General features: G+C 54.1%; 37 protein-coding genes. 25 read left to right on the forward strand and 12 right to left on the reverse strand.

Annotated features, from left to right (window positions below):
• Position 1 precedes the first annotated feature (1 nt).
• The 9 genes from rsfS (at position 2) to lipB (ending at position 8,545) form a co-directional block, all read left to right on the forward strand.
• Positions 2-388, forward strand: a complete 387-nt coding sequence (rsfS, locus tag K7H09_RS15410) for a ribosome silencing factor (protein WP_022523156.1) — start codon at positions 2-4, stop codon at positions 386-388.
• A complete protein-coding gene (rlmH, locus tag K7H09_RS15415; protein WP_009286999.1) occupies positions 385-852 on the forward strand; it encodes a 23S rRNA (pseudouridine(1915)-N(3))-methyltransferase RlmH in 468 nt (155 codons plus the stop codon). Before rsfS ends, rlmH begins: the two co-directional genes overlap by 4 nt.
• An 88-nt stretch (positions 853-940) precedes the next feature.
• Positions 941-2,848 carry a penicillin-binding protein 2 gene (gene mrdA, locus K7H09_RS15420; RefSeq protein ID WP_022523157.1) on the forward strand — a complete coding sequence of 636 codons (1,908 nt, stop codon included), beginning with the start codon at positions 941-943 and terminating at the stop codon, positions 2,846-2,848.
• A 3-nt stretch (positions 2,849-2,851) separates the two neighbouring features.
• Entirely contained in the window at positions 2,852-4,012 is a 1,161-nt protein-coding gene (gene rodA, locus K7H09_RS15425) for a rod shape-determining protein RodA (RefSeq protein WP_041158541.1), read from the forward strand.
• A gap of 78 nt (positions 4,013-4,090) precedes the next feature.
• Positions 4,091-5,152, forward strand: coding sequence for a lytic murein transglycosylase B (mltB, locus tag K7H09_RS15430; RefSeq protein ID WP_230805111.1), 1,062 nt, complete (start codon positions 4,091-4,093; stop codon positions 5,150-5,152).
• Positions 5,149-6,165, forward strand: a complete 1,017-nt coding sequence (locus K7H09_RS15435; RefSeq protein ID WP_230805112.1) for a septal ring lytic transglycosylase RlpA family protein — start codon at positions 5,149-5,151, stop codon at positions 6,163-6,165. The genes mltB and K7H09_RS15435 overlap by 4 nt, the downstream gene beginning before the upstream one ends.
• Before the next feature lie 96 nt (positions 6,166-6,261).
• On the forward strand, positions 6,262-7,476 hold the full coding sequence (locus K7H09_RS15440) for a D-alanyl-D-alanine carboxypeptidase family protein (RefSeq protein ID WP_027957539.1): 1,215 nt from the start codon (positions 6,262-6,264) through the stop codon (positions 7,474-7,476).
• Positions 7,477-7,571: 95 nt separating this feature from the next.
• Positions 7,572-7,880, forward strand: coding sequence for an HP0495 family protein (locus K7H09_RS15445; protein WP_022523161.1), 309 nt, complete (start codon positions 7,572-7,574; stop codon positions 7,878-7,880).
• 2 nt (positions 7,881-7,882) lie between these two features.
• Positions 7,883-8,545, forward strand: a complete 663-nt coding sequence (lipB, locus tag K7H09_RS15450) for a lipoyl(octanoyl) transferase LipB (protein ID WP_009286994.1) — start codon at positions 7,883-7,885, stop codon at positions 8,543-8,545.
• Between the two features lie 111 nt (positions 8,546-8,656).
• Here lipB and lipA read toward each other — a convergent pair whose 3' ends face one another.
• Both lipA and K7H09_RS15460 read right to left on the reverse strand, forming a co-directional pair.
• On the reverse strand, positions 8,657-9,721 hold the full coding sequence (lipA, locus tag K7H09_RS15455; protein WP_022523163.1) for a lipoyl synthase: 1,065 nt from the start codon (positions 9,719-9,721) through the stop codon (positions 8,657-8,659).
• Positions 9,722-9,899: 178 nt separating this feature from the next.
• Positions 9,900-10,886 carry a LysR family transcriptional regulator gene (locus tag K7H09_RS15460; protein ID WP_027957536.1) on the reverse strand — a complete coding sequence of 329 codons (987 nt, stop codon included), beginning with the start codon at positions 10,884-10,886 and terminating at the stop codon, positions 9,900-9,902.
• A 235-nt stretch (positions 10,887-11,121) separates the two neighbouring features.
• On the opposite strand from K7H09_RS15460, the gene K7H09_RS15465 reads away from it, so the two are divergent.
• From K7H09_RS15465 to K7H09_RS15490, 6 genes are all read left to right on the forward strand, one after another.
• Complete coding sequence (locus K7H09_RS15465; protein WP_230805113.1) at positions 11,122-13,665, forward strand: DUF3141 domain-containing protein; 2,544 nt, start codon at positions 11,122-11,124, stop codon at positions 13,663-13,665.
• 314 nt (positions 13,666-13,979) lie between these two features.
• The gene (gene topA, locus K7H09_RS15470) at positions 13,980-16,607 is read left to right on the forward strand and encodes a type I DNA topoisomerase (RefSeq protein ID WP_009286991.1); all 2,628 of its coding nucleotides are present in this window, start codon (positions 13,980-13,982) and stop codon (positions 16,605-16,607) included.
• Complete coding sequence (locus K7H09_RS15475; protein WP_230805114.1) at positions 16,604-17,065, forward strand: DUF6586 family protein; 462 nt, start codon at positions 16,604-16,606, stop codon at positions 17,063-17,065. The genes topA and K7H09_RS15475 overlap by 4 nt, the downstream gene beginning before the upstream one ends.
• A gap of 46 nt (positions 17,066-17,111) precedes the next feature.
• Positions 17,112-17,576: a 2-hydroxyacyl-CoA dehydratase gene (locus K7H09_RS15480; protein ID WP_230805115.1), complete on the forward strand. Its 465-nt coding sequence runs from the start codon at positions 17,112-17,114 to the stop codon at positions 17,574-17,576.
• Positions 17,577-17,730: 154 nt separating this feature from the next.
• Positions 17,731-18,360 (forward strand): L,D-transpeptidase family protein, encoded by a 630-nt coding sequence (locus K7H09_RS15485; RefSeq protein ID WP_027957534.1) that lies wholly within the window; start codon positions 17,731-17,733, stop codon positions 18,358-18,360.
• A gap of 230 nt (positions 18,361-18,590) precedes the next feature.
• A complete protein-coding gene (locus K7H09_RS15490; protein ID WP_022523170.1) occupies positions 18,591-18,854 on the forward strand; it encodes an Lpp/OprI family alanine-zipper lipoprotein in 264 nt (87 codons plus the stop codon).
• A gap of 177 nt (positions 18,855-19,031) precedes the next feature.
• Here K7H09_RS15490 and K7H09_RS15495 read toward each other — a convergent pair whose 3' ends face one another.
• Positions 19,032-20,201 (reverse strand): L,D-transpeptidase family protein, encoded by a 1,170-nt coding sequence (locus tag K7H09_RS15495; protein ID WP_230805117.1) that lies wholly within the window; start codon positions 20,199-20,201, stop codon positions 19,032-19,034.
• Positions 20,202-20,312: 111 nt separating this feature from the next.
• The gene (gene mfd, locus K7H09_RS15500) at positions 20,313-23,762 is read right to left on the reverse strand and encodes a transcription-repair coupling factor (protein WP_022523172.1); all 3,450 of its coding nucleotides are present in this window, start codon (positions 23,760-23,762) and stop codon (positions 20,313-20,315) included.
• Positions 23,763-23,993: 231 nt separating this feature from the next.
• Between mfd and K7H09_RS15505 the strand changes: the two genes are divergently transcribed.
• From K7H09_RS15505 to sthA, 9 genes are all read left to right on the forward strand, one after another.
• Positions 23,994-25,448, forward strand: coding sequence for a glyceraldehyde-3-phosphate dehydrogenase (locus K7H09_RS15505; RefSeq protein WP_190373118.1), 1,455 nt, complete (start codon positions 23,994-23,996; stop codon positions 25,446-25,448).
• Between the two features lie 306 nt (positions 25,449-25,754).
• Positions 25,755-27,104 (forward strand): Na(+)-translocating NADH-quinone reductase subunit A, encoded by a 1,350-nt coding sequence (locus K7H09_RS15510; protein WP_027957530.1) that lies wholly within the window; start codon positions 25,755-25,757, stop codon positions 27,102-27,104.
• A gap of 2 nt (positions 27,105-27,106) precedes the next feature.
• Complete coding sequence (locus K7H09_RS15515; RefSeq protein WP_022523175.1) at positions 27,107-28,330, forward strand: NADH:ubiquinone reductase (Na(+)-transporting) subunit B; 1,224 nt, start codon at positions 27,107-27,109, stop codon at positions 28,328-28,330.
• Positions 28,330-29,151: a Na(+)-translocating NADH-quinone reductase subunit C gene (locus K7H09_RS15520; RefSeq protein WP_009286986.1), complete on the forward strand. Its 822-nt coding sequence runs from the start codon at positions 28,330-28,332 to the stop codon at positions 29,149-29,151. The genes K7H09_RS15515 and K7H09_RS15520 overlap by 1 nt, the downstream gene beginning before the upstream one ends.
• Positions 29,152-29,153: 2 nt before the next feature.
• Positions 29,154-29,822, forward strand: a complete 669-nt coding sequence (locus tag K7H09_RS15525) for an NADH:ubiquinone reductase (Na(+)-transporting) subunit D (RefSeq protein ID WP_009286985.1) — start codon at positions 29,154-29,156, stop codon at positions 29,820-29,822.
• Between the two features lies 1 nt (position 29,823).
• Positions 29,824-30,441: an NADH:ubiquinone reductase (Na(+)-transporting) subunit E gene (gene nqrE / locus K7H09_RS15530; protein ID WP_009286984.1), complete on the forward strand. Its 618-nt coding sequence runs from the start codon at positions 29,824-29,826 to the stop codon at positions 30,439-30,441.
• 72 nt (positions 30,442-30,513) lie between these two features.
• Positions 30,514-31,746, forward strand: a complete 1,233-nt coding sequence (nqrF, locus tag K7H09_RS15535) for an NADH:ubiquinone reductase (Na(+)-transporting) subunit F (RefSeq protein ID WP_009286983.1) — start codon at positions 30,514-30,516, stop codon at positions 31,744-31,746.
• Between the two features lie 232 nt (positions 31,747-31,978).
• Positions 31,979-32,233, forward strand: a complete 255-nt coding sequence (gene nqrM, locus K7H09_RS15540; protein WP_022523176.1) for a (Na+)-NQR maturation NqrM — start codon at positions 31,979-31,981, stop codon at positions 32,231-32,233.
• A 60-nt stretch (positions 32,234-32,293) separates the two neighbouring features.
• On the forward strand, positions 32,294-33,685 hold the full coding sequence (sthA, locus tag K7H09_RS15545) for a Si-specific NAD(P)(+) transhydrogenase (protein ID WP_009286982.1): 1,392 nt from the start codon (positions 32,294-32,296) through the stop codon (positions 33,683-33,685).
• A 63-nt stretch (positions 33,686-33,748) separates the two neighbouring features.
• Here the strand turns inward: sthA and K7H09_RS15550 are convergent, their stop codons facing one another.
• The 6 genes from K7H09_RS15550 to leuS form a co-directional block, all read right to left on the reverse strand.
• The gene (locus tag K7H09_RS15550; RefSeq protein WP_230805119.1) at positions 33,749-34,987 is read right to left on the reverse strand and encodes a GGDEF domain-containing protein; all 1,239 of its coding nucleotides are present in this window, start codon (positions 34,985-34,987) and stop codon (positions 33,749-33,751) included.
• 255 nt (positions 34,988-35,242) lie between these two features.
• A complete protein-coding gene (locus tag K7H09_RS15555) occupies positions 35,243-36,181 on the reverse strand; it encodes a PA2778 family cysteine peptidase (RefSeq protein WP_141440977.1) in 939 nt (312 codons plus the stop codon).
• A gap of 13 nt (positions 36,182-36,194) precedes the next feature.
• The gene (locus K7H09_RS15560) at positions 36,195-36,593 is read right to left on the reverse strand and encodes a PA2779 family protein (RefSeq protein ID WP_009286979.1); all 399 of its coding nucleotides are present in this window, start codon (positions 36,591-36,593) and stop codon (positions 36,195-36,197) included.
• A gap of 86 nt (positions 36,594-36,679) precedes the next feature.
• Positions 36,680-37,747 (reverse strand): DNA polymerase III subunit delta, encoded by a 1,068-nt coding sequence (gene holA / locus K7H09_RS15565; RefSeq protein ID WP_009286978.1) that lies wholly within the window; start codon positions 37,745-37,747, stop codon positions 36,680-36,682.
• Positions 37,744-38,238, reverse strand: a complete 495-nt coding sequence (locus K7H09_RS15570) for an LPS-assembly lipoprotein LptE (protein WP_190373119.1) — start codon at positions 38,236-38,238, stop codon at positions 37,744-37,746. Before K7H09_RS15570 ends, holA begins: the two co-directional genes overlap by 4 nt.
• Positions 38,235-40,820, reverse strand: a complete 2,586-nt coding sequence (gene leuS / locus K7H09_RS15575) for a leucine--tRNA ligase (RefSeq protein ID WP_230805121.1) — start codon at positions 40,818-40,820, stop codon at positions 38,235-38,237. Before leuS ends, K7H09_RS15570 begins: the two co-directional genes overlap by 4 nt.
• A gap of 161 nt (positions 40,821-40,981) precedes the next feature.
• Here leuS and K7H09_RS15580 point away from each other — a divergent pair, with 161 nt between their 5' ends.
• Complete coding sequence (locus K7H09_RS15580) at positions 40,982-41,503, forward strand: zinc ribbon-containing protein (protein ID WP_226251462.1); 522 nt, start codon at positions 40,982-40,984, stop codon at positions 41,501-41,503.
• 4 nt (positions 41,504-41,507) lie between these two features.
• Here the strand turns inward: K7H09_RS15580 and K7H09_RS15585 are convergent, their stop codons facing one another.
• A complete protein-coding gene (locus tag K7H09_RS15585; RefSeq protein ID WP_230805123.1) occupies positions 41,508-42,821 on the reverse strand; it encodes a hypothetical protein in 1,314 nt (437 codons plus the stop codon).
• A gap of 380 nt (positions 42,822-43,201) precedes the next feature.
• The gene (locus K7H09_RS15590) at positions 43,202-44,065 is read right to left on the reverse strand and encodes an integron integrase (protein WP_330165620.1); all 864 of its coding nucleotides are present in this window, start codon (positions 44,063-44,065) and stop codon (positions 43,202-43,204) included.
• Between the last annotated feature and the right edge of the window lie 336 nt (positions 44,066-44,401).

Consider the following 44,401-nt stretch of genomic DNA (forward strand, 5'->3'; position numbering starts at 1 on the left):
CATGCACATCGATACATTGAAAAATCTAGCGGTTGACGCGCTAGAAGAACTGAAAGCACGTGACATTACGCAGTTGGATGTTGCCAAATTAACCGAGGTCACCGACCTCATGCTGATTGCCAGTGGTACTTCGACCCGCCATGTGGCTGCCCTGGCGCAAAACGTCGTGGAAAAAGCCAAGGCTGCAGGGCTTGGCCCGCTGGGCGTTGAAGGTGGCGATAACGCCGATTGGGTACTGGTCGACCTGGGGGATGTCGTTGTCCACGTGATGATGCCCGAAGCACGCACCCTGTATGACTTAGAGCGGCTGTGGGCCGATCTACCCAGCGACTCGGGTGCCATTGGCGACTCTCTTGAGCGCTTCCAAGAGCGAGCCGGCATGTCATGAAGATCCGGCTGTTAGCGGTAGGAAGCAAAATGCCTGGCTGGGTAGAAGAGGGCGTCAATACTTACCGCAAGCGGCTGCCGAGAGATTTTAATCTCGAGATAGAAGAAATTGCCCTCGGTCAGCGTGGCAAAAATGCAGATATCGCGAAGGCGCGTGCCCAAGAGGCGCAGCGAATTCGCGACAAGTTGCGTGGCGACGAGTATCTAGTCGCGCTGGAAGTCAAAGGTAAGCCTTGGACCACCGAACAGTTAGCGCAAGAAGCCGATGCCTGGCGCATGGCCGGGCGAGATATTGTCCTGCTTGTGGGGGGGCCAGACGGTCTCGAGCCCTCACTCTCTGCGACGGCTGACAAAACCTGGTCGATCTCCCCGCTGACGCTGCCTCACCCGCTGGTGCGGATTATGCTGGCCGAGCAGCTCTACCGTGCCTGGACACTACTGGTAGGTCACCCTTATCACCGCTGACGGCTAACTGAGATGGTGAGCGATCACTGTTATGGCCTGCTGCGCCTTTTGTTTGATTTGATTGTTTGATTTGAGAGTCATCGTTACCATGCTCAAGCGCCCCAACACGCTAAAAAACTCCGAGCAAGAACTGCGTATTTTTCGTGTTAGAGCGCTACTCGCGGTGTTAGTAGTTTTTACGCTTGCAGGCTTGCTAACGAGTCGCTTGGTTTATTTGCAGATCGTCCAGCATGATATGTACAGCACGCGCTCCGAAAACAACCGGGTTCGCGTCGAGCCGCTGCCGCCGAACCGCGGTTTGATCTATGACCGTAACGGGGTGCTGCTGGCTGAAAACCGTCCCACCTACAACCTCACGCTGGTTCGCGAGCGTGTCGATAACCTAGATGAAACCCTAGCACTATTGGTCGACCTGCTTGAACTGCCTGAAGAGGAGATCGAGGCGTTCAATGTGCGTTCACGCCAACGCCAGCGTCCTTTCCAGCCAGCCCTCCTTACCAGTGACTTAAGCGAAGCACAAATTGCCCGTTTGGCGGTTAATCGTCATCGTCTGCCTGGAGTCGAAATAGAGGCTCAGCCGCTGCGCTACTATCCCGATGCCGAAATCATGGCACACACACTGGGCTACGTTGGGCGGATTAACGCCGAAGAGATGGAAACCCTGGACGCGGGTCGCTACGCAGGGACTCATTTTATCGGTAAGACGGGGGTTGAGCGTTTTTACGAAGAGGAGCTGCACGGTCAGGCAGGCTTGCGCAAAGTTGAGACAAACGCTCGCGGGCGAGTCTTGCGGGAGCTTGGGCGAACCGATCCGGTGCCTGGTAAGAACCTAACCCTAACCCTGGATAAGTCGCTGCAAACACTGGCTTACGAATTGCTGGATGGTCGTCGTGGCTCCATTGTGGCTATCGTGCCGGGCACTGGTGAGATCCTCGCCATGGTATCGACACCGGGTTTTGACAGTAACCAGTTTGTCACCGGTATTGATGTTGCGTCTTATCGCGCTTTGCAGCAAGACCTTGATCTCCCTCTGTTTAACCGCGCGACTCGCGGTCACTATCCTCCCGGCTCTACGATTAAGCCCTTTCTAGCGCTCGCGGGTTTGGTGGAAGGGGTAATCACTCCAGACAGCACCATAAACGACCCTGGTTACTACCAATTGCCTAATGATTCCCGACGCTATCGCAACTGGCTGCGTTGGGGGCACGGGCGGGTCGATTTAGAACGAGCTTTAGCGGTATCTAATAACACCTATTTTTATACCCTTGCGCACGATTTAGGCATTGATGACTTACATGATCAAATGAGTAATTTTGGCTTTGGCCGGCGTGTAGCCCATGACGTTCAGGGAGAGAGTGGTGCTTTGATGCCTTCGCGAGATTGGAAGCGTGGCCGCTTTAACCAGCCCTGGTATCCCGGGGAAACCCTCTCGGTGGGGATTGGACAAGGCTATTGGCAGGTAACACCTCTCCAGCTAGCCAGTGCTACGGCAACGCTGGCCAATCGGGGCCATTGGGTGAAACCAAGGCTGGCCCGACAGATTGGTGATACCCCTGTGCCGCGTGATCTGCCGGATACGTTAGATGATATTGTGCTCGCCAATGATAGCTGGTGGGATCGTGTATTCAGCGGCATGGAAAAGGTGGTTAGTGGCACGGAAGGCACTGCCCGGCGAACCGGTGTGGGCCTTGAGTACCGCATGGGCGGCAAATCAGGCACCGCACAAGTATTTTCGCTGGGGCAGGATCAGCGCTACAACGCCGATGAGCTGGCCGAACGACTGCGCGACCACGCTCTGTTTGTGGCCTTTGCGCCGTTGGATGACCCCCAGATTGCCGTCTCGGTTATTGTTGAGAATGCCGGTGGTGGCAGTACCCACGCAGCGCATCTGGCCCGTGCAATGACCGATGCCTGGTTACTTGAGGATGAGGCCCCCGACGTAGAGGAAGTGCGTGAAGTGTTGGAAGAAGATGATGCCAATGTGGAGGGAAACTAAGCCATGCCTTGGCATTATATAGCCCGTTCGATGCGTGGCCATCCTGTTCGCCCGCCTGAGAGTGGTATCGCCCGGCGGAAAAGTATCTGGGAGCGAATCCATCTCGACCCTTGGCTGCTAGGTTTGCTATTGCTGCTGATGGGGAGCGGTTTAATCGTTCTTTACAGCGCTTCCGGACAATCTATTGATGCAGTGATTGGCCAAGGCGTGCGTTTTCTTATCGCGCTGGTAGGCATGGTAATTATTGCCCAGTTCTCGCCCTCAACCTTTTTGCGCTTTGCTCCATTGGCCTATTGTGTTGGCGTAGCCATGCTGATTGCCGTTGATGTAGTGGGTGATGTGGGCATGGGGGCGAAGCGCTGGCTAGTGATTCCTGGTGTGATACGTTTTCAGCCATCGGAAATGATGAAGTTAGCTGCCCCGTTAATGGTTGCTGCCTATCTAAATCGCTGCGAACTACCGCCCCGCCTGCGCGATATTGTCGTGTGTGGGGTCATTATTGGCGTGCCTGTGGTACTAACCGCGATCCAACCCGATTTGGGTACTTCGCTGCTGGTATCTAGCGCGGCCCTGATTGTCGTGCTACTGGCGGGCTTGTCGTGGCGTTTGATTGGATTTATTACCGCGCTGGGGGCTGCCGCAGTGCCGCTGCTCTGGATGAATATGCATAACTACCAGCGTCAGCGGGTATTGACGTTTCTCAACCCTGAAAGCGATCCGTTGGGGGCAGGCTGGAATATTATTCAGTCGACCACGGCCATAGGTAGTGGCGGGCTATGGGGCAAGGGGTGGCTGCAGGGTACCCAGTCCCAACTAGAGTTTTTACCTGAGCGACACACCGATTTCATCATTGCCGTCCTGGGCGAGGAGTTTGGTTTGGTGGGTATGCTTGTGCTGCTGTTCCTATATCTATTGATTGTCAGCCGAGGTTTGTGGATGGCTAGCTCCGCGCAGGATACCTTTGGGCGTTTGGTGGCAGGCAGTATCATTTTAACTTTTTTTATCTACGTGTTCGTCAATATGGGCATGGTGAGTGGCATTTTGCCCGTGGTGGGGGTGCCGCTGCCATTGGTTAGTTATGGCGGCACCTCTAGCGTGACCTTGTTAGCGGGTTTCGGTATTCTCATGTCGATACATGCGCATCGTCGGTTACTGTCGCGCTAGCGACGCTGTCTGCTTTAGACGCTAATGTTGCTCGGTAATGGATAATTCAGGATTGAATAGCTCAGGAGTGGAGAGCCAATGAACAAGGTTCAAGGGAAGACGAGCAGCTATGTGTTGGCCGCGCTGATGTGCTGGGTGACCCCCATGGCGTTTGCTGATCAGCCTTCACCGCAGGCTCAGTTTGAGACTCCTCACCACTTTGCTCCCCAGCAAAATGCTGACAGCCAAGCGCTGGTGGAAGAGCTGGTCGAGCAAGGGTTGCCGCAAGACTGGTTGGCAGAAGCACTGGGTCAGGCGAGCTATACCCAAAGCGTATTAGATGCCATGGAAGGAGCTGCTGAGCGGCGTCTGAAGTGGTACGAATATCGTGCTATTTTTCTGACCCAGCAGCGCATTGAAGAGGGCGTGGAGTTCATCGATGCTCATGCCGACGCCTTGGCGCGCGCGGAAAGCACCTATGGTGTGCCCGCTGAAATCATTACCGCTATTGTTGGCGTTGAAACTTACTATGGTCGCCATAAAGGCCAGCATCGCGTGCTGGATTCGCTAGCCACACTGGCGTTTCATCATCCGGCAAGGGGGGCTTTTTTTCGCGGTGAGCTAGCGGCCTTTTTACGTATTGCCTACGAACAGCAGGTCGACCCTACCGAGTTGCGCGGTTCCTATGCCGGTGCGATGGGTTACCCGCAGTTTATTCCCACCAGTTATCAAGCCTATGCCGTGGATTTTGATGGCGATGGACGACGTGATCTTTGGGAGAACCCGGTTGATGCGATTGGCAGCGTCGCGAATTACTTTGCCGAGCATAACTGGAAGCCGGGAGCTGATATCTACCACCAGGCCACTGGGCCAGACGTAATGCCCGTAGAGTTACTCCAGGAACTCTCATTTAACCAAACCTCACCTCCTGCGGTGAGCATTGCTCAGTTGGCCACTCATGGGATTGAGCCCAGCGAGCCACTTGATGATAATTTGCCAGTGGTGCCGTTGGCGCTTGAGTTCGCCAATGGAGAGACCCGTTACCGGTTTGGCGAGTATAATTTTTACGTGATTACCCGCTACAACCATAGTCACCTCTATGCCATGGCCGTAGCCGAGTTGGCAGAAGCGATTGCTGAGCTGCACGAGGATGAGGGATGAAGAGCAAATTGAGGATTAGCCAGCGGGCGGTTGGCGCGATTGCCTTACTGGCGCTGGTCAGCGGCTGTGCCAGCAATGACACTCAGCGGGTAGATGCCTCCGGTTCCGCGAATCAAGCGGCGGCTCCGGCTTCAACGGCGGCCAACACTAGTGGTGGCCGCTATGCCATGAGTGGTGATGCCTATCCGCTCGAGCCGCCGGATGTTACCAAGGTGCCTGATGCAGAGCCCCGCATCGAGCAGCCTTCCAGAGCGGGCAACCGCTCTAGCTATGAAGTGTGGGGGAAAACCTATCAAGTGCTGCCTGATGCAACGGGTTATGAGAAACGTGGTACGGCCTCCTGGTATGGCGAAAAATTCCATGGCTACGCGACCTCAAACGGTGAAATCTACGACATGTATAAGATGTCGGCGGCACACCGTTCGCTGCCTCTACCCACCTTTGCGCGAGTCACAAACCTGGATAATGGGCGATCGGTCATTGTCCGAGTGAACGACCGTGGCCCCTTCCACAGTGACCGTGAGATCGATCTCTCCTACGCGGCAGCCGCCCGGCTAGGCTTCCTCGACAATGGTACCGGTTCCGTGAAAGTGGAAGCGATCAACCCTGAGCAGTGGCTAGCCGAGCACGGCAAGGGCGGTGGCGGCGCTTCCCCCCAGCCTCGCGTAGCCGAGGCACAGCGGGTTGCTGCAAATGCTTCTTCTATGCCCGTTCCGCCGGCGGCGTCTGCTGCATCTGCGGCTGATCCTTCACCACAGACACAAACAGCGCAGCCGCCAAACGAAGGGGAAGCTGGCGACGCAGTGTATCTGCAGATCGCGGCACTGGGTAATCCGGAAGGCGCTCAGCAGTTGCAGCAGCGTTTACAAGGTGAGCAGCCCCATGCGGTGCGTATTATGAACGACGCTGACGTTTATCGTGTTCAAGTGGGGCCCATCGCTCCGAGCCAAGAACCTCAAGCGCGAGAAACACTGCGCCAAGCAGGGTTCCCCCAGGTCTTTGTTGTGCGATAATTCACCCCCTGTTTATTTCCGGTGGCGCGCCTTACGCGCCGCCGTTTTTTAAAATAAGCTTTTCAAGTAAGCTTTCAAGTAAGTGAGACTGACGTTATGAACGTGTTTACATCCATTGGTCGCTCTGCACGCCTGTGCCTCTTCGCTGCCATGGCGACGGTTGCTGTGCCTGCCAGTGCCCAGCCAACGCCTCAGCCGGTAATTCCGCAGCCGCAAACCATTATCCCTTCAGCCCCTCAGTTAGCGGCAAGTTCGTGGATTCTGATGGATGCTAACAGTGGCCGTATCTTGGCCGAGCATAACTCCGATGAGCGTCTGCCACCGGCAAGTTTAACCAAGCTGATGACCGCCTATTTGGTAGAGCGTGAGCTCAATCGTGGCACCATTAAGCTCACTGATATGGTTAATATTAGCGAGAATGCCTGGCGCACCGGCGGCTCGAAAATGTTTATTGAGGTGGGTGATCAGGTTTCGGTGGATGATTTACTCCACGGTATCATCATTGTGTCGGGCAACGATGCCAGTGTCGCCATGGCAGAGCATTTGGCGGGTGGTGAGGTGCCCTTTGCCGATCTGATGAATCAGCATGCCACGCGGTTGGGCATGAATAACACCAACTTCCAGAACGCCACTGGCTTGCCCGCCGACAATCACTACTCAACGGCCCATGACTTGGCGCGTTTATCCCGGCACATTATTAATGATTACCCTGATCACTACGAAATCTACTCCCATCGTACGTTCTCCTATGGCGGTATTGATCAGCCCAACCGCAACCGTTTGCTGTGGCGTGACCCTTCGGTGGATGGCCTGAAAACCGGCTGGACAACGGAGGCGGGGTTCTGTCTGGTGTCTTCAGCTAAGCGTGACGATATGCGCTTGATTTCCGTAGTGATGGGCACCAACTCTGATGAAGCGCGCGCTCAAGAAACCCAAAAGCTACTCAGCTACGGTTTCCGCTTTTTCGAAACCATGAAGCTCTATGAGCGCGGTGCCGTATTGGCAACGCCGCGGGTTTGGGGCGGCGATATCAATGAGCTGCGTGTTGGCGTCGATGAAGAAGTCTTTATGACCCTGCCACGCAACCGCAACGAAGAGCTGCGTGCGCGCCTAAACCTCAATCCAGACCTACAGGCACCGATTGCCATTGGCGACGAGGTTGGTACGCTGGAAGTGCATTTAGGTGATGAAGTGGTCGGTGAGCGCCGCTTAGTGGCGCTGGAAAACATCGAAGAGGGTGGTCTCTTTAAGCGCTTGTTCGATCAGGTGCAGCGCTTCTTTAGTAATCTGATTAGTAATTTTACGGATTGATTATAGACTTACAGCCTGTAGGTTGATGGGTTCTAGCGTATATCTGTGATGAACCCAGTCTTTGTGAAAATCAGTCTTTACGAAATAGGTTTGTTATGAAAAAAGGTGCTCCGGGACTTCGTGATTTGCGCCAACCGGCGGCTCAGGAGCCGCCTAAAATCACTTTCCCATGTGATTACTCGTTAAAAGTCGTCGGCGATGCGGCCGAAGATTTTCCTGCCTGTGTGTGCCAAGTGATTGTGCGCCATGACCCCGACTTCGATGCAACGGCAATGCAGGTGGTCGATAGCCGCAATGGCCGTTTTCAATCGGTACGTGTGGTGATTAGAGCGACCGGAGAGCAGCATATTAAAGAGTTGTTCGACGACCTCAAGGCTACTGGCCGTGTGCATATGGTGGTGTAACCGTGGAAAACGCCGTGCCGATTGAGTTGCACGATTTGGGTCACCAGGCCTACCTGCCAGTGTGGGAAGCTATGCGCACGCTAACCGATACACGGGATGCGCAAACCCCTGATCAGTTCTGGTTGGTCGAGCATGACCCGGTGTTTACCCAAGGACAGGCTGGCAAGCCCGAACACCTGCTGCTGCCCGGCGATATTCCGGTGGTGCACGTTGATCGGGGGGGGCAAGTCACTTATCACGGGCCAGGGCAGGTGGTGCTGTACCCGCTGCTGGATGTACGGCGGGGAAAAATTGGCGTGCGCGATTTAGTCACTGCATTGGAGAATGCCGTAATTGACGTCTTGAGCCACTATGGCGTGAGCGCCCGAGCTCGGCCCGATGCTCCAGGGGTTTATGTGATGACAGAAGCGGGTGAGGCGAAGATTGCCTCACTTGGCCTGCGTATTCGTCGGGGGGCGAGCTTTCACGGCGTGGCGTTGAATGTAGACGGTGACCTGACGCCTTTTTTGCGCATTAACCCCTGCGGCTATGCAGGTATGCCCATGGCGAAGTTGGCTGACCTCGTCTCGTTATCAGGTGATCATCGGGTGGGTGAGCAGCTGGCCGAGGCGCTGGCTAAACGGCTAAACCGCGAATTGGTCAGTGTCGAGAACACGCCACTGTAAAAATTGGGTCACCGTTATTAAAAAAACGGTTCAAAAAACGAGGCTTATAAAGCGGGTCTTAAAACCCGCTCCATACATAGTAGCAAGCCCCGTAGAACGCTTAATTTAAGCCTATCCTACGTTGAGCGCTGGAATAATATTGGGGTTTGCTTCTTGCTCCTGACCGGGAATCGCGGCAGGTGAGGCGAGCCCCAGGTTGTTTTTCTCAAACACGCGATCAGCGCGGTAGCTTGAACGTACCAGCGGGCCAGAGGGCACTTCCATAAAGCCTTTTTCCAGGCCAATCACGCGGTAGCGATCAAACTCTTCAGGCGTTACCCAGCGCTCCACCGACAGGTGATTTTTGGTCGGGCGAAGGTACTGGCCAAGCGTGACAATATCGACGCCGATCTCACGTAAATCATCAAACGTTTGCAAAATCTCTTCGTCGGTTTCACCCAAGCCCAGCATCAGGCTGGTTTTGGTGATGATATCTGGGCGGTAGCGCTTGGCATGAGCAAGGACATCGAGGGTTTTGCGGTAACCTGCCCGCCGGTCACGCACTCGGCCTGTCAGGCGTTCCACGGTCTCCACATTTTGGGCAAATACCTGTAGGCCTGAATCGACGACGCGTTCGATAGCGGCAAGGTCACCATCAAAGTCGGGCGTCAAGGCTTCGACTACCACCTCGGGTGTGCGCGCTTTGATCGCGCGAATGCAGTTGGCGTAGTGGGTTGCGCCGCCATCGTCGAGGTCGTCACGGTCCACTGAAGTCAGTACGATATAACGCAGCCCCATGAGCTCTACAGATTTAGCCGTATTTTCAGGCTCTTCGTGGTCAAGCCAGCCCTGGGGGTTGCCGGTGTCTACTGCGCAGAACCGACAGGCGCGGGTACATACCGAGCCCATCAGCATGATAGTGGCCGTGCCGTTGCTCCAGCACTCGCCCATATTGGGGCAGTGGGATTCAGCGCAAACAGTGCTTAATCGGTGGGTCGCGACGTTTTTCTTGACCGCTTCAAAACGCTCGCCACCTGGAATCTGTGCTCGCAGCCACTTGGGTTTGCGCTCAAGCTCAACAGAAGGGGCCTCTGGCTGCGCTTTACGCTGCTTCATGCCATCCTTGATCACCGACATGCCATGTTCATTACGGTATTTTTCACCGCTGGACACGCGCTGCGAGGGGTTATTGCTCATAGTGACAGAGCCTCTCTTCTGTGCGGTAGGCCGAAGGCGTAAAAAAGGTTTAACCCTGTTCCAAGCCTGCCTATTGATACCTGGTTAATACGAAGTTTGCTCAATATTTTATCGCGCTAATGATGGCTAATGTAACATATCTCGCTGCCAACAAGACACCGTAAGCCATCACTCGCCTTCAGGAGGGAAGTATCGGCAAACAGGCTACCCCATGGCTGGGTAAGGGGCTGGCGGGCGCCTGAAAGTGACGGCGATAGTCGGGTAAGTGTTCACGGATGAAACTCAAAAATAGCTCGGCGACCGGAGTGGGTAAGCGCTCCCGCGTATAGACCGTGCACCAAGAGCGGTGGATGGGAAAGTCGGGCAACCCCAGCTCAAACAGTAACCCCTGCTCAAGCTCCAGCTGCACCGCCAAACGCGGCAGCACGGCAACACCTAAGTGAGCCATGACGCCCCCTTTAATCGCTTCATTGGTACCTAACTCAATACAGTGGGGAAGCGCGACCTGCTGACTGGCCGCCATCTGCTCAAAAGCGTTGCGTACGCCGGAACCGGGTTCGCGCATTAGCACGTAATGGCGCGCAAAGTCTGCTAAGGAGGGTTGCGGCATCGAAAGTAGCGGATGCTCGGGCCAGACGACGGCGATCAGTTCGTTATCAATAATCGGCATCACTACCAAGCGATCGTCTTCAGGCACCATGGCCATGATAACCAAGTCGTCCTGCTGCTCAGCCAATCGATCGAGTGCCTGGCAGCGATTGCATACCTTTAAGCGGACATGTACTTCGGGATAGTGAGCACGGAAGCGGGCAAGTAAATAAGGCACCACATATTGGGCTGAGGAAACCGCTGCGATGTTGAGTTCGCCGCTTATTTTGCCGTTAATATCCGATAGGTTCATTTCCAGCCGTGACAGTTGGCCAAAAATTTCGCGCGCTGAGTGGGCGAGGGTATCGGCGGCGGGAAGCGTGTGAAGCGTTTTACCCGCATAATTAAACAGAGGCTGACCCAGTGCCAACTCAAGCTGCCGTATTTGCGCGCTGACTGCTGGCTGGGTCAGTCCCAGTTGCTCAGCTGCACGAGAGTAGGAGCGCTGCCGATGCACCGCCTGGAAGACCTGGAGTTGCCGAAATGTTAGGCGATTGAGCAGATTGGGGGATGACATAAAAACCTCGTAGTGAGCACCCTTTAACTAATATCAAAATCAGGCTTCATCGCCAGGGCAAAGCATGCTAACACTGAATCTTTTAGACTGCCTAAACAGGACTTCATTAGTCACATAAGGCGTAATTGCCAGGGTTAAAGATCGACGCCGTGCGCATAGTGGCCTAGACTATATTGCATTGCAGCATCATTGCTTTCGGGTCTGATGCCTGTGCATCAACCCAACGGGAGACCCTATGAACTTTCTTGCTAACCCACTCGCCAAGACTATGTTTCCTGCTAACGCTTTCACTAGCGCATGGTTGAAGCAACAAAATGATTCCACAGCCATACCTGGAAGTGAGGCGATCGCTTCATTATTCGATCCTTTCGGGTTTGGGCGTGCAGCCTTTGGTTACTGGCGCGATAGCATGGAGCGCAGCGTTCTCTATCTGGACGTTATGCGCGAACGCGGTAATCAGTACCTCGAGCATATGGAGCAAACCAAGCCCAATGTGTTGGGGTTCGATACCGAAGTGCTGATGGATGGTCGGACGCTGCCGCGGCCAACCAACTACGAACTGTTGCGTGTGTTGCCCCACGAAGGGACAGAAATTGATCTGCAAAAGCGCCCGTTTGTAGTGGTTGACCCACGTGCGGGGCATGGGCCAGGGATTGGAGGGTTTAAGCCGGACAGTGAGTTGGGCGTGGCGCTTAAAGCGGGGCACCCCTGCTACTTTATTGGTTTTTTGCCGTTTCCTGAGCCAGGCCAAACCGTTGAGGATGTGGTCGAGTCGGAGATCGCTTTTTTGCGCCATGTGATTGAGCTGCATCCCGAAACGACTGAAAAACCGATGGTGGTGGGCAATTGCCAGGCGGGCTGGCAGATCATGATGGCGGCTGCCTTGGAGCCTGACGTTTTTGGCCCTATCCTGATTGCTGGCGCGCCACTCTCCTACTGGGCTGGTGAACACGGCAAAGCCCCCATGCGCTATACCGGCGGGATGGCGGGAGGCAGCTGGATTACGGCACTCACCAGTGATATTGGCGACGGCCTGTTTGACGGGGCGTGGCTGGTGCAGAACTTCGAGCGCCTCAACCCGGCTAATACCTACTGGAAAAAGCAGTATCACCTTTACGACAATATCGATACCGAAGCGGGCCGATACCTCGATTTTGAGCGTTGGTGGGGTGGTCACGTCGTATTAGGCGGTGAAGAGATTCAGTATATCGTCGATAATCTATTTGTCGGTAATCGGCTCTCTACCGCGCAGCTGGTCACCCATGATGGCCGCCGAATCGACCTGCGTAATGTGCGTTCGCCGGTGGTTGTGTTCTGTTCGCGTGGGGATGACATTACTCCGCCGCCTCAAGCATTGGGGTGGATTCGTGATTTATATGCAAACACCGATGACATCATTGCCAATGAGCAAACCATCGTCTATTGCCAGCATGATACGACCGGCCATCTAGGTATATTTGTTTCGGGCAGCGTATCGCGCAAAGAGCATACCGAATTCACCGCCAATATGGATTACATCGACGTACTGCCGCCTGGGCTGTACGAAACCTCCATATCTCCGGCAGAGAAGGGTGAAGACGCTGAGCTGTTCGAGCGGGATTATCTGCTCGAATTTATGCCGCGTAACTTTGAAGAGTTAGACCAGGCAGTAATGCACAAGCCGGAGGATGATCGTCGTTTTGCCACCGTGGCGCGGATCTCAGAAATCAATTTGGGGATGTATCGGCTCTTTTTGCAGCCGTGGCTAAAAGCCATCATGACACCGGAGGCTGCCCGCTTGATCCGTCGTATGCACCCTATCCGTTTGGGCTACAAACTGCTTTCTGATCGTAATCCACTTTCGGTGCCGCTACCGGTAATGGCGGAAGCAGTGCGCAAAAATCGTCACCCAGTATCAAAAGATAATCTGTTCAAAACGCTTGAAACCATGGGGTCTGATCAACTGGTCGCCAGCCTCAATGCGATGCGCGATTTGCGGGATAGCAGCACCGAAAAAATGTTTATGGATATCTACGGCCAGCCGCTATTGCAGGCTGCTGTCGGTCTGTATGGCGATGCCCATGTACACCGCCGCCGTCCAGGGGCAGAGCCCGAGCACCGTCGCTTTATTGAGCAGCGTCAGGAAGAGCTGCGAGAGAAAATTGCTAAGGGCAGTGCCCATGAAGCGGTTATGCGCTCGCTTATCTATGTGCTCGGTGGCGCCCCAGCTACAGATGAGCGTAACTTTAAGCGGCTACGCGCCTCCCGTGCGGAGCTTGAGCCTGGTATCGAACTGAGTGATTTTAAAAACTTGGTGCGCGAGCAGTTCTTTATCTTGAAGCTGGATCGTGAGCAGGCGTTGAATTCGCTGCCTACTTTGCTAGCAGGTAGCAGCAACGATGATGTCGATGGCTATATTAGCCACCTTGAGCATGTCTTTGCCGCCAGCGGCGATCTTTCAGAGCATGCTGCTGAGCGCTTTGCTCAAATTAAAGTGTTGTTTGATAAGGCGAGACCCCGCAAATCGGTAGCGAATAAGCCAGCTGCGAGCAAGCCGACGGCCAGCAAAGCGGCTTCGACAACTAAGCCTGCCGCTAAGCCCAAAGCTGCTACTGCTAAGCTGGCCGAAACGCAAACGACTTCGTCTGCGCCAGTGGCCAAGGAGCAGCCCGTGGTGAATGAGGAGTCTGTGGTTAAGGAGTCATCGTCTAAATCTGCTGCGACTAGCGAGTCGGCCAGTGAGCCGGCGGCTAAACCCACCAGCACTACCAGACATAAAAAGACGCCGCCTAAACGCTAAATCAGTACATTAGCTCATTGCGCCCCCGCCTATTTGGTGGGGGCGCTTTGTTTGCCTTATTACCTTTTGGGTTGCTGTAATGTCGGTGGCAGTCTAGTGTCTAGCTACTATTTGTCTGAAATATAACCCTGGTTGTCTAAAGTCTATGGATTCTCCCTACGGCTTGGTTGCCACTGGCGCTTAGCTAAGGGCTGGGGTAGGGTAGGCGCATTTTTTCATCCGTATCTTTTTTAACGGGCAGTTTCAGCCCGTCGATACGGCACCGAATTCAGAGCACGCGCTAGACAGTCCGTGCATTAGGAAAGTGGAGCACTATGGGCAAGTCACTGGTCATCGTCGAGTCGCCAGCGAAAGCGAAGACGATTAACAAATATCTCGGCAACGATTTCATCGTGAAGTCGAGCGTGGGCCACATTCGTGACCTGCCGACCAGCGGCTCAGGTAAGGCAGCCTCCGACCCCAAGGAGCGCGCGCGCCAGGCCGCAGCGACACGCAAGATGTCGGCGGAAGAGAAAGTAGAATATAAAAAACGTAAAAGCCAAGATCAGCTGATTCGGCGGATGGGGATTGACCCCAACAACGGCTGGGAAGCCCGCTATGAGGTGCTGCCCGGAAAAGAGAAAGTCGTTGCCGAGCTAAAGAAGCTGGCTGAGAAGGCTGACGCTGTCTACCTCGCAACGGATTTGGATCGCGAAGGGGAAGCCATTGCTTGGCACCTGCGCGAAACCATCGGTGGCGATGACAGCCGCTACAAGCGCGTGGTGTTCAACGAAATCACCAAAAACGCGATTCAAGACGCTTTCAAGGCGCCTGGCGCGCTCAATATCCCCCGGGTAGAGGCGCAGCAGGCAAGGCGTTTCCTGGATCGCGTTGTGGGCTTTATGCTTTCGCCTCTACTGTGGGCGAAAGTAGCGCGCGGGCTGTCGGCTGGCCGCGTACAGTCAGTCGCGGTACGTCTAATTGTTGAGCGCGAGCGCGAAATCCGTGCCTTTATTCCTGAAGAGTTTTGGGATGTGCACGCGGATTTGGCCTCTCCTGAGGGTGAACTGGTGCGTTTTGCCCTGGTTCGTCAGGATGGCAAGGCCTTTAAGCCTACCTCCGAAAAAGACACTCTGGCGCGTATTGAGCAGCTTAGAAAAGCCAAGCTGGCGATTACCTCACGGGAAGACAAACCCACCAGTTCAAAGCCCACGGCACCCTTTATTACCTCTACGCTGCAGCAAGCGGCGAGTGGCCGGTTAGGTTTTTCTGTGAAGAAAACCATGACCATGGCTCAGCGCCTCTATGAGGCGGGTTACATCACCTATATGCGTACCGACTCCACCAACTTATCGAAAGATGCGGTTGAGGGTGTGCGTAGCTATATCGGTGAAGAGTTCGGCGAACGCTACCTGCCAGAAGCACCTAATCGTTATAGCAGCAAAGAGAGTGCTCAAGAGGCCCATGAGGCGATTCGCCCTTCCAGTGTCGAGCGTAAGGCTTCCGATCTGGCCGGAATGGAGCGGGATGCCGAGCGTCTCTACGAGCTGATCTGGCGTCAATTTGTGGCCTGCCAAATGACCCCTGCAGAGTACCTTTCAAGCACGCTGAGTGTTGAAGTCGATGGCTACGAGCTACGTGCCAAAGGACGTGTACTGAAGTTTGATGGTTATACCCGGGTGATGAAGCCTAGTGGTAAAAATGAAGATCAGAGCTTACCGGACTTGCCAAAAGGTACGCCTATGGCACTGGAAGCGCTCGATCCTCAGCAGCACTTTACCAAGCCAGCACCACGCTACACCGAAGCAAGCCTGGTCAAAGAGCTTGAAAAGCAGGGCATTGGCCGACCGTCAACCTACGCTTCAATCATCTCAACGATCCAGGATCGCGGCTATGTGAAGCTGGAAAACCGTCGTTTCTATGCCGAAAAGCTGGGCGATATCGTCACCGAGCGGTTGAAAGAGTCCTTCCCTGATTTGATGGACTTCTCGTTCACTGCCCGCATGGAAGATAGTCTGGATGAGGTCGCTGAAGGCGAACGCAACTGGCAGGCGCTGCTGGATGCCTTCTACGAAGAATTCCGTGAAGAGCTGGCCAAGGCTGAGAGCGAAGATGGCATGCGCCCCAATCAGCCGGTGCCAACGGATATCGACTGCCCAAGCTGTGGTCGTCATATGCAAATTCGTACCGCTTCCACCGGGGTTTTCCTGGGTTGTAGTGGCTACAATTTGCCGCCCAAAGAGCGTTGTAAAACCACCATTGACCTGATTCCTGGTGAAGAGGCGGTGGCCGAAGACGCGGGAGAAGAGGCCGAAACCAATGCGCTGCGTGCCAAGCGTCGCTGCCCCAAGTGTGGCACGGCGATGGACAACTACCTAATCGATGAAACGCGTAAGCTGCACATCTGTGGTAACAGCCCCGATTGTGACGGCTACGAAGTTGAAGGCGGCAAATTCAAGATCAAAGGCTACGACGGCCCGATCATCGAGTGCGATAAGTGCGGCTCTGAGATGCAGTTGAAGTCAGGCCGCTTTGGCAAGTATTTTGGCTGTACCAATAGCGAATGTAAAAACACCCGTAAGCTATTGAAAAGCGGCGAAGTGGCGCCGCCAAAAATGGACCCGATCCCGATGCCGGAACTGGCTTGCCAAAAAGTTGACGACCATTACGTGCTGCGTGATGGCGCAAGCGGGCTGTTTTTGGCTGCCAGCAAGTTCCCTAAAAATCGTGAAACACGGCCGCCGCTGGTGAAAGAGTTGAAAGCGCACGCCGATGAGCTGCCCGAAAAGTATCACTTCATTCTTAAAGCGCCGAGTGAAGATCCGGATGGTCGCCCGGCGCAAATCCGCTACTCGCGGAAGAGCAAAGAGCAGTACGTGATGACCGACGAGGAGGGCAAGGCCACAGGCTGGAAAGCCATGTTTGATGCCGGTAAATGGCACGTGGAGGACAAACGCAAGTGAATGCACGGTCACGAACCAACCAGCTGCTCTATCAGGCGGAGCTATTAGTCACCTTGCCCGCGGGAAGTGATGAGCATGCTTCTGCGCGGCAGATGGCGTTGGAAGAGAGTGCGCTGGCGCTTTTTGAGCTGGCGCTTGAGTCGTTACTGCGCGAAGTTACTGAACACGCTCGGCTGTCGGAGCATCGCTGGACTGTATTGCTGGCCCAGGATGGCCCTGCCTTGGCCGAGCTGCAACGTCTGCGCGACTTGAAAGCCCAGCCGGAAAGCTGGTTGAACTGGTTGGAGGGGCAACTTGAGCGCCTACATAGTGACGAAGGTGCTGCGCGGCGCGAAACTCACAACCCCGCTATGATTGCCGTGAGTAATCAGGCCGGTTTGCGCCAGCAGTTACTGGATAATCTTCAGGCGGCCAAGCGTGAAATAGGCGCGCTGCGCGAAACCAGCCTGGAGTGGTAGTGTTTATTGTTATGCATCGCTCAAGTCGTTAAGAAAGGAGATCATGATGCGCTATAACCAGGTGAAAGATTTAATCGAATGGGCGGCGGGTTTTCATGCCCGGATGGCGCGACAGTATAGCGAAGCCGCTGAGGATGCTGAGAATCAGCGCTTAGAGATGGCGTTTAATTACTTGGCCAGCCGTGAGCTAAAAATGAAAACGGGGCTTGAAGATCTCTTCCACGATGGCTCTGACCATTCAGAAGTGCTGGAGTTATGGTTCGATGATTCCAGCGATTTCCCCCAGCCGCCTGAGTTGGATCGCTTGTCGGAACAAACCATCACCGGCTCGCTAGAGGATGCGATGAGAACTGCCACATCGTCGCATCAGCGCCTTCAAGCGCTCTACGAGCATCGCGCGGCACGAGCGAAAATTGAGCCTGAAGAGGAGTTTTTCAATGCCCTGGCTCAAGGACATAATTCCGAGATACGCAATATAATGGCGAGTATGGAAGAGTTTCAGGGCGTTTGATGGGGTCTCTACTAGTGGATTATCGGTTACTGCTCTTCGGGGCGTCAGTCGTGTACATGACGAAATTGCTAACGGCGAATGTGGGAATAGGGTATAACAGCCACCAGATGCGCCGAGTCGGTCAATCGCGGGCTAACTTGTTTCGAGAGCTGTCATGTTTTTAGTTAATCGCCGTCGATTTTTAGCCATGGTGTTGAGCTTGCCAGCCGTGGCCAGTGCTGCTGTTACTGCGCCCAGTCAGGATACCGCCACCGATCTCGTAGAAACGATACTGAGTCGCGCTCATGTGCCGCGTCATAGCAACGAACTGTGGGTGCTGGTAGACGACAAAGAGGCCACCCTTAGCGTGTTTCGGGGTAACGCGCTGCTGGAGCGGTTTGCGCCCATATCACTTGGCCGTGCTGGGGCTAAAACCCAACGGGTTCGCGGCGATAATGTGACTCCCATGGGGGAGTTTCATGTCAACCGTTTTAATTACGAAAGCCAGTGGCGTACCTTCATAGGCATTGATTACCCAACCCCAGCGCACGCTAGAATGGCGCTGGAAAAAGGGATTTATTCCCAAGCTGATTATGATGACTACTTCGACTACTATCGACGTTACGGTCGCCCCCCGCAAGATACCGCACTGGGTGGGGCGATTGGAATTCATGGCCTGGGTAGCGCAGACCCCGATATTCATGGGCGCTATCACTGGACTCAGGGGTGTGTTGCCGTTACCAACGATCAAATCGATCGCCTGGCAGCGCTAGTGGGTGTTGGCACTCGGGTAGTGATCCGTTAAGCTAACGCCGTTGATGGAAGTTCGAGGTTTTAAACAAGTGGCTATAGACAACCGCTGTGGTCTATTATAAAACAGCGTTTGACTTGCGTGCTTTGCAGCACAAGTCACTGAAAAGAACCTGCACCGCAGGTAGACAAATTTAAGCTAAGAACTTATTCTAATTTAAGTGACTAGCCTTACCTTTGTCATACCCTTAACGTAGTACCCAAGGACGACTCAAGGAGAACATTATGACTCTGAAAACTACTCTGAAGATGACTGCTGCTGCCGCTTCTCTGGCAATTCTTGCTGGTTGTGCTTCTACCAGCGCGCTGGAAGAAGTTCGCATGACTGCAGAATCTGCACAGGCTGACGCTGCAGAAGCACGCAGCATGGCTTCACAAGCTATGAACACTGCAAACCAAGCCCAGCGCGACGCGCAGGCTGCTCTGCAGATGTCTGAGCAGAACCGTGAAGAAATGAACCGTATGTTCCAGCGTTCCATGCAGAAGTAATTCTGCTTGGGCTGCTGAGGGAGTCGTCTGACTCTCTCAGCAGCTGCTGGAAGAAAGCTGTAGTTAGTTAATATGCCGTAGTAAGGCGCTGTACGTTAAAGCGTCAGACCAGTAGGTTTTGATACTAGCTACGCAAAAACCCCGCCTTGGCGGGGTTTTTTGTTGCTAGGTGTTCGGTTAAGCGTCTTTATCGTCGTCAGTGGCGGCGCTGAGCTTAAGCTCGTCAATCAGCTCAACAGGCTCTGGTTCTGGCTCGGGAGCCTGAGGGCCATATAGCGCGATAAATTGGCCGTCAGGAGCTTCTACGGCGCGCTGAATCTGATCCGCGTCTATTTCAACGTCACTGCCAGTTAGCTCAGTGACGCGTTCAAGGGCATTAAGCAGTGGCTCAAAGCCTTCCGCGTTCTCTTCCAGCTGTGGGAAAGATTGCACAAACAGCGTGCCATCGGCTGCAAAGCCCGCTTTGAACGGTGCATCCATCAGGTTGACCTGAGTACCGCTAGGCAAACGCTCGTAGAGCGATTTGATATCTTCCGGGTACATGCGGATACAGCCACGGCTAACGCGCATACCGACGCCATCAGGGCGGTTGGTACCGTGAATGAGATAGCTCGGCATGGCCAGCAGAATTGCGTGCTCGCCCAAGGGGTTGTTAGGGCCGGGCGGTACCACGGAAGGCGCTGGTTCGCCGCGTTCGGCTGCTTCGCGACGCATAGATGCCGGTGGAGCCCAGGCGGGGTCTTTAACCTTAACCGTGGTGCGGGTGATGCCTACGGGGGTAGCGAACTCTTCACGCCCCACGCTAACCGGGTAGGTTTCGACGATGCCGGGTTTGTCGGCAGGGTAGTAGTAGAGACGTAGCTCAGAAAGGTTAATGACAACGCCTTCCCGCGGCGCAGGCGGAAGAATGTATTGGGCGGGGATCACCACTTCGGTACCTACGCCAGGTACCCAGAGGCTGACACCCGGGTTGGCCATGCGAATCTCTTCATAGCCAATGTTGTGGCGTCGGGCGATATCGATCAGCGTCTGCTTGGGGTCTTCGACAACGACGGTGTAGCGCTCACCAATGACATCGCCTTCTTCGGGTAGGCGGAAGTGACCACGGGGTAGCTCATCCTGATCAGCAACCTGAGCGGCGCTATCGACGGCGTCTATGCTGATTTCCTGTGCTTGCGCCTGTGGCGATTCTTCTGAGCTGTCTTGAGTCTGCTGCTCTTGCGCCTGTGTTGGGCTGTCGGCTTGCTCGTTAGCTGGTTGCGCAAAAGCGGGGCTCACCAGGCTAGCGGCGAGTAGCACGGCCAAGCTGGTAGGGCCCCAAAGGGTAAAGGTATCGCGAATGTTCATGATCGTTCCTAATGTGTTAATTCACTGCTGATGCGCGTTGCTGGGCCACTGGGATCAATAAACGGCTGTTGATCAACTGGGCCATGGCTACTGGCAAGTTTGCCCCAAGCTTCACGCCGCCGCTACTTTTTGGTTAAGGGTGCTAAGTAGGTTTTCAAGTTGCTGGAAGCGCTTGTCGACACTTTCCATTGGTAATTCAAACCGTAAGGTGTCAGAGCCATCTAAACGATAGTGCTTTGGTGACGTCTGAATGAGGGTCACCAGGGTTAAGGGATCCACCTGGGTGCTGCTATCAAACAGTACTCTACCGCGGCTCTCGCCAGCCTCGATTTTGCTGATTCCCAGTTGCTCGGCACGGTGGCGCAGCTTGGTCTGGCGAATCAGGTTTTTCACCGGGTTGGGCAGCAAGCCAAAGCGGTCGATCAGCTCAACCTGTAGCTCTTTAAGTTCGCTATCGCTCTGGGTGTTGGCAATCCGCTTGTACATCACCAGGCGCTGCTGAACATCGTGAATATAATCACTTGGAATCAGCGCAGGCAGGTTGAGGTTGATTTCCACGCCGGTATTGAAGGGCGCATCGATATTGGGCGTTTTACCCGCGCGAATGGCCTTCACCGCTCGATCCAGCATCTCCATATAGAGGGTGTAGCCGATGGTTTCCATCTGGCCGCTCTGTTCATCCCCCAGCAGTTCACCCGCGCCACGGATTTCCATATCGTGGCTGGCCAGGGTAAAGCCAGCGCCTAGATCATCCGAAGCGCTAATTGCTTCCAGACGCTTGATAGCATCACGGGTCATCGCTTTGGGCGGTGGCGTTAATAGGTAGGCGTACGCCTGATGGTGACTACGGCCGACCCGGCCCCGCAGTTGGTGTAGCTGTGCCAAGCCAAATTTATCAGCACGTTCGATAATAATGGTGTTGGCGCTGGGTACATCAATGCCGGTTTCAATGATGGTCGAACACACCAGCACGTTAAAGCGCCGGTGGTAGAAGTCCGACATAATGCGTTCCAGGCTGCGCTCGGGAAGCTGGCCGTGGGCAACCGCTACCCGCGCTTCGGGGATTAGTTCACGAATCTGTTCGGCACTGTTTTCAATGGTTTTGACTTCGTTATGCAGTACATAGACCTGCCCACCACGCAGTATTTCACGTAGCAGGGCTTCCTTGATGATACTGGTGTCGTGCTGCTGAACAAAGGTTTTAACCGACAGACGGCGGGCGGGCGGCGTAGCGATAATCGACAGATCACGGATGCCGCTCATGGCCATATTGAGCGTGCGCGGAATAGGGGTCGCGGTCAGCGTCAAAATATCGACTTCGGCACGCAGCGTTTTGAGCTTCTCTTTTTGCGCCACCCCGAAGCGGTGCTCCTCATCGATGATCAGCAGGCCCATTTTGGGCAGCTCAACGCTTTTGGCGAGCAGTTTATGGGTGCCGATGACGATATCCGTTTGGCCGCTTTTAATGCTCTCTAGTGTCTGGGTGACCTCTTTGCCGCTGGTAAAGCGCGAGATCAGGCCAATATTGACGGCGGTGTCAGCAAAGCGGTCGCGGAAGTTCTCGAAGTGCTGGCGCGCCAACAACGTAGTGGGCACCAATACCACCACTTGGCGGCCAGACTGTACGGCCAAAAATGCCGCGCGCATGGCCACTTCGGTTTTGCCGAAGCCGACATCGCCGCACACCACGCGATCCATGGGCTGCGGGGAGGTCATATCGCTGATGACCGCTTCAATCGCCGCGTGCTGGTCAGCGGTCTCTTCAAATGGGAAGTTACCCGCAAAACGCAGATACTCCTCGCCTGGCGCCTCATAGACCACCCCTTGCTGGGCTTCCCGGCGGGCGTAGACATCCAGCAGCTCTGCAGCGGTATCGCGAATTTTTTCGGCGGCTTTGCGGCGGGCTTTTTCCCACTGGTCCGAACCGAGCTTATGCAGCGGGGCCAGTTCGTCACCGGCCCCGCTGTAACGGGAGATCATATGCAGGCTGTCGACAGGCACATAAAGCTTGGCACCATCGGCGTAGGAGAGCGCCAGGAACTCATTTGCCTGGCCACCGGCCTCTAAGGTTTCCAGCCCTAAATAGCGGCCCACGCCGTGGGCCTGGTGAACCACTGGCGCACCTTCGCGCAGCTCCGACAAGTGGCGTACTGCAAGCTCATTGTCATCCGTGGCTTTTTCGCGCCGACGGCTCTGACGTACCACGTCACCAAACAGCTCGGTTTCACTAATTACCGCAATACTTGGATTATTTAGCCATAAGCCGCTGTCGACCAAACCTTCCGTAATTGCATAGGTATGATCGCTAGCGAGAAAGTCGTGGAAGCTATCGGTATGCGGAAGCGAGAGCTGAAGTGGCGACAGGATCTCTTCCAGGGCTTCCCGGCGACCCCGCGACTCCGCCACAAACAGCACCCGGGTTTGGGCATGGGAGTGCAAAAATGCTGACAGCTCCGCCAATGGCTGCTTGGCGCGGGCATTAATAGAGAGTGTGGGAAGCGGTGCGGCTTCAGGCTGTTGCGCATGGCGCTGCTCGCTATCCTCGGTTAACTCTATTCGCGGGCAGGCTTTGATTGCCGAGAATACATCGTTGACCGGGAAAAACGCTCGGTGCGGTGGCAGCAGCGGGCGGGTTGGGTCAACGCCCAAGTTTACGTAGCGAGCGTCGATCGACTGCCAGTGCTGCTCGGCGGCAGCAAAAACTCCCGGCAGCAGTGCGACTCGTGTATCGTCGGTCAGGTGGTCAAACAGCGATGCGGTGTGTTCAAAAAACAGTGGTAAATAGTGCTCAAGCCCCGGTGAAGGAATGCCTTTCAACGCATCGTTATAAAGAGGGCATTGCCGCGGATCAACGTCGAACAGGGTTTCAAACTGCTCACGAAAACAGGCAATCGCGCTGCGGCTTAGCGAGTACTCGTGGGCGGGTAGCAATTCTAGCGATTCAAGCTTATCAGTCGAGCGCTGGCTGCCAGGGTCGAAGTGGCGCAGCGAATCGATCTCGTCGTCGAACAGGTCAATACGGATCGGCTCATCCATACCCATCGCAAACAGGTCAATCAGCGCACCTCGCATGGCGTATTCGCCGGGCTCATAGACTGTTTCGACAGCGCGATAGCCCGCTCGGGAGAGCGATTCCCGAAACGCTTCGCGATTCAAGCGCTCGCCAGTTTTGAGTGTCATGACCCGCCCGGCAATGTACTCAACCGGGGGCAAGCGCTGCATCAACGTGTTGATCGGCACCAGCACAATGCCGCGCACGCCATCTTGCAGTTGGCGCAGGGTACGCAGTCTCGCCGAGACAATATCCTGATGGGGTGAAAAGCTGTCGTAGGGCAGCGTTTCCCAGTCGGGGAAGGGCAGTACCGGTACGTCGCTATAAAAATAGAGATCTTGTTCAAGACGCTGCGCGCTGGCCGTATTGGGAGTGATCACCAATAGCGGAGCTTTCGCAGCAACGCGGGAGAGTGCCAGCGCAGTCGCGCTACCCGGCGGCGATGTCCAGTAGAGCGTATCGCGAGTCCCTTGGGGCTGGGGCGGTTCGAGCAGAGAGAATGTCGGCATAAGCAAGATATCGTTTTGCGCTGAAACGGAAGGGAGATCATACACGATCACCCGTTTCAGTTAGAGTGCCGCGGCTTAAGGTAGCGGGTTAATCTGTACTGAAAGAGGTTTTGTAGTGAGATTGGCATTTCTGTAATACCCCTACATGTTGTGCGACTATCCAGTCATTGCGACCGCTGCGCTTGCCCCGGATAATACACTCTCCGTTCCCACTACCTGATGAGGCCGCACGTGAGTCAGCAAGCGCTCGAAAACGTTTTTCAAGAATGGCAAGGCAACGAAGCCTTGGCGGAGCAGATGATCCCGTTAGTAGGGCAGCTCTATCGTCAGAATAACGTCGTTGCCACCATGTTCGGGCGTTCACTTATTAAACGGTCGGTCATCCGCATTCTTAAAGACCACCGCTTCGTGCGTAAAATAGAAGGGACTGAGCTCTCCGTTGAGGATACCTACTCTATCGTGAAGGGGATGGTCGCCTTGAACCTTGGCCCCGCCCATGTGGATGTAGGTAAGCTGGCGGTGATGTTCAAGAACCGAGGCGGTGGCGATGTCGAAGCCTTCCTGCGTAAAGAGCTGCAAGAGATTATTGATGGCTACCAGCCGGGGGCTAGCACCGGTGAGCCGCAAGACGTGGTGCTCTACGGTTTTGGTCGTATTGGTCGTTTACTGGCACGAGTGATGATAGAGAAGGCCGGGGGCGGTAATCTGCTGCGTTTGCGCGCTATTGTGGTGCGTGGCCGTGGCGATGTGGCTAAAGACCTTGAGAAGCGCGCCAGCCTGCTGCGTCGTGACTCAGTACATGGGCCTTTTGACGGCACCATCATGGTCGATGCAGAGGCCCGCACGCTGACGGTCAACGGCAATGTTATTCAGGTTATTTACGCCGATTCGCCCAGTGAGATTGACTATACCGAGTATGATATCGATAACGCGGTGATTGTTGATAATACCGGTATCTGGCGCGATGAAGAGGGCTTGGGCCAGCACCTGAAGTGTAAAGGCGCTGCCAAAGCGCTGCTAACGGCACCGGGTAAAGGCGATATTAAAAACATCGTTTACGGTATTAACCATGAATCCATTGGCGACAGCGATCTCATCGTCTCTGCTGCCTCTTGCACTACCAATGCGATCGTTCCGGTATTGAAGGTACTCAACGACGAGTACGGTGTGGTGAATGGGCATGTGGAAACCGTGCATGCCTATACCAACGACCAGAACTTGATCGACAACTACCATAAAGGTGACCGTCGTGGCCGTAGTGCGGCGCTGAATATGGTATTGACCGAGACAGGGGCAGCCAAGGCCGTATCGAAAGCGCTACCTGAGCTAGAGGGTAAGCTGACCGGCAACGCCATTCGTGTGCCAATCCCAAATGTCTCTATGGCCATTCTCAATCTGACCCTGGATAAAGCGACAGATGCCGTAGCGCTAAATGACTACTTGCGCCGTATGTCGATCGAGTCTGCCTACCAGAAGCAAATTGACTTTGTCGATTCAGCAGAAGTGGTGTCGTCAGACTTTGTGGGCAATCGTCATGCCGGTATCGTGGATGCTAAAGCTACCATCGCCAACGGCCATCATGCGGTCATTTATGTGTGGTATGACAATGAGTTTGGTTATAGCTGCCAGGTTGTACGTATTTTGCAGCAAATGTCTAACGTACGGTTTTTAAAACTTCCTCGCTAGTTAAACTTAGCAAAGCCCGCATGCCGTGTGTTAGAGCTAAGAGAATGCGTTGACGCCACCTTCGGGTGGCGTTTTTTTGGTCTCAATCTCATCTTTTGCCAATGTATATAGCACTTTTGGTGGTCATCAGGGATGTGGTCATTGGACGCGCTTATCTTTATAATACGATGGATTTTTCGGGGTGGTTCAAGTGCTGCTTGGGCCGGACTGGTAACAATCTGAGCAGAAAATAACAATTCGCTGAGCAGAAAATAAGCATTCGAACCCCATACCTTCGTATATCCGATCCAACAACTGGGCGAGACTATGATCGAAGTCAAAAAAGGCCTGGATCTCCCCATCACGGGAGCGCCCGAGCAGCGTATTGAAGATGCGCGGCCTGTGCGCCACGTGGCAATCCTGGGTACCGACTACGTTGGCATGAAGCCGACGATGGAAGTCCAGGAAGGGGATAAGGTCAAACTGGGCCAATTGCTCTTCACCGATAAGAAAATTGCTGGTGTGCGCTATACAGCGCCCGCTGCCGGTGAAGTGCTTGCAATAAACCGTGGCGAAAAACGTCGTTTGCTGTCTGTCGTAATTAAAGTAGACGAAACTGAGGAAGCGGTCGAATTCGCTGCTCATGATCGTAATGCCTTAGCGCAGCTTGAACGTCAGGTCGTTGTCGACCAACTGGTAGAATCGGGACTCTGGACTGCATTGCGCACTCGTCCTTTCTCGCGCACCCCGGCCATTGATAGCACCCCGGCCGATATTTTTGTAACCGCCGTGGATACCCATCCACTTAGCCCTGACCCTGCGTTGATCATTAACGAGCAGTCGCAGGCATTCGAGGATGGCCTCAAGGTGTTAGCGCGCCTGACCGAGGGCAACGTCTTCTTATGTACGGGCGAAAATGCCTCAGTCCCGGGTGGCGATGTTGACGGCGTAAAAACCGAAAGCTTTGCCGGCCCTCATCCTGCGGGACTTGTCGGCACGCATATTCACTACCTTTCTCCAGTCGCACTGCACAAAAAAGTGTGGCATATCGGCTACCAGGACGTTATTGCGTTCGGTAAGTTGTTTGTAGAAGGGAAGCTGGATATGAACCGTGTGGTTGCCATTGGTGGCCCGCGTGCTGAAAATCCGCGTCTGATTCGTACCCGTGTCGGCGCTAGTACAGATGAACTCCTGACCAACGAAGTCATCAAACCCGAGGACACTCGCGTAATTTCTGGTTCGGTATTCTCTGGCTTTGCCGCTGAAGGTAAGTTGACCTACCTTGGCCGCTTCAGCAATCAAGTGAGTTTGCTGGAAGAGGGCAACAAGCGCACGTTTATGGGTTGGTTGTCTCCTGGTGCTAATCGTCACTCGGTCTTGGGTATTTATATCTCCAAGATTAAGGGGCTCAGCAACTATGCTCCGACGACCTCTACCAATGGTTCCGAGCGTGCTATGGTGCCGGTAGGTGCCTATGAGCAGGTGATGCCGCTAGATATCATGCCGACTCAGCTATTGCGTTCGTTGATCGTGGGCGACATTGAGGTTGCCATGCAGCTTGGGTGTTTGGAGCTGGACGAAGAGGATCTGGCGCTGTGCACGTATGTTTGCCCTGGCAAATACGAATATGGCCCCATCCTGCGTGATAATCTCACCATGATCGAGAAAGAGGCCTGATAATGGGTATTCAACAGACACTCCAAAATATCGAGCCGCATTTCCACAAAGGCGGAAAGTACGAAAAGTTCTATCCGCTGTTTGAAGCGGTAGATACTATTTTTTACACGCCACCGAGCGTGGCTAAAACCACCGCGCATGTGCGTGACGGTATCGATCTTAAACGCATCATGATTACCGTGTGGATGTGTACTTTTCCGGCGATGTTTTTCGGCATGTGGAGCGCTGGTTGGCAGGCCAACACGGCAATTGATGCGGGCTATGCCTCTATGGGAGGCTGGCGCGAAGCGATTATGATGACGCTGTCGTCCGGTCATGATGCGAATAGCCTGTGGGCTAACTTTGTCCTTGGCGCTACCTACTTCCTACCTATCTACCTGGTCACCTTTGTGGTCGGTGGTTTCTGGGAGGTGCTGTTCGCTATCAAGCGCGGTCACGAAGTCAACGAAGGCTTCTTCGTCACTTCCGTACTCTTCGCGCTGGTACTGCCCGCCACCATCCCCCTTTGGCAGGTTGCCTTGGGTATCACCTTTGGTGTGGTGATCGGTAAAGAGATCTTCGGCGGCACGGGGAAAAACTTCTTGAACCCCGCGCTGACCGGTCGTGCATTCCTTTACTTTGCCTATCCCGCGCAAATCTCCGGTGACTCTGTATGGGTTGCCGCTGATGGCTATACTGGTGCGACGGCACTCTCTCTTGCGTTCCAGGACGGTATGTCTGCGTTGACCGACACCTTTAGCTGGTGGGATGCCTTCATCGGTTTTATCCCTGGCTCGATCGGGGAGGTCTCGACACTAGCCATCTTTATCGGCGGCGCTGTGTTGCTGTGGACGGGAATTGCCTCTTGGCGAATCATGCTGGGGGTACTCCTGGGCATGGTAGTGACCAGTACGCTGTTTAATCTAATCGGCTCTGATACCAACCCAATGTTTGCCATGCCGTGGTACTGGCATCTGGTGATCGGCGGTTTCGCTTTCGGTATGGTCTTCATGGCAACCGATCCAGTGTCGGCGTCGATGACCAATCAAGGCCGTCTGCTGTTTGGTGCGCTGATTGGTGTGATGACTGTTTTGATTCGCGTTGTGAACCCGGCTTTCCCGGAAGGCATCATGCTGGCGATTCTGTTCGCTAACCTGTTTGCACCGCTGATTGACCATTTCTTCGTCCAGGCCAACATCAAGCGTCGCGTGAAGCGAACCGCCGTACCGGCCGAGGAGACTGCCTAATGGCACAAGGTAACAACTCCATCAAGAAAGTCCTGATTGTGGCGTTTGCACTGTGTATCGTGTGCTCCGTCATTGTCTCGACCGCGGCGGTCGCCTTGCGACCCATGCAGCAGCTTAACCAGGAACTCGACCGTAAAACCAACATCTTGAACGTTGCCAAGCTTTATGAGCCGGGTATGGACGTTGAAGAGGTGTTTAGCGATGAGATCATCGCACGGGTCGTTGACCTGGATACGGGTGAGTACTCTGATGAGTTCGATCCCGATACCTACGATAGTTTTGAGGCTGCCCGTGACCCGGCCTCGGGTCGCACGCTTTCTGGCGATCAAGACATCGCGGGCCTTTCACGGGTTGAAAACTACGCGACTGTTTATCTGGTCGGCAGTGAAGACGATCCGGAACAGATCGTGTTGCCGATTCGTGGTCAGGGGCTTTGGGGCTTGATGCGTGGCTTCCTGGCAGTAGAGGGTGATGGCAATACTATTGTCAGTATCACCTACTACGAGCACAGTGAAACGCCAGGTTTGGGCGCAGAAGTTAACAACCCGCGCTGGCAAGCCCAGTGGGAAGGCAAGAAAATTTACGATGAAGAGGGCGACCTCTCACCGGAGATTCACCTGACCAAAGGCGGCGCCAGTGACGAATACGAAGTCGATGCGCTATCTGGCGCTACGCTGACCAGTAACGGCGTGACTAACATGCTGCAGTTCTGGTTGAGCGAAGAAGCTTTCGGTCCCTATTTGGCTAAATTCCGCAGTGGCACTGAGCCGGAAGACGCCGAAGAGACCGATACCAACTTCGAAGACGTTGAGGGGGCCTGATCATGGCGGACGTAAATGCAAAAGGCGTTTTAACAGCGCCGATTTTCCAGAACAACCCTATTGCGCTGCAAATTCTGGGGATCTGTTCGGCACTTGCGGTAACCACCAGTATGAGCGTATCGCTCGTTATGGCGCTGGCGGTTATTTTCGTAACGGCATTCTCAAATCTGTTCGTATCGTTGATCAGGAATCATATTCCCTCTTCGATCCGTATCATCGTGCAGATGACCATTATTGCCTCGCTGGTTATCGTGGTTGATCAGATTCTCAAGGCGTATGCCTATGAGATGTCTAAGCAGCTCTCGGTATTTGTGGGTTTGATCATTACTAACTGTATCGTCATGGGCCGCGCTGAAGGCTTTGCGATGTCCAATACGCCGGGCATGTCGTTTTTAGACGGTATTGGTAACGGCCTAGGCTATGGCTTTGTACTCATGGTGGTGGGTTTCTTCCGTGAGCTGCTGGGTTCGGGCAGCGTATTTGGCATTACCATCCTCCAGACCGTGCAAAATGGTGGCTGGTACGTGCCTAACGGCTTGCTATTACTACCGCCTTCAGCGTTCTTTATTATCGGTCTACTGATCTGGGTAATGCGTTCCGTTAACCCTGAGCAAGTAGAAGATAATGAGTTCAAAATGAAGGAAAACACCAAGCCCAAGGAGGCCGTGTAACATGGAACATTATCTGAGTCTTTTTGTTGCCTCGGTGTTTGTTGAAAACATGGCACTGGCCTTCTTCCTGGGGATGTGTACTTTCTTGGCGGTGTCCAAAAAGGTCTCCTCAGCGATTGGCTTGGGCATTGCGGTGATTGTGGTATTGACCGTCACCGTGCCGGTTAACAACCTTGTCTATACCTTCTTGCTACAGGAAGGTGCGCTGACCTGGACCGGTATTAGCGGTGCTGAAAACATCGACCTCTCCTTCCTTGGGTTGCTCTCCTACATCGGTGTCATTGCGGCGCTGGTACAGATCATGGAAATGTTCCTTGATAAGTACGTACCGTCGCTCTACAACGCGCTAGGGGTCTTCCTGCCGCTGATTACCGTTAACTGCGCCATCCTGGGTGGCGTACTGTTCATGGTGGAGCGTAGCTATAACTTTGGCGAAGCCGTGGTCTATGGCTTTGGCGCGGGCACCGGTTGGGCATTGGCCATTGCCGCCCTGGCGGGTATTCGTGAAAAGCTGAAGTACAGCGATGTGCCGGGTGGCCTTCAAGGGCTGGGCATTACTTTCATCACCGTGGGGCTGATGTCGTTGGGCTTTATGTCCTTCTCGGGCATTCAGCTTTAATCGGAGCCGGTTTTTCCCGGCGGTGGCAAACATCGCCGGGTAATAGAAAACCTCCAGCAATAGGAAACCGACATGGTTGATACAACAGTCATCTTGCTCGGTGTTGTCATGTTCACGGTCATCGTTATTAGCTTGACGGCGATCATTCTGGCAGCGCGCAGCAAGCTTGTGAGTAGCGGGGACGTGACCATTGAGGTCAACGGCGACCCTGAGCACACTTTGAAGACCCAGGCCGGTGGTAAGCTGCTAAACACGCTTGCCGCTAACGGCATTTTCCTCTCGTCCGCCTGCGGTGGCGGTGGTTCTTGTGCCCAGTGTAAGTGTCGGGTTGAAGAGGGCGGCGGCTCTATTCTGCCGACTGAAGAGTCGCACTTCACGATGCGTGAGAAGAAAGAGGGCTGGCGCCTCTCTTGTCAGGTACCTGTGAAGCAGGACATGAAAGTCGAAGTGCCTGAAGAAGTCTTTGGGGTGAAGAAGTGGGAATGTGAGGTTATTGCCAACCCCAACGTTGCCACCTTTATCAAAGAGTTAAACCTGAAACTGCCAGAGGGCGAAGAAGTCGCCTTCCGCGCCGGTGGCTATGTACAGCTCGTTGCACCGCCTTACGATATCAAGTTCTCTGATTTTGATATCGACGAGGAGTATCGGGGTGATTGGGAAAAATTTGATATGTTCAAAATTTCCCACAAGAACAACGAGGAAGTGATTCGCGCATACTCCATGGCGAACTACCCAGACGAGAAGGGTATCCTCAAGTTTAACATCCGTATTGCCACGCCGCCTCCCGGCACTGACCATCCGCCTGGCTTGATGTCGACTTATGTCTTCAGCCTTAAAGAGGGCGATAAGGTCACCGTAATGGGACCGTTCGGTGAGTTCTTTGCCCGTGATACTGACGCCGAGATGATCTTTATCGGTGGTGGTGCGGGTATGGCACCGATGCGTAGTCACATCTTCGATCAGTTGAAGCGCTTGAAGTCTGATCGCAAGATTACCTTCTGGTACGGTGCTCGCTCCTGGCGTGAAACCTTCTACAACGAAGAGTACGACCAGTTAGCCGAAGAGTTCCCTAACTTTGAGTGGCACCTGGCGCTATCTGATCCTCAGCCGGAAGATAATTGGGAAGGGCCGACAGGCTTTATCCATAATGTGCTGTACGAAAACTATCTGAAGGATCACCCAGCACCTGAAGATTGCGAGTACTACATGTGTGGGCCGCCGATGATGAACGCATCGGTTATCAAGTTGTTGCTTGATATGGGCGTTGAGCCGGAAAATATCCTGTTGGATGATTTCGGTGGCTAAACGGTCGGCGTAAGTCGATAGTAGCGTTAAGCGGGGCTGGCCTTTTGGGCTGGCCCCGTTTGTTTATATAACCTTGTGAAGGGAATGACTTATCACCGCGCTGATAAGAGGGGCTTGGCTAAGGTATAATCACTTTAATGATGAATGACCGTGAGGCACTTATCACGACGACTGTTGTCGTCAGGTAAGACCAATAATTTAAAGCGAAGCAATGTGAAGCGGGGAGGTTGATATGACTATTTGGCTACTGGTATTCGGTTTCATGGCACTGATTATGGGTGCGATGGCTGTGGGCGTCATCATGGGCCGCAAACCAATTGCCGGTTCTTGCGGCGGTTTGAATCAAATCGGCATGAAAGATGGCTGTGATATTTGCGGTGGCAAAGATGAGGTTTGTGAAGAAGAGAACCGCAAGCGCGGAGGTGTGCGCCGCCGTAGCGATGAAAGCCGTGGTGCCGATTTGGGCTATGATGCTACACGTCGCTAACAAGACTGCGTTGTATGCAACGGGATGATTGACCAAAAATAGCAAGGGGACGCAGAGAGCATGGCGGTTCACAATTACGATGTTGTGGTGATCGGTACGGGGCCTGCAGGAGAAAGCGCTGCTATCAACGCTGCAAAGCATGGCAAGCGTGTAGCGATTATTGAGAAACAGGTTCAGGTAGGTGGCAATTGTACTCACTGGGGTACCATTCCTTCCAAAGCGCTGCGCCATCAGGTGAAACAGATCATGGCGTTCAACACCAACCGTATGTTCCGCGATATTGGTGAGCCGCGCTGGTTCTCCTTCCCCAAAGTGATGGAACGCTCAAGGGGTACCATCGATAAACAGGTAGAGATGCGTACCACCTTCTATGCGCGCAACCGCATTGATCTGTTTCATGGCGTCGCCCGATTTAAAGATGAGCACACCTTGTTGGTGCGTGACCGCCAGGAAGGCATGGAAGAACTGGTGGCGAAGAAAATCGTGATTGCCACTGGTTCTCGCCCTTACCGCCCGGCGGATATTAACTTCCGCCATCCGCGTATTTACTGCTCTGACACCATATTAAGCCTCTCGCATACCCCGCGCACGCTGGTAATTTTTGGCGCCGGGGTGATTGGCTGTGAATATGCATCGATCTTTTCGGGCTTGGGCGTCAAAGTTGATCTCATTAATAACCGTGACAGCCTGCTGTCGTTCCTGGACGATGAGATTAGCGATGCACTCTCCTACCATTTGCGTAAGCACGGTGTGCTGGTTCGCCATAATGAAGAATACGAGAGCGTTGAGGGCGATGAGTCAGGCGTCGTCGTGCGTCTCAAGTCAGGCAAGAAAATTCGCGCTGATGCATTTTTGTGGGCCAATGGGCGAACCGGTAATACCGACAGCTTAGGCCTTGAGAACATTGGCTTAACCGCCAATGGGCGTGGTCAGCTAAGCGTTGATGAGCACTACCGCACTGCGGTTTCCCATATCTACGCAGCGGGCGATGTAATTGGCTGGCCGAGTTTGGCGAGCGCGGCTTACGACCAAGGCTTGAACTCGTGCAATGAGTTGCTCGATAAAGAGTATCGCTTTGTGAGTGATGTACCTACCGGAATCTACACCATCCCTGAGATTAGCTCGTTCGGCCCCAATGAGCGTGAACTTACCGAAGCCAAAGTGCCCTATGAAGTAGGCAAAGCTTTCTTCAAAGATACCGCCAGGGCACAAATTACCGGTGATACTGTGGGTATGCTTAAAATTCTGTTCCACCAAGACACCCTGGAAATACTCGGTATTCATTGTTTTGGCGACCAGGCGTCTGAGATTTTGCATATCGGCCAAGCGATCATGCAGCAAGAGGGCGATGCCAACACGCTCAAGTACTTTGTAAATACCACGTTTAATTACCCGACCATGGCAGAAGCGTACCGGGTGGCTGCGCAGAATGGTTTAAACCGGGTTTTCTAGCCACAGCTTTAGCGAGGGCTTTGTCAGGCGTCTAATCCGAGAAGTTGCCTTTGTCGTAGACGTTTAAGAGTCACTGGATTCGCGAATAAGCGTATGGCCGTAAGCTTGTGGTTTGTTATCAGGTGACGGCTCAGTGGGGGGCAACAGTTTTTCAACGCGGTTGCGCCCCAGTGCTTTAGCTTGATAGAGCGCTTTATCGGCAAACGAATAAAGCTGCTCAAACGTCAGCGAGCCGACTTGGCACGTCGTCACGCCAATGCTAATAGTCGGGTTGGTTTGCTGCTCTATACCGCTCAGCGTATTAACTTCGACCTCTCGGCGCAGCCGATCTGCTACCTGAAGTGCATCATGGGTAGCGGTGTTGGGCATCAATAAACAAAACTCCTCTCCACCAATCCTCGCTAATGTATCCGATGGACGGCTAAGCTCGCGAAGCTGCTTACTGATCTGGCGAAGTACCTCATCGCCGGTTGGGTGCCCGTAGGTATCATTAATTTGCTTGAAGTGATCAAGATCTAACAGCAGCAGGCTAAGCGGTGCTCGATCGCGCTGGGCTTGGGTAAGCGCAGCGGATGCTATATTGACCAAATGGCGCCGGTTATATAGCCCGGTCAGTTCATCGGTTAGCATTAGCTGATGCATGACGTTGCGCTGACGGTGGAGATGAATAACCGCTAGGCAGAGTGTAATTGCAGCGCTGACCATTAACACCAATAGCGCACTCACCGCAATCGAGAGTCGCTGCATTACCAAACGTTGCTGAACAGAGGTGTCGCGCACTTCTTCTAGCAGCTGGTTGTATAGCCAAGCCTGAGCGCCGCCTACCTCCATGGCAACCCGTTGTAACGGATCAATCAGCTCTGGGCGCTGTTGGGCTTGCTGTGACTGCTGGGTTAAGTCTGAAAGACGATTGTTAAGCTCGCTGAAGTGATTATGGAGGTATTCAACGTCCGAGATGAGATATCGGTGGCGTTCAATACTGCTCTGTATGTTATTTAAATGCTGTTTGGAAAGTGAAGTAAAATAATCGATGTATTTAATGTGTTCGTTGCTAGGCTGGCGGCTGCCTTCCTCTAATGCGGCCCGTAACTGAGGTGTGGCCTGTTGGGCTAGAACAATATCACTCACTAGCGTGGTGTAATCTGCGCTAGCTTTTTGGCACGCACTGTAAACATAGCTGCCCATTACTGCGGACATAGCGCAAAGAATGACGGCAAAAATGAATGCTAAGCGCCCACCGGGCTGACGAAGAAAGCGACGCAACATCACGAGGGCATCAGCAAGCTGGCAGTGGTGGTGCACCCCTTCGCCAACTGCTGAGTTGGCGAAGGCACGTTAGAATAGTAAACGAAATCATCGTAACAGTGCATCCGTTGCAAAGGGCAGTTCTGCATGGCACCTCTCCGTTAATGGTTAGGTAATCCAATGAACAGCTTAAAGACTTCATCCTTATGCAACTTAAGCACTCACCCGCCATTTCTGCCATCCCACAACTTTACTAATTGTAGGATCATACTTGTGCTCGTTATTATTAGTATCTATTTAATTGGTTGATATTTAATCGTTATTTAAGGAGTCCAAGGCTAAGCGCGCTTTTTCCTGCCAGCTCCCTTCAAGCGCAGCCGCTTGCGTTAACGCTTCGCGAGCCGCGTCAGGCGCATCGTTTTGCAATAGTAAAAGACCCAGGTTTAGCCATGCGGCCCCCATCTTTTCATCTAGCTCGGTTGCCCGTTCAAACGCCTTGCGTGCGTTGTCGGGTTGTTGATCTGCGTAAAGCGCATTGCCTAACGCAAACTGCCCCATAGCGTTAGTGGGATGGCGTTTTGCAAACGCTTGCCAGCTTGAAAGCGTGGCGCGTGGCCCATGGGCCTCTTCGTAGGCGCTAAGCGCTTCTAAGGCGTTGCGGGCAGTAATACCTGTAGGCAAAGTACCTGGTTCGGCCACCACAAATCCCCAGCGCTCTGTGCGTGCCCAAGTGGCATCGAAACGGCTGAACGACATGGTATGGCGCTCAATCTCGCCGCTGCGCAGAATAAGCGTTTCACTGGGCAAATCGTAACCAATGGCCACAGCGTAGTGCCACATTGGATAAATCGGCAGCGACAAATTCTGCATAACGACCACCGGGTCGCCCGCTGCCAAATGGTTTAATAGGGCGTCCATGGTGCCGCGAATAGGAAACGCGAGCTGCTCATGCCGTCTCACCGTTGCCAGCATTTCTGGCTGCACACTGCCATCGCGTCCGGGCAGAAATACTTGAGGAATCAGCTCCTCAACGTCGGTGTCGACACCCTGGTGATTGAGTACCATTGCCAGCGTGGCAGGGCCGCACTGAAATTCTGTTTGGGCGTAAAACGGTACGCTGGTGATTTCTGTATGGGGCGGTAGGGCTTGATAGGTGCTTTGCAGTAATACCGGATTACGCGCACAGCCGCTGAGCAGTAGTAGCATAATAAAAACGCCCGCAAAGCGGGCGTTGGAAAACAGGTAGGTCATGAGCGGCCTTGTATTAGCGAGTAAACGGGTAAACGTCGGTTAGGCCGAGAATGTCGGTTACCAGCAAAATAATGAAAACGGCAAATAAAGCGCCTACAACGCCGGCACCGGCTGGCAGTTGCTCAAGCTGATCGGCCATTTGCTGTGCTTCAGCATCACTGAGTGATGCAACGCGAGCCTCGACTTCGTCCAGATCAACACCCTGTTTTACCAGCTGATCTTGCACATCGGCGCGGGCCAGGATCTCGTTAATCCGTTCGCGATCAGCGCCAGCACGGTCAGCTGCCAAAACAGATTGGGTGGAGACTAAATCCATTGATTGGGGCGCAGTGGGTGCAGCGGCAACGGGTAAGCTGGTAATAACCAGCGCTGCAATCAGTAGGGTAGAGAGGTAAGCACGCAATGTTTTCATCGTCTTCTTCCTTATAGACTAGTCGGGGTGGTAAGGAATGAGTATAGAAACAAATGGTTTGATTTTTAAGCGTAATATGCAAAGTGCTAATTATTTGCACTAATGCGATAGGTCCAGGCCGACTCTGAGAGCAGCCCGCGGCCCCCGGCCATGGTCATGGCTAAATCGTGTAAGCCGGGCCATAGTGGCACCGCTGCTGCCCCCTTGACGGCTAAGTCGAGCCGCTGGGCCATTAATAGCAATTTATGTAAGCGCTTCATGGGCAGGCGGCCAATGGCTTTCTGGTAAGCGGGGCGGCGCTTATCAAAAATCATCGGCTTTTGGGTTTTGCAGGCGTGCTCAAAACTCTGCCCTTGATCCAGGTGCTGATGCAGCGAGAGCAGCGTGCGTAGCTCTCGGCTAAGCGCCCACAGCACGATAGGCGCCTCAACGCCTTCACTGCGTAAGCCATTCACAATGCGCGAAGCGCGGCTGGGTTCGCCTTTCAGGCAGGCATCGGCCAAATTGAAGACATCAAAGCGGGTGCTGTCTTCTACTCCCTGGGCAATACTTTCCACGTTCAAGCGGGTGCCTTGGGGGTGAATCAGTGCCAGCTTTTGCAACTCTTGGTCAGCGGCCAAAAGATTGCCTTCGGTGCGCTCTCCCAGCAGGCGAGCGGCTTCCAGATCAATTTGTAGACCGTGCAATGAAGCACGATCCCGTAGCCAGTAGCCTAAGCGGGAAGCGTCCACGGGCCACACGGGAACAAACAAACCGTGCTTATCCAGCGCTTTGAACCAGGCGCTTTTTTGCTGCTTGGCATCTAGCTTGCCCATACCAATCAGTAGAACATCATCGCTGTTATCCAGGGTTTCGGCGTACTGCGCTAACGCTTTACTGCCTTCTTGCCCTAACTTGTGATTGCCTAAGCGCAACTCCAGTAGCTTGCTGGTCGCAAACAGCGAGAGGTTGCTCGACATTTCCATCAAGCGACCCCAGGCAAAATTGGGCTCGACATCGAGTACTTCACGCTCCTCGACACCACCCTGGCGAGCTGCGGCCCTTACAGCATCGCAGGCGTCGCGATGCTGTAAGGGCTCATCCCCCGCTACGATCACTACGCGGGGTAGCTTTTTTGCTAACGCAGCGGGTAGCTGATCAGCAAATACCTTCACTGCATGCCCTCAACGTAAGTAAGGCGCTCAATGATTTGCTGAGACAACTGGCGTGCAAGCGTCTGTTCTGCTTCCATCATTAGCGTTTCGCGGTTAAGGAGGTCGTCATCGCTAACGCGAATGCGGGTATCCGTCGACAGCGTTTCATTATTGATGTGATAGGCATTCGATGCTCGCTCCTGAACTGAGAGTCTGGCGCTGAGCGTTAGCTCGTGCTCGCGGCTTGCTCTGCCATCACCGCCGAGTCGACGCTCGGTTAAAACAGGCGTGCCCAACGTGACCCTCCAAGGCGCCCCAGCGGCTACCTGGGTGCCTAACTGCTGAAGACGAGAGGCGATCTGCTGAGCGACGGCACTGTTGGTGTCGCCTTCTAAAGCAAGGGGGGGCAGCGTAGGCAGCGATTCAGAGCCGCGTAGCCGAAACCCACAGCCGCTGACCAGCACCGCCGCCGAGGCGGCGATGCTAGCGGTTAAAAATGTGCGTCGGTTCATCCACTCACCACGATATTAACCAGTTTGCCGGGCACCACGATCACTTTACGTACGGTGTTGCCCTCGAGGAAGCGCTGAACGTTTTCATGCTCCATCGCCAGCTTTTCAATAGACGCCTTATCTGCGCTTGCCGGTACTTCAAGGCGAGCACGCAGTTTACCGTTGACCTGTACCACCAGCTCGATGCTGTCGCGGGTAAGGGCGGATTCATCTACTACCGGCCAGGTTGCTTCAATGGCCGGGCCTGAATGGCCAAACGCTTCCCAGAGACTATGGCACAGGTGCGGCGTAATCGGCGAGAGCAAGAGTACGCAGGCTTCCAGCGCTTCACGGCTAACCGCCAGGCCAAGTTCAGAGCTATCGTCGAACTTACCGATAGCGTTGGACAGCTCCATCACCGCGGCAATAGCGGTATTGAAGGTGGTGCGGCGGCCGATATCGTCGCTGGCTTTCTTGATAGTCTCGTGGGTTTTCCGGCGCAGCGCCTTTTGATCGTCGTTAAGTGCATTGACGTCCAGCGTGCCGGGCGTGCCCGCTGCCAAGTGCTCATTGACTTGACGCCATAGGCGCTTCAAAAAGCGGTGTGCGCCCTCTACACCTGAATCCGACCACTCCAGGGACTGCTCGGGGGGGGCGGCAAACATCATAAACAGGCGTACGGTATCGGCACCAAACTTGTCGATCATCGACTGCGGATCAACGCCGTTGTTTTTCGACTTGGACATCTTTTCGATGCCACCCATTTCCACCGGCTCGCCGTCGCTCATAAGGATTGCGCTCAGCGGGCGGCCTTTCTCATCACGCTTCACTTCCACGTCAGCGGGGTTAAACCACTGCTTGCCACCGTTATCAGTGGAGCGGTAGAAGGTTTCCGCAATGACCATGCCTTGGGTCAGAAGCTGCTGGAAGGGCTCGTCGGAATCCACCAAGCCAAAGTCACGCATCAGCTTGTGGAAGAAACGCGCATACAACAGGTGCAGGATGGCGTGCTCGATACCGCCAATGTAGAGGTCAACCGGCAGCCAGTAGTTGGCGCGCTCATCCAGCATTGCTTCGGTGTTATCCGCACAGCAGAAGCGCGCGTAGTACCAAGACGACTCCATAAAGGTGTCGAAGGTGTCGGTTTCGCGCGTCCAGCCATCGCCCAGGTCAGAAAACGCTGGCATCTTCTTCAGCGGCGAGCCCGAGGCGTCTACGGTAACTTCCATAGGCAAAGAGACCGGCAGCTCGTCATCGGTCAGCGGAACGGTTTGACCTTCCGGGCCGTATTTGACCGGAATTGGCGCGCCCCAGTAACGCTGGCGGGCAACGCCCCAATCGCGCAGGCGGTAGTTGGTTTTGACTTCACCACGACCAAGCTCAGCTAGTTTGGCGGCAATGGCATCAAAGGCTTGTTCAAAATCAAGGCCATCAAATTGACCTGAATTAACCAGCTTGCCGTATTCGGCGTAGGCCGCCTCAGAAACGTCGGCAGGCTGGCCGCTTTCATCGGCGATGACCGGTTTGATGGCAATCCCGTACTTGGTGGCAAATTCCCAATCGCGCTGGTCGTGGCCGGGTACCGCCATCACCGCACCGGTACCAAACTCCATCAGTACAAAGTTAGCCACGTAAACGGGCACTTCATCGCCCGTTAGCGGGTGAACCGCCGTATGCCCGGTGAGCATGCCTTTCTTCTCTTTGGTGGCCATCTCGGCTTCGGAAGTGCCACCCCTGGCGCACTCATCGCAGAAAGCTGCAAGCTCACTGTTCTGCTCCGCCGCCTGCTTGGCCAGCGGGTGGCCAGCGGCAACCGCCACATAAGTAACGCCCAACAGGGTATCCGGGCGGGTGGTGTAAACCGCTAGCGGCTCATTGGCTTGGCCATCAGCGCCTTTAACATCAAAGGTCAGCTCGACACCGCGGGATTTGCCAATCCAGTTGCGCTGCATGGTTTTGACCTGTTCTGGCCACTCCACTTTATCCAGGTCAGCCAGCAGTTCATCGGCGTAATCGGTAATCTTCAAGAACCACAACGGGATCTCTTTACGCTCAACCAAGGCACCAGAGCGCCAGCCGCGACCTTCGATAACTTGCTCATTGGCGAGGACGGTTTGATCCACCGGATCCCAGTTAACCGTCGACATCTTCTTATACACCAAGCCTTTTTCTACCAGCTTGGTGAAGAACCACTGCTCCCAGCGGTAGTAGCTGGTATCGCAGGTGGCGAACTCGCGGCTCCAGTCATAGGCAAAGCCCAATGCCTTCAACTGATTGCGCATGTAATCGATGTTTTGGTAAGTCCACTTGGCAGGCGGCACCTGATTCTGAATGGCGGCGTTTTCTGCGGGCATGCCGAAAGCATCCCAGCCCATGGGCTGCATGACATTTTTACCCTGCATGCGCTGGAAACGGGACACAACGTCGCCGATAGTGTAGTTACGCACGTGGCCCATGTGCAGCTTGCCGCTGGGGTAGGGGAACATGGAGAGGCAGTAGAACTTCTCGCGGTTGGCGTCCTCTACGGCTTTGAAGCACTGATGTTTGTCCCAGTACTGCTGGGCGTCGCGTTCGATATCACGAGGGCTGTAGTGTGCGTCCATCGGTTTATTAATGCCTTGGCGTATTCGCCCAAAAGGGGCGCAAAGTGAATGTTAGATGACATCTGTCAGATAAGTGAGGTCGATTGTATCCTATGCGGGTGTATCCTTGAACGGTAAGCCGATGATAGGTAACTGCACGCGTCGACAAAAGGAGAGGCACCATGAGTGAACAGCAGAATGATAACCGCCTACGCGAAGGCTACGAACGCTTGCTAGAGCGGATGCAGGGGGGCGCCAATGAGCTAACCTGGGAAAACTTGCAGAAGGATTTGGACGACGCGGTTGAGTTTGAAGCGGAGCTGGAAGAGTACACCAAAGACGAGCTGGCACTGCTGCGCGCCTGGGTCGAGCGTGACCTGAAAGATATGCGCTACTACATGGCCGACACAGGCAAGCAGGTAGCTAGCTGGCTGGGCATCGACATTGACGGCCTTTCGCGCCGCGTGGCGGAGTCGCTGCTTTCGATTGCCGACCGCAGCGTGGTCGAACGCGAACGCTTCGAAGAAGATTTAGAAGCCGCCCGCGCCGACTACTGCGAAGGTGAGATGGCGGCGCCCGGTCTAATGGCTTGCACCCATTGCGATGCTCAGGTGATGCTGCCCACCGTGGCGCGCCTGGAACCTTGCCACCAGTGTGGCCATCGCTACTTCTACCGCTTCCCTAGCAAAATCGTTGAGACCTGATCGATTAGGTAACCAGTAAACTGACGCCTGCAATCGCCCCCAGCGAGAGCAGGCTCATGACCGCTGCGTAGAGGAGGTTATTTGTCATCATTCGGTAACCGCTCACCCCGTAGCGACCCTGCAGTGACAGGTTGATCCCCGAAAGCGGGCCCACGCTGGTGCCCACCGCCCATGACGTTAACGCCACAAACGCAAACACGGTCTGTTCTCCGTTCTGCAGGTTCAATATTGAGGCCAACACCGACACCCCAATAATGGGATGTAAGCCTGCCAGCGCGCTCAGGGTAATTGCTGCAAAGCTAAGCATCGCCTGAGGTGTGCCAAAGCGGGTGAATAGCGTCCAGTCGCTGCCTGCCGCGGCTGTTACCAGTGTTGAAAGCCCAATCGTTAATAGCCCCGCGGCTAAAAACAGCGAAATTTCCCCGCGCATGGCCGGTAGTCGCGTGGTGGTGTGCTGGCGAATACGTCGCAGGGTAAAACGGGGCCCATGGGGTAGGTTGCTCAATACCGCCACGCTGGGCAGCAGAAAGGTAATAATGCTGACAATGGTAAGGGCAGGGGTGAGCACAAAGTGAAAAAGCATCACCAACGCTGCCATACCTACCGGCATCAATAGGCTACGTGGTGCCAGTGAGTAGCCATCCACCTCGCTGAGATCAAACCGGCGCCGCAGCTCTAGCGTGGTTAACAGCCCCGACAGCATCGCCATGGGAAAACCCACCACGGCAATTTGCGCGTACTCAACGTCGGGTACTAGCGCGATCACTACGCCCATGGAGGCAAAAAAAGGCGACCACAGCGCCGCGCTAGAGAGCCCGCGGTTAAGCGCCAACAGCTGCGGCGTAGTGAGCGGCCCACGCCGGGCCAGCTTATCGCCGACCATAAACACGGTAGAGAGATTTAAAATCGTACCCAGGAAGTGAACGCCCAACCAGGTACGCAGCACGCCACCCGCTCCGGTCACTCGACTTCCCGTCGCGCCCTTGTTGCCTTGCTTACCAATCAGCGAGATAAAGCTAACGCCCACCAGCATCGCGGCCACAAACGAATTGCCCTGCAACATGGCAGGCCAATCGACAACCGCACCATACACAAACCGCGCCACCAGCAGCATGCCCGCACCGAGTGCGATTAGTACGGCCGCCTGGATACGCGAACGACGGGGAATATCCCGCCACAGCAACACAACCGCCGCCCACAGCAAATAGCTCACCGCATGGGCAGTGCTCAACCAACTGGTAAAACCGATAATTTGTGCGATCAATCCAAGCAAAATCAGCACGCCCGCCAAGCGCTGCCGAGAAGTCGTCTCTTGCATGCCAAACCCTTAATAGTGAATTAGCAGGCTAATCGGATTTGCGGAGGAAGGCCAGTGGCAACGAGTTATGAAGCAAGAGCATTTTGTACACGTGAGAAGAATTGGCAACACTACTTGCGTAGCCACATTTTGTAGCGCGTGGTAACGAATCTGCGAGGCACGAGCAAATGAGGCACCCGCGGGAGCATCGCGCAGCGATGCCAGATCCATGCAACTAACGAGCCGTTGCCCTCAGAGAGGAAACACTTTTTTTCATCGATACGTGACCTAATCCAAATTTATGAATAAGGTATGATTAATTAGTCAGATTCGGTCGTAACTGGAGCGTTTTATCGTAATCTAGGTGCGCCTTGGCGGTAGCGTGGTTTCGTTTTAGCTCATTAGCCTAAAGGGCTACGCACACCTGCAAATTCCTTTCCTATTACATGCGTATAAATTTGCGTTGTCTCGATACTTTTGTGGCCTAGCAATACTTGTACTGTGCGAATGTCCGTGCCTTGGCTTAGTAATTGGGTGGCGAAACTGTGCCGTAAGGTATGGCAAGAGCCTGGACGTGGCAATGATGCAGATTTCATCGCCTGCTTCACGGCCTTTTGCACAGCCGATGAATGAATATGGTGAAGAACGACGTTCCCGGCATCATCACAGCATGGGCGGCTGGCAGGAAACAGCCATTGCCAACCTAGGGAAATGCCCGCGTTTGGGTACTTACGATCCAGAGCATGAGGTAAAGTTACTGGTACGCGACCACGTGCTAGCCGATAGGCAAGTTGCCGTTCAGCTGACTCAATTTGCGCCTCTAACGCGGGAAGACAGACAGCGCGTAGTAAAGTGGTTCGGTCTTTATCACCTTTCCCTGCCCTGACGGTGATGATATGGCGTTCGGTATCAATATCTCTTACGCGCAAACGACACGTTTCGATGAGTCTCAGTCCTGAGCCATACATCAGGGTTGCCATCAAATTCATAGGCTCAGACAATTGATTTAATACGCGCATAACCTCTTCGTGAGAAAGCACGCCAGGTAATCGACGCGGGCGTTTAGCTCGTGAAAAGGGGCCAATATCACCCAATGGCATATCAAGGATATGACGATACAGAAATACTAAAGCATTAAGCGCTTGGTTTTGTGTAGTTGCAGCCACATATCGCTCTACGGCAAGGTGCTCAAGAAAAGCTTGGACTTCAGAAGAGCCCATACTGGCTGGGTGTCGCAGCCCATGATAGCGAATGAAGTAACGTATCCAGTAACATTATGTTTTTTCAGTACGTGGGCTGTAGCGCTTTACTCGCATAACAGCTTTCACACGATCCATTAGTTTCGGAGGCCTGCTTTGCATATCCATTTGGTTGTCTGTCTCCTGGTGGTGGATATACATACAGTGTTATTGGGCTTGGCAAAACGCGCAAGCATGCGAATTCTGCAAATACAGCCTAATTAGTATTAATTTATTTTAAAATCATGTAGTTATGCACGAAAAGGTAGGCTACATTTACTAAGTAAACATGCTGACGCGTTCATCCAATCATAGGACGCGCCGTCTAATACCTGTTGAACTAAACCGCTTCGCGGTAGCTGT

It is taken from the genome of Halomonas sp. IOP_14 (assembly GCF_021021315.1).
Classification (GTDB): Bacteria; Pseudomonadota; Gammaproteobacteria; order Pseudomonadales; family Halomonadaceae; genus Vreelandella; species Vreelandella titanicae.

Coding starts and splice junctions, on each gene's coding strand:
- rodA (WP_041158541.1), top strand. CDS start 2,852: ATGCCTTGGCATTATATAGCCCGTTCGATGCGTGGCCATCCTGTTCGC.
- topA (WP_009286991.1), top strand. CDS start 13,980: ATGGGCAAGTCACTGGTCATCGTCGAGTCGCCAGCGAAAGCGAAGACG.
- mltB (WP_230805111.1), top strand. CDS start 4,091: ATGAACAAGGTTCAAGGGAAGACGAGCAGCTATGTGTTGGCCGCGCTG.
- K7H09_RS15460 (WP_027957536.1), bottom strand. CDS start 10,886: ATGTCATCCCCCAATCTGCTCAATCGCCTAACATTTCGGCAACTCCAG.
- K7H09_RS15465 (WP_230805113.1), top strand. CDS start 11,122: ATGAACTTTCTTGCTAACCCACTCGCCAAGACTATGTTTCCTGCTAAC.
- K7H09_RS15495 (WP_230805117.1), bottom strand. CDS start 20,201: ATGAACATTCGCGATACCTTTACCCTTTGGGGCCCTACCAGCTTGGCC.
- K7H09_RS15520 (WP_009286986.1), top strand. CDS start 28,330: ATGGCACAAGGTAACAACTCCATCAAGAAAGTCCTGATTGTGGCGTTT.
- mrdA (WP_022523157.1), top strand. CDS start 941: ATGCTCAAGCGCCCCAACACGCTAAAAAACTCCGAGCAAGAACTGCGT.
- lipA (WP_022523163.1), bottom strand. CDS start 9,721: ATGAGCAATAACCCCTCGCAGCGCGTGTCCAGCGGTGAAAAATACCGT.
- K7H09_RS15555 (WP_141440977.1), bottom strand. CDS start 36,181: ATGACCTACCTGTTTTCCAACGCCCGCTTTGCGGGCGTTTTTATTATG.
- leuS (WP_230805121.1), bottom strand. CDS start 40,820: ATGGACGCACACTACAGCCCTCGTGATATCGAACGCGACGCCCAGCAG.
- rsfS (WP_022523156.1), top strand. CDS start 2: ATGCACATCGATACATTGAAAAATCTAGCGGTTGACGCGCTAGAAGAA.
- K7H09_RS15490 (WP_022523170.1), top strand. CDS start 18,591: ATGACTCTGAAAACTACTCTGAAGATGACTGCTGCTGCCGCTTCTCTG.
- sthA (WP_009286982.1), top strand. CDS start 32,294: ATGGCGGTTCACAATTACGATGTTGTGGTGATCGGTACGGGGCCTGCA.
- mfd (WP_022523172.1), bottom strand. CDS start 23,762: ATGCCGACATTCTCTCTGCTCGAACCGCCCCAGCCCCAAGGGACTCGC.
- K7H09_RS15485 (WP_027957534.1), top strand. CDS start 17,731: ATGTTTTTAGTTAATCGCCGTCGATTTTTAGCCATGGTGTTGAGCTTG.
- K7H09_RS15445 (WP_022523161.1), top strand. CDS start 7,572: ATGAAAAAAGGTGCTCCGGGACTTCGTGATTTGCGCCAACCGGCGGCT.
- K7H09_RS15515 (WP_022523175.1), top strand. CDS start 27,107: ATGGGTATTCAACAGACACTCCAAAATATCGAGCCGCATTTCCACAAA.
- K7H09_RS15435 (WP_230805112.1), top strand. CDS start 5,149: ATGAAGAGCAAATTGAGGATTAGCCAGCGGGCGGTTGGCGCGATTGCC.
- K7H09_RS15570 (WP_190373119.1), bottom strand. CDS start 38,238: ATGAACCGACGCACATTTTTAACCGCTAGCATCGCCGCCTCGGCGGCG.
- K7H09_RS15525 (WP_009286985.1), top strand. CDS start 29,154: ATGGCGGACGTAAATGCAAAAGGCGTTTTAACAGCGCCGATTTTCCAG.
- K7H09_RS15585 (WP_230805123.1), bottom strand. CDS start 42,821: ATGCAAGAGACGACTTCTCGGCAGCGCTTGGCGGGCGTGCTGATTTTG.
- K7H09_RS15480 (WP_230805115.1), top strand. CDS start 17,112: ATGCGCTATAACCAGGTGAAAGATTTAATCGAATGGGCGGCGGGTTTT.
- K7H09_RS15440 (WP_027957539.1), top strand. CDS start 6,262: ATGAACGTGTTTACATCCATTGGTCGCTCTGCACGCCTGTGCCTCTTC.
- nqrE (WP_009286984.1), top strand. CDS start 29,824: ATGGAACATTATCTGAGTCTTTTTGTTGCCTCGGTGTTTGTTGAAAAC.
- nqrF (WP_009286983.1), top strand. CDS start 30,514: ATGGTTGATACAACAGTCATCTTGCTCGGTGTTGTCATGTTCACGGTC.
- K7H09_RS15560 (WP_009286979.1), bottom strand. CDS start 36,593: ATGAAAACATTGCGTGCTTACCTCTCTACCCTACTGATTGCAGCGCTG.
- rlmH (WP_009286999.1), top strand. CDS start 385: ATGAAGATCCGGCTGTTAGCGGTAGGAAGCAAAATGCCTGGCTGGGTA.
- nqrM (WP_022523176.1), top strand. CDS start 31,979: ATGACTATTTGGCTACTGGTATTCGGTTTCATGGCACTGATTATGGGT.
- K7H09_RS15580 (WP_226251462.1), top strand. CDS start 40,982: ATGAGTGAACAGCAGAATGATAACCGCCTACGCGAAGGCTACGAACGC.
- K7H09_RS15510 (WP_027957530.1), top strand. CDS start 25,755: ATGATCGAAGTCAAAAAAGGCCTGGATCTCCCCATCACGGGAGCGCCC.